This is a genomic window from Sphingomonas sp. BL-S-30 (genome assembly GCF_055521475.1).
In genome coordinates this window covers 739,538-793,293 of record NZ_CM145481.1, presented here as the reverse complement: position 1 = coordinate 793,293, position 53,756 = coordinate 739,538, and the positions used below count along the sequence as shown (strand labels likewise).

General features: G+C 65.7%; 62 protein-coding genes (1 of these 62 cut by a window edge). 31 read left to right on the top strand and 31 right to left on the bottom strand.

Features of this window, described 5'->3' with window-relative positions; translation table 11 throughout:
• The first annotated feature begins 147 nt into the window (after positions 1–147).
• Positions 148–633, top strand: a complete 486-nt coding sequence (locus ACZ1I5_RS03565; protein ID WP_465172367.1) for a winged helix-turn-helix transcriptional regulator — start codon at positions 148–150, stop codon at positions 631–633.
• A 21-nt stretch (positions 634–654) separates the two neighbouring features.
• On the opposite strand, the gene ACZ1I5_RS03560 is transcribed toward ACZ1I5_RS03565, so the two are convergent.
• On the bottom strand, positions 655–957 hold the full coding sequence (locus tag ACZ1I5_RS03560; RefSeq protein ID WP_465172366.1) for a polyhydroxyalkanoic acid system family protein: 303 nt from the start codon (positions 955–957) through the stop codon (positions 655–657).
• A gap of 11 nt (positions 958–968) precedes the next feature.
• Positions 969–1,388, bottom strand: coding sequence for a VOC family protein (locus tag ACZ1I5_RS03555; RefSeq protein ID WP_465172365.1), 420 nt, complete (start codon positions 1,386–1,388; stop codon positions 969–971).
• 144 nt (positions 1,389–1,532) lie between these two features.
• On the opposite strand from ACZ1I5_RS03555, the gene lnt reads away from it, so the two are divergent.
• The 4 genes from lnt to ACZ1I5_RS03535 all read left to right on the top strand — a co-directional run bounded on the left by lnt (position 1,533) and on the right by ACZ1I5_RS03535 (position 5,908).
• Entirely contained in the window at positions 1,533–3,149 is a 1,617-nt protein-coding gene (gene lnt, locus ACZ1I5_RS03550) for an apolipoprotein N-acyltransferase (RefSeq protein ID WP_465172364.1), read from the top strand.
• Positions 3,150–3,221: 72 nt separating this feature from the next.
• Positions 3,222–4,439, top strand: coding sequence for a methionine adenosyltransferase (gene metK / locus ACZ1I5_RS03545; RefSeq protein WP_465172363.1), 1,218 nt, complete (start codon positions 3,222–3,224; stop codon positions 4,437–4,439).
• Positions 4,440–4,548: 109 nt separating this feature from the next.
• Complete coding sequence (gene trmB, locus ACZ1I5_RS03540; RefSeq protein WP_465172362.1) at positions 4,549–5,229, top strand: tRNA (guanine(46)-N(7))-methyltransferase TrmB; 681 nt, start codon at positions 4,549–4,551, stop codon at positions 5,227–5,229.
• A 46-nt stretch (positions 5,230–5,275) separates the two neighbouring features.
• Positions 5,276–5,908, top strand: coding sequence for a hypothetical protein (locus ACZ1I5_RS03535; protein WP_465172361.1), 633 nt, complete (start codon positions 5,276–5,278; stop codon positions 5,906–5,908).
• A 31-nt stretch (positions 5,909–5,939) separates the two neighbouring features.
• Here the strand turns inward: ACZ1I5_RS03535 and ACZ1I5_RS03530 are convergent, their stop codons facing one another.
• A complete protein-coding gene (locus ACZ1I5_RS03530; protein WP_465172360.1) occupies positions 5,940–6,587 on the bottom strand; it encodes a PilZ domain-containing protein in 648 nt (215 codons plus the stop codon).
• Between the two features lie 261 nt (positions 6,588–6,848).
• Here ACZ1I5_RS03530 and ACZ1I5_RS03525 point away from each other — a divergent pair, with 261 nt between their 5' ends.
• The 3 genes from ACZ1I5_RS03525 to ACZ1I5_RS03515 all read left to right on the top strand — a co-directional run bounded on the left by ACZ1I5_RS03525 (position 6,849) and on the right by ACZ1I5_RS03515 (position 8,903).
• Positions 6,849–7,928, top strand: coding sequence for a 50S ribosomal protein L11 methyltransferase (locus tag ACZ1I5_RS03525; RefSeq protein ID WP_465172359.1), 1,080 nt, complete (start codon positions 6,849–6,851; stop codon positions 7,926–7,928).
• A 76-nt stretch (positions 7,929–8,004) separates the two neighbouring features.
• On the top strand, positions 8,005–8,502 hold the full coding sequence (locus ACZ1I5_RS03520; protein ID WP_465172358.1) for a DUF2721 domain-containing protein: 498 nt from the start codon (positions 8,005–8,007) through the stop codon (positions 8,500–8,502).
• A gap of 32 nt (positions 8,503–8,534) precedes the next feature.
• Positions 8,535–8,903: a DUF4345 domain-containing protein gene (locus tag ACZ1I5_RS03515; protein ID WP_465172357.1), complete on the top strand. Its 369-nt coding sequence runs from the start codon at positions 8,535–8,537 to the stop codon at positions 8,901–8,903.
• A gap of 119 nt (positions 8,904–9,022) precedes the next feature.
• Here ACZ1I5_RS03515 and ACZ1I5_RS03510 read toward each other — a convergent pair whose 3' ends face one another.
• The 4 genes from ACZ1I5_RS03510 to ACZ1I5_RS03495 all read right to left on the bottom strand — a co-directional run bounded on the left by ACZ1I5_RS03510 (position 9,023) and on the right by ACZ1I5_RS03495 (position 12,132).
• Positions 9,023–10,600 carry an amidase gene (locus ACZ1I5_RS03510; RefSeq protein WP_465172356.1) on the bottom strand — a complete coding sequence of 526 codons (1,578 nt, stop codon included), beginning with the start codon at positions 10,598–10,600 and terminating at the stop codon, positions 9,023–9,025.
• A gap of 517 nt (positions 10,601–11,117) precedes the next feature.
• On the bottom strand, positions 11,118–11,393 hold the full coding sequence (locus ACZ1I5_RS03505; protein ID WP_465172355.1) for a DUF3175 domain-containing protein: 276 nt from the start codon (positions 11,391–11,393) through the stop codon (positions 11,118–11,120).
• Positions 11,394–11,395: 2 nt separating this feature from the next.
• Positions 11,396–11,545: a hypothetical protein gene (locus ACZ1I5_RS03500; RefSeq protein WP_465172354.1), complete on the bottom strand. Its 150-nt coding sequence runs from the start codon at positions 11,543–11,545 to the stop codon at positions 11,396–11,398.
• Positions 11,546–11,592: 47 nt separating this feature from the next.
• Positions 11,593–12,132 (bottom strand): hypothetical protein, encoded by a 540-nt coding sequence (locus ACZ1I5_RS03495; RefSeq protein WP_465172353.1) that lies wholly within the window; start codon positions 12,130–12,132, stop codon positions 11,593–11,595.
• A gap of 117 nt (positions 12,133–12,249) precedes the next feature.
• Here ACZ1I5_RS03495 and ACZ1I5_RS03490 point away from each other — a divergent pair, with 117 nt between their 5' ends.
• Positions 12,250–13,524 (top strand): MFS transporter, encoded by a 1,275-nt coding sequence (locus ACZ1I5_RS03490; RefSeq protein ID WP_465172352.1) that lies wholly within the window; start codon positions 12,250–12,252, stop codon positions 13,522–13,524.
• A 19-nt stretch (positions 13,525–13,543) separates the two neighbouring features.
• A complete protein-coding gene (locus ACZ1I5_RS03485) occupies positions 13,544–13,918 on the top strand; it encodes a PRC-barrel domain-containing protein (protein WP_465172351.1) in 375 nt (124 codons plus the stop codon).
• Here ACZ1I5_RS03485 and ACZ1I5_RS03480 read toward each other — a convergent pair.
• The 4 genes from ACZ1I5_RS03480 to ACZ1I5_RS03465 form a co-directional block, all read right to left on the bottom strand.
• On the bottom strand, positions 13,904–15,454 hold the full coding sequence (locus ACZ1I5_RS03480) for a PQQ-dependent sugar dehydrogenase (protein WP_465172350.1): 1,551 nt from the start codon (positions 15,452–15,454) through the stop codon (positions 13,904–13,906). The genes ACZ1I5_RS03485 and ACZ1I5_RS03480 overlap by 15 nt on opposite strands.
• A 44-nt stretch (positions 15,455–15,498) precedes the next feature.
• Positions 15,499–15,717: a hypothetical protein gene (locus ACZ1I5_RS03475; RefSeq protein ID WP_465172349.1), complete on the bottom strand. Its 219-nt coding sequence runs from the start codon at positions 15,715–15,717 to the stop codon at positions 15,499–15,501.
• 242 nt (positions 15,718–15,959) lie between these two features.
• Complete coding sequence (locus tag ACZ1I5_RS03470) at positions 15,960–18,095, bottom strand: outer membrane protein assembly factor BamB family protein (RefSeq protein ID WP_465172348.1); 2,136 nt, start codon at positions 18,093–18,095, stop codon at positions 15,960–15,962.
• 246 nt (positions 18,096–18,341) lie between these two features.
• Positions 18,342–19,385, bottom strand: coding sequence for a helix-turn-helix domain-containing protein (locus tag ACZ1I5_RS03465; RefSeq protein WP_465172347.1), 1,044 nt, complete (start codon positions 19,383–19,385; stop codon positions 18,342–18,344).
• Between ACZ1I5_RS03465 and ACZ1I5_RS03460 the strand changes: the two genes are divergently transcribed.
• From ACZ1I5_RS03460 to ACZ1I5_RS03450, 3 genes are read left to right on the top strand one after another with little or no spacing between them, the layout of a single operon-like run.
• Complete coding sequence (locus ACZ1I5_RS03460; protein ID WP_465172346.1) at positions 19,375–20,346, top strand: catalase family peroxidase; 972 nt, start codon at positions 19,375–19,377, stop codon at positions 20,344–20,346. The two genes, ACZ1I5_RS03465 and ACZ1I5_RS03460, sit on opposite strands and share 11 nt — an antisense overlap.
• Positions 20,333–20,734: a cupin domain-containing protein gene (locus ACZ1I5_RS03455; protein ID WP_465172345.1), complete on the top strand. Its 402-nt coding sequence runs from the start codon at positions 20,333–20,335 to the stop codon at positions 20,732–20,734. The genes ACZ1I5_RS03460 and ACZ1I5_RS03455 overlap by 14 nt, the downstream gene beginning before the upstream one ends.
• Positions 20,731–21,177: a carboxymuconolactone decarboxylase family protein gene (locus ACZ1I5_RS03450; RefSeq protein WP_465172344.1), complete on the top strand. Its 447-nt coding sequence runs from the start codon at positions 20,731–20,733 to the stop codon at positions 21,175–21,177. Before ACZ1I5_RS03455 ends, ACZ1I5_RS03450 begins: the two co-directional genes overlap by 4 nt.
• Before the next feature lie 79 nt (positions 21,178–21,256).
• Here the strand turns inward: ACZ1I5_RS03450 and ACZ1I5_RS03445 are convergent, their stop codons facing one another.
• The 3 genes from ACZ1I5_RS03445 to uvrB all read right to left on the bottom strand — a co-directional run bounded on the left by ACZ1I5_RS03445 (position 21,257) and on the right by uvrB (position 24,158).
• Positions 21,257–21,547 (bottom strand): addiction module antidote protein, encoded by a 291-nt coding sequence (locus ACZ1I5_RS03445; RefSeq protein WP_465172343.1) that lies wholly within the window; start codon positions 21,545–21,547, stop codon positions 21,257–21,259.
• Entirely contained in the window at positions 21,522–21,887 is a 366-nt protein-coding gene (locus tag ACZ1I5_RS03440) for a type II toxin-antitoxin system RelE/ParE family toxin (RefSeq protein ID WP_465172342.1), read from the bottom strand. Before ACZ1I5_RS03440 ends, ACZ1I5_RS03445 begins: the two co-directional genes overlap by 26 nt.
• Before the next feature lie 78 nt (positions 21,888–21,965).
• Positions 21,966–24,158: an excinuclease ABC subunit UvrB gene (gene uvrB, locus ACZ1I5_RS03435; protein ID WP_465172341.1), complete on the bottom strand. Its 2,193-nt coding sequence runs from the start codon at positions 24,156–24,158 to the stop codon at positions 21,966–21,968.
• 83 nt (positions 24,159–24,241) lie between these two features.
• On the opposite strand from uvrB, the gene ACZ1I5_RS03430 reads away from it, so the two are divergent.
• Entirely contained in the window at positions 24,242–24,685 is a 444-nt protein-coding gene (locus tag ACZ1I5_RS03430) for a DUF3617 domain-containing protein (RefSeq protein WP_465172340.1), read from the top strand.
• Positions 24,686–24,715: 30 nt separating this feature from the next.
• Here ACZ1I5_RS03430 and ACZ1I5_RS03425 read toward each other — a convergent pair whose 3' ends face one another.
• From ACZ1I5_RS03425 to ACZ1I5_RS03390, 8 genes are all read right to left on the bottom strand, one after another.
• Positions 24,716–25,171, bottom strand: a complete 456-nt coding sequence (locus ACZ1I5_RS03425) for a hypothetical protein (protein ID WP_465172339.1) — start codon at positions 25,169–25,171, stop codon at positions 24,716–24,718.
• A 108-nt stretch (positions 25,172–25,279) separates the two neighbouring features.
• Positions 25,280–26,647, bottom strand: coding sequence for an MFS transporter (locus ACZ1I5_RS03420; RefSeq protein WP_465172338.1), 1,368 nt, complete (start codon positions 26,645–26,647; stop codon positions 25,280–25,282).
• A gap of 31 nt (positions 26,648–26,678) precedes the next feature.
• Positions 26,679–27,599, bottom strand: a complete 921-nt coding sequence (locus tag ACZ1I5_RS03415; RefSeq protein ID WP_465172337.1) for a DMT family transporter — start codon at positions 27,597–27,599, stop codon at positions 26,679–26,681.
• A 2-nt stretch (positions 27,600–27,601) separates the two neighbouring features.
• Positions 27,602–28,027: an endonuclease domain-containing protein gene (locus ACZ1I5_RS03410; protein ID WP_465172336.1), complete on the bottom strand. Its 426-nt coding sequence runs from the start codon at positions 28,025–28,027 to the stop codon at positions 27,602–27,604.
• A 66-nt stretch (positions 28,028–28,093) separates the two neighbouring features.
• Positions 28,094–28,579: a hypothetical protein gene (locus ACZ1I5_RS03405; RefSeq protein ID WP_465172335.1), complete on the bottom strand. Its 486-nt coding sequence runs from the start codon at positions 28,577–28,579 to the stop codon at positions 28,094–28,096.
• 3 nt (positions 28,580–28,582) lie between these two features.
• Positions 28,583–30,103 (bottom strand): fumarate hydratase, encoded by a 1,521-nt coding sequence (locus tag ACZ1I5_RS03400; protein ID WP_465172334.1) that lies wholly within the window; start codon positions 30,101–30,103, stop codon positions 28,583–28,585.
• 83 nt (positions 30,104–30,186) lie between these two features.
• Entirely contained in the window at positions 30,187–30,846 is a 660-nt protein-coding gene (locus ACZ1I5_RS03395; protein ID WP_465172333.1) for a glutathione S-transferase family protein, read from the bottom strand.
• Positions 30,847–30,858: 12 nt separating this feature from the next.
• A complete protein-coding gene (locus ACZ1I5_RS03390) occupies positions 30,859–31,503 on the bottom strand; it encodes a dihydrofolate reductase family protein (RefSeq protein WP_465172332.1) in 645 nt (214 codons plus the stop codon).
• Positions 31,504–31,594: 91 nt separating this feature from the next.
• Between ACZ1I5_RS03390 and ACZ1I5_RS03385 the strand changes: the two genes are divergently transcribed.
• Positions 31,595–32,092 (top strand): winged helix-turn-helix transcriptional regulator, encoded by a 498-nt coding sequence (locus ACZ1I5_RS03385; RefSeq protein ID WP_465172331.1) that lies wholly within the window; start codon positions 31,595–31,597, stop codon positions 32,090–32,092.
• Positions 32,093–32,240: 148 nt separating this feature from the next.
• Here the strand turns inward: ACZ1I5_RS03385 and ACZ1I5_RS03380 are convergent, their stop codons facing one another.
• Positions 32,241–32,783: a hypothetical protein gene (locus ACZ1I5_RS03380; protein WP_465172330.1), complete on the bottom strand. Its 543-nt coding sequence runs from the start codon at positions 32,781–32,783 to the stop codon at positions 32,241–32,243.
• A gap of 181 nt (positions 32,784–32,964) precedes the next feature.
• Between ACZ1I5_RS03380 and ACZ1I5_RS03375 the strand changes: the two genes are divergently transcribed.
• The 4 genes from ACZ1I5_RS03375 (at position 32,965) to ACZ1I5_RS03360 (ending at position 37,835) form a co-directional block, all read left to right on the top strand.
• Positions 32,965–33,630 (top strand): response regulator, encoded by a 666-nt coding sequence (locus tag ACZ1I5_RS03375; RefSeq protein ID WP_465172329.1) that lies wholly within the window; start codon positions 32,965–32,967, stop codon positions 33,628–33,630.
• On the top strand, positions 33,627–34,994 hold the full coding sequence (locus tag ACZ1I5_RS03370) for an ATP-binding protein (RefSeq protein ID WP_465172328.1): 1,368 nt from the start codon (positions 33,627–33,629) through the stop codon (positions 34,992–34,994). The genes ACZ1I5_RS03375 and ACZ1I5_RS03370 overlap by 4 nt, the downstream gene beginning before the upstream one ends.
• 412 nt (positions 34,995–35,406) lie before the next feature.
• Positions 35,407–37,350 (top strand): ribonucleoside-diphosphate reductase subunit alpha, encoded by a 1,944-nt coding sequence (locus ACZ1I5_RS03365; protein ID WP_465172327.1) that lies wholly within the window; start codon positions 35,407–35,409, stop codon positions 37,348–37,350.
• 77 nt (positions 37,351–37,427) lie between these two features.
• Entirely contained in the window at positions 37,428–37,835 is a 408-nt protein-coding gene (locus ACZ1I5_RS03360; protein WP_465172326.1) for an SPFH domain-containing protein, read from the top strand.
• A gap of 95 nt (positions 37,836–37,930) precedes the next feature.
• Here the strand turns inward: ACZ1I5_RS03360 and ACZ1I5_RS03355 are convergent, their stop codons facing one another.
• Complete coding sequence (locus ACZ1I5_RS03355) at positions 37,931–38,173, bottom strand: DUF2171 domain-containing protein (RefSeq protein ID WP_465172325.1); 243 nt, start codon at positions 38,171–38,173, stop codon at positions 37,931–37,933.
• 164 nt (positions 38,174–38,337) lie between these two features.
• Between ACZ1I5_RS03355 and ACZ1I5_RS03350 the strand changes: the two genes are divergently transcribed.
• The 7 genes from ACZ1I5_RS03350 (at position 38,338) to ACZ1I5_RS03320 (ending at position 42,768) form a co-directional block, all read left to right on the top strand.
• On the top strand, positions 38,338–38,640 hold the full coding sequence (locus ACZ1I5_RS03350) for a hypothetical protein (RefSeq protein ID WP_465172324.1): 303 nt from the start codon (positions 38,338–38,340) through the stop codon (positions 38,638–38,640).
• Positions 38,637–38,831 carry a hypothetical protein gene (locus ACZ1I5_RS03345; protein ID WP_465172323.1) on the top strand — a complete coding sequence of 65 codons (195 nt, stop codon included), beginning with the start codon at positions 38,637–38,639 and terminating at the stop codon, positions 38,829–38,831. Before ACZ1I5_RS03350 ends, ACZ1I5_RS03345 begins: the two co-directional genes overlap by 4 nt.
• Positions 38,828–39,322: a hypothetical protein gene (locus ACZ1I5_RS03340; RefSeq protein ID WP_465172322.1), complete on the top strand. Its 495-nt coding sequence runs from the start codon at positions 38,828–38,830 to the stop codon at positions 39,320–39,322. Before ACZ1I5_RS03345 ends, ACZ1I5_RS03340 begins: the two co-directional genes overlap by 4 nt.
• Positions 39,319–39,564 carry a hypothetical protein gene (locus ACZ1I5_RS03335; protein ID WP_465172321.1) on the top strand — a complete coding sequence of 82 codons (246 nt, stop codon included), beginning with the start codon at positions 39,319–39,321 and terminating at the stop codon, positions 39,562–39,564. Before ACZ1I5_RS03340 ends, ACZ1I5_RS03335 begins: the two co-directional genes overlap by 4 nt.
• Positions 39,565–39,589: 25 nt before the next feature.
• The gene (locus tag ACZ1I5_RS03330; protein WP_465172320.1) at positions 39,590–40,654 is read left to right on the top strand and encodes a ribonucleotide-diphosphate reductase subunit beta; all 1,065 of its coding nucleotides are present in this window, start codon (positions 39,590–39,592) and stop codon (positions 40,652–40,654) included.
• Between the two features lie 57 nt (positions 40,655–40,711).
• On the top strand, positions 40,712–42,220 hold the full coding sequence (locus tag ACZ1I5_RS03325; RefSeq protein ID WP_465172319.1) for a TIR domain-containing protein: 1,509 nt from the start codon (positions 40,712–40,714) through the stop codon (positions 42,218–42,220).
• 161 nt (positions 42,221–42,381) lie between these two features.
• Entirely contained in the window at positions 42,382–42,768 is a 387-nt protein-coding gene (locus ACZ1I5_RS03320; RefSeq protein WP_465172318.1) for a hypothetical protein, read from the top strand.
• Here ACZ1I5_RS03320 and ACZ1I5_RS03315 read toward each other — a convergent pair.
• Together ACZ1I5_RS03315 and ACZ1I5_RS03310 are read right to left on the bottom strand one after the other, a co-directional pair.
• Positions 42,683–43,204 (bottom strand): hypothetical protein, encoded by a 522-nt coding sequence (locus ACZ1I5_RS03315; RefSeq protein ID WP_465172317.1) that lies wholly within the window; start codon positions 43,202–43,204, stop codon positions 42,683–42,685. The genes ACZ1I5_RS03320 and ACZ1I5_RS03315 overlap by 86 nt on opposite strands.
• 10 nt (positions 43,205–43,214) lie before the next feature.
• A complete protein-coding gene (locus ACZ1I5_RS03310) occupies positions 43,215–44,093 on the bottom strand; it encodes an alpha/beta hydrolase family protein (protein WP_465172316.1) in 879 nt (292 codons plus the stop codon).
• Between the two features lie 283 nt (positions 44,094–44,376).
• On the opposite strand from ACZ1I5_RS03310, the gene ACZ1I5_RS03305 reads away from it, so the two are divergent.
• From ACZ1I5_RS03305 to ACZ1I5_RS03295, 3 genes are all read left to right on the top strand, one after another.
• A complete protein-coding gene (locus ACZ1I5_RS03305; protein ID WP_465172315.1) occupies positions 44,377–44,934 on the top strand; it encodes a hypothetical protein in 558 nt (185 codons plus the stop codon).
• 537 nt (positions 44,935–45,471) lie between these two features.
• Positions 45,472–46,638 carry a glycosyltransferase family 4 protein gene (locus ACZ1I5_RS03300; RefSeq protein WP_465172314.1) on the top strand — a complete coding sequence of 389 codons (1,167 nt, stop codon included), beginning with the start codon at positions 45,472–45,474 and terminating at the stop codon, positions 46,636–46,638.
• Positions 46,635–48,569, top strand: coding sequence for a hypothetical protein (locus ACZ1I5_RS03295; protein ID WP_465172313.1), 1,935 nt, complete (start codon positions 46,635–46,637; stop codon positions 48,567–48,569). Before ACZ1I5_RS03300 ends, ACZ1I5_RS03295 begins: the two co-directional genes overlap by 4 nt.
• A gap of 16 nt (positions 48,570–48,585) precedes the next feature.
• Here ACZ1I5_RS03295 and ACZ1I5_RS03290 read toward each other — a convergent pair whose 3' ends face one another.
• Positions 48,586–48,915: a hypothetical protein gene (locus ACZ1I5_RS03290; protein WP_465172312.1), complete on the bottom strand. Its 330-nt coding sequence runs from the start codon at positions 48,913–48,915 to the stop codon at positions 48,586–48,588.
• A gap of 199 nt (positions 48,916–49,114) precedes the next feature.
• Here ACZ1I5_RS03290 and ACZ1I5_RS03285 point away from each other — a divergent pair, with 199 nt between their 5' ends.
• Positions 49,115–49,831, top strand: a complete 717-nt coding sequence (locus ACZ1I5_RS03285) for a class I SAM-dependent methyltransferase (protein ID WP_465172311.1) — start codon at positions 49,115–49,117, stop codon at positions 49,829–49,831.
• Positions 49,832–50,011: 180 nt separating this feature from the next.
• Complete coding sequence (locus ACZ1I5_RS03280) at positions 50,012–50,698, top strand: DUF4893 domain-containing protein (protein WP_465172310.1); 687 nt, start codon at positions 50,012–50,014, stop codon at positions 50,696–50,698.
• A 58-nt stretch (positions 50,699–50,756) separates the two neighbouring features.
• Here the strand turns inward: ACZ1I5_RS03280 and ACZ1I5_RS03275 are convergent, their stop codons facing one another.
• From ACZ1I5_RS03275 to dxs, 4 genes are all read right to left on the bottom strand, one after another.
• Complete coding sequence (locus ACZ1I5_RS03275; RefSeq protein ID WP_465172309.1) at positions 50,757–51,323, bottom strand: opacity protein; 567 nt, start codon at positions 51,321–51,323, stop codon at positions 50,757–50,759.
• Between the two features lie 443 nt (positions 51,324–51,766).
• A complete protein-coding gene (locus ACZ1I5_RS03270) occupies positions 51,767–52,174 on the bottom strand; it encodes a CHRD domain-containing protein (RefSeq protein ID WP_465172308.1) in 408 nt (135 codons plus the stop codon).
• A 130-nt stretch (positions 52,175–52,304) separates the two neighbouring features.
• The gene (locus ACZ1I5_RS03265; protein ID WP_465172307.1) at positions 52,305–52,556 is read right to left on the bottom strand and encodes a hypothetical protein; all 252 of its coding nucleotides are present in this window, start codon (positions 52,554–52,556) and stop codon (positions 52,305–52,307) included.
• 102 nt (positions 52,557–52,658) lie between these two features.
• Positions 52,659–53,756, bottom strand: partial view of a 1-deoxy-D-xylulose-5-phosphate synthase gene (dxs, locus tag ACZ1I5_RS03260; RefSeq protein ID WP_465172306.1) — the 3' portion only. The gene runs 828 nt beyond the window's last position; 1,098 of the gene's 1,926 nt are visible here — the last part of the coding sequence; its start codon lies off the right edge, out of view; it ends in the stop codon at positions 52,659–52,661.

Here is a 53,756-nt window from a genome sequence, read left to right as displayed (position 1 = left end):
CAAGACTATTAGCACCCCTCGTGCCAAAATCCGAGTTCTTTCTTAAGGGTATAGCTTCCTCATGGCTAACGGATAGTTTAGGAAACACGATGTTACCCATAACGGGTAACAGGGCCGCGATGGCCTTATCCGCGAGAGAGGATGCCGATGAGTGATCGTGTCGTCACCAACCAGGCCAAGATCGGCGAGAATTGGCGAGTCGCCGTGAGCTCGCTGCAGAACCTGTTCCTGACGATGCATCGCACCCTCTCGGCCGCCATACCGGTCGGCCCAACCGAATTGCTGATCTACGCCACGGTGTCCACCGCCAATGTCCAGCGGCTGATGCGCGAGCGCGCCATTCCCGAACCTTTTGCCGGGACCGCGATATTGCCGCGCGAATGGGTCGTGCCGATCTCGCGCAACGCGATCGCCACGGCGAGCGGCCTGCCGCGCGAGACGGTACGCCGGCACGTCGCGCGGATGATCGAAGCCGGATTGCTGATCGAGGATAGCCGCGGCGGGGTCACCCTGCCGGAAGGCGTGATCCAGGATCGCCAGCTCGAGCCGTTTCTGGAGGGAATGCTGACCATCTACGCGCGCAGCGCCGAGGAATTGCTGCGCAGTGGGGTGATTCGAATCGAGAAGGATTGAAGGCCGCCAGCTGTCCGGGCGCTATTTTAGCAGCGTCTTTCCCCGTTCGGTCAGCTTGTCGCGAATCTTGCCGGCGAACAGGCGGAGCATCGGCGGCAGATCAAAGCTCGCATGGACCCTGGTCTCCATCACGTCGAGCCGGCTCGCAACGCGCTGGCCCATCGCCTCCACGGTGAAGATCAGTGTGTCGCCGTCCCAGCGATGCTCGGTGACGGTACCGCCGGGGACGAAGGATGCCAGCTTGCCGACCCCCTTGTCGATTCGCGCGCGGGCGGCGGCGAGACCAAGCTTGTGAGGGATATCGACGGTGATCGGGTCGGTCATCGGGCTATCCCTCAACGCGCGAACAGCATCGCGTCATCCGCGAACGCCTTGAACTCCAAAGCGTTGCCGCTGGGGTCGAGGAAGAACATCGTCGCCTGCTCGCCGACCTGCCCCTTGAAGCGGACATGCGGCTCGATGCCGAAGCGGATGCCCGCCGCCTTCACGCGCTCGGCGAGGGCCTCCCAATCGGCCATTTCGAGGACGACGCCGAAATGCGGCACGGGCACGTCATGGCCGTCGACTGGATTGGCGACCGCCACCGGCGTCGCCGCGGGATCGAGATGCGCGACGATCTGATGGCCGAACAGGTCGAAATCGACCCAGGACTCGGCGCTGCGCCCCTCGGGGCAGCCCAGCACGCCACCGTAAAAGGCGCGCGCGGCCGGGATGTCGTGGACCGGGAAGGCGAGGTGGAAGGGGCGGAGCGTCATGAGGCCCGCCATAACGCCAATCCACGGTGTTCGTCACCCCGGATCCCTCGACGAGGCTCGGGACAGGCTTGTTCCGGGGTCCACCGTTCCGCATACGGACGACCGAAGCACTTGCGGCCCGGTGGATGCCGGAACAAGTCCGGCATGACGGAAGTGGGGAAGGCCTTGCTCGACAATCAGGTTCAGGCATTGCGGCGCGCCGCGGCGGCACGCCCCGCCCTGCTCTCCCTCGCACTCGGCGCACTGTCCGCGACGGGCTTCGCACCGCTCGATCTCTGGCCGGTCGCGCTTGTGTGTTTCGCCCTGTGGATGGGGCTCATCCACGATTCGCCCGCGCTGAAACCGGCACTGCTGCGCGGCTGGCTGTTCGGGGTCGGGCAGTTCGCGATCGGCATCAACTGGCTGCAGCATCCCTTTGTCTATCAGGACGCGATGCCGCATTGGCTCGGCTATGTCGGCGTGCTGCTGTCGGCGCTGTATCTCGCCCTTTACCCGATGTTCGCGGCCGGACTGGCCTGGCGCCTGGCGAGCCCGCGCGCGGCGGGCGACGCGACGACGCGGCCGGGCATCGCCTATCTCCTCGTCTTCGGCGCGGCCTGGATCATTACCGAATGGCTGCGCGCGACGATGCTCAGCGGCTTTCCGTGGAACCCGCTCGCGGCGATCTGGGTACCGATGCTCGGCGTGGCGCGGATCGCGGCCTGGACTGGAACCTACGCCCTGTCCGGCCTGACGGTGGCGATTGCCGGAACCCTGATCCTCGCGGCCGGCCCGCGCTGGATCGTGCTCGCCGCTGCCGCGATGGTCATTGCGGTGCTGGCCGTGCTGGGTCTTCCCATCGAGACCACACCCGCCGCGCTGCCCGCCGACTCGCCCTATGTCCGAATCGTCCAGCCCAATCTCGGCGAGGAGGAGCGCCCCACTCCCGCTTACGCCGAGAACAGCCTGCGCGCGCTCGAATCGCTCGCCGGCACGCCCGGCACCCATCCGCGCCTGATCGTGTGGCCGGAAGGCGCGCTGCGCTTCTTCGTCGAGGACGGGTATCCGGCCGATTATTACTGGCGCGGATCGCCCCTGATCACGCGCCGCCGCATCGCCGCCCTGCTCGGTCCGCGTGACATGGTGCTGAGCGGCGGCAACGCGCTGCAATTCGATAGGGCGGGCAATCTCACCGCGGGGACCAATTCGGTCTTCGCGATCGATTCGGCCGGCACGATCCGCGCGCGCTACGACAAGGCGCATCTCGTGCCGTTCGGCGAATATCTGCCGCTGCGGCCGCTGCTCACCGCGTTCGGGCTTCAACGCCTGGTGCCGGGCGACCTGGATTTCGCTCCGGGGCCCAGGCCGCGCACCATCGCCCTGCCCGGCTTTGGCGATGTCGGCATGGACATCTGTTATGAGATCATCTTTTCCGGCCAGGTGATCGATCCGGCGCACCGGCCTGCGGTGATCTTCAACCCTTCGAACGATTCGTGGTTCGGCGACTGGGGCCCGCCCCAGCATCTTGGCCAAGCGCGTCTGCGCGCGATCGAGGAGGGGCTGCCGATCATCCGTGCGACTCCGACCGGCATATCCGCGGTGATCGCGGCTGACGGCCGGCTGCTCGACAGCCTGGCGCTGCACAAGGCCGGCGCGATCGAGCTTGCCATGCCCCAGGCGGCGGCACCGACGCTGTTCTCCCGCCTCGGCAACTGGATGGCGGCCCTTGTCGCGACGACAATGCTGCTCCTGGCAGTTGCGTTCCGCCGGTCGGCTCGCTAGGGCAATCATATAAGGAAAGCTTTATATGCGGTTTCCGGAGGGCCGGGACCGCGCCAGCCAAGGGTAGATTTGATGCGCGCTTCGTTTCTCTTCACCTCCGAATCGGTTTCCGAAGGCCATCCCGACAAGGTCGCCGACCAGATTTCCGACGCCGTGGTCGATCTGTTTCTGTCCAAGGACCCCTATGCGCGTATCGCCTGCGAAACGCTGACCACGACCAACCGTGTCGTGCTGGCCGGTGAAATCCGCTGCAAGGGCGTGTTCGAGAATCACGAATGGGCCCCGGGCGCCAAGGAAGAGATCGAGGCCGCCGTGCGCGCGACCGTGAAGCGGATCGGTTACGAGCAGGACGGTTTCCACTGGGCGAATTTCTCGTTCGAGAACCATCTGCACGCTCAGTCCGCGCACATCGCGCAGGGCGTCGACGAGAGCGGCAACAAGGACGAAGGCGCCGGCGACCAGGGCATCATGTTCGGCTACGCGACCGACGAGACGCCCGACCTGCTGCCCGCCACGCTCTATTACTCGCACCGCATCCTCGAGAAGCTGGCGCATGACCGCCACAACAAGGTCGTGCCTTTCCTCGAGCCCGACGCGAAGAGCCAGGTGACGCTCGAATATCGCAACGAGGTCCCGGTCCGCGCGACGGCGCTGGTCGTCTCGACCCAGCACGCGCCGGGCTATTTCTACGACGGCACCGAAGGCAATCCGGAGCTCTACAAGGAGCTTCGCGACTATGTCGTCGGCGTGTTCAACGAAGTCCTGCCTGACGGGTTCGTGGACGAAGAGACCAAGATCTACGTCAACCCGACGGGCCGTTTCGAAATCGGCGGTCCTGACGGCGATGCGGGCGTCACCGGCCGCAAGATCATCGTCGACACCTATGGCGGCGCAGCCCCGCACGGCGGCGGCGCTTTCTCGGGCAAGGACCCGACCAAGGTCGACCGCTCGGCCGCCTATGTCGCGCGCTATCTCGCCAAGAACGTCGTCGCCGCCGGCCTCGCCCGCCGCTGCACGATCCAGCTGAGCTATGCGATCGGCATCGCCGAGCCGCTGTCGGTCTATGTCGACACGCACGGCACCGGCACCGTTCCGGAAGCGAAGCTTGAAGAGGTCCTGCCGAAGCTGGTCCGCCTGACCCCGAAGGGCATCCGCGAGCATCTGAAGCTCAACGCCCCGATCTACCAGAAGACCGCGGCCTATGGTCATTTCGGCCGCAAGCCGGACGGCGATTCCTTCACCTGGGAAAAGACCGATCTGGTCGACCAGCTCAAGGCCGCTGTCGCCTGAGCCGCCCAGCCAACTGACGCGCAAGACGGCGCGGTTCCGCTTCGACGGAACCGCGCCGTTTTCGTTGAAGGCTTGCACCAAGCCTCCACGCGACTATGCCCGCCCGACCATGAACGATCCCACGACCATCCGCCGCCTCTATGGCCGTCGCCAGGGGCATAAATTGCGCCTTGGCCAGGCCGCGCTCGTCGAGGAGTTGCTGCCCGAGATCAGCGTGCCCGAGAGCGGGCCGATCGATGCGCGGAGCCTGTTCGGCGATGACCGTCCCCTCGAAGTCGAAATCGGCTTCGGCGCCGGCGAGCATCTCGCCGGTCAGGCCGCGATGCGGCCCGGCACCGGCTTTATCGGCTGCGAGCCGTTCCTCAACGGCGTGGTCGGCGCGCTCAACCATGTCCGCGACGGCGAACTGGAGAATGTCCGGCTACACATGGGCGACGCGCTCGAGGTGATCGAGCGGCTGCCCGATGCCTCGCTCGACCGTGTCTATCTGCTCCACCCCGATCCGTGGCGGAAGGCGCGCCATGCCAAGCGGCGGATGGTCAATCACGGGCCGCTCGACCTGATCGCGCGCAAGCTGAAGCCAGGTGCCGAATTCCGCCTGGGCACGGACGATCCGACCTATTGCCGCTGGTCGATGATGGTGATGAACGCGCGGACCGATTTTATCTGGCAGGCGACGCACCCATGCGATTTCCTGACCCGGCCGGACGACTGGCCCGAGACCCGCTACGAGCGCAAGGCGCGGCGGCAGGGGCATGAGGTCTGGTACTTCCGATATCGCCGCAGCTAGGTCGGGGCGGCGGGAAACCGGGAGCATCTTCGGTCGTTTGGGCAGGATGAAACCTCTTGCTCTCCGCCCGATCGGTCTCGCCCTCGTCCTGCTCGTCGCTGCCTGTTCGTCCGGTTCCGAGCGGCAGCCGGAAACCAGCACCGTAACGACCGGTACCGCGCCGTCCGCGCCCATGGCGAATCAACACGACGCGCCGGCGACCAATATGGCGGAGCCGGCGACCGCGACCCCGGCCGCAACGGCATCGGGCAAGGTGATCGGCCTCGAAGGACTCGGCGCGTTGCGGCTCGGTCAGGCGGTGCCCGGCGGCGGGTCCTGGGCCGAGACCAACGCGGAGACCGGGGATTCCTGCCGGACGGTGACGTCGCCGGAGTATCCCGGCGTCTATGCGATCGTGTCCGGCGACAAGGTCAGGCGGATCACGGTCGGCCAGCGCTCCGACGTCAAGTTGGCGGAGGGCATCGGTGTCGGGGCGACCGAAGGCGACGTCCGGAAATGGTTCGGGGGTTTCCGCGCGACGCCGCACAAATATGAGGCCGCGCCGGCGAAATATCTAACCGCGCCCAATGCATCGAGCGGAGACCCCGCCGTGCGATTCGAGATCGGCGAGGACGGCAAGGTCGGGATGATCCATGTCGGCATGATGCCCGAACTCGCCTATGTCGAGGGGTGCGCCTGATCGGCAACAAGGCGTGATGGGCGCGACTGGTTCAGGCGCCGTCCTGCCGTTGCCGCGCCAGGGCGTTCATGGTCGGAACCCAGCGGGCCAACGTTTCGAACGGGATCGGGGTATCGAACGCGATACCGGCATGCTCCTTGTCCAACCAGCGGACCGATCCGGCGATCGGCGACAGGCCGCTGACCATCAGGATCAGTTTCTGCCCCACCTCCAGCACCTCGCTCGGAGAAATCCGCCCACCGCCCTGCGAGATGTTGCACAGCGCGACGACATGGTAGCGCACGCCGACGCGGATCCGCGCCTTGACGTCGATATCAACGCGCGGGGCACGCGGCTGCCGCTCGTCCCTGGCGGCGAGGAGTTCCTCGGCGCTCACCGGCTCGTCGAACACGATCCCGGCCAGGCCGTCCCGGCGCCATTGCACCCGGCCGGCGACAGGCTGGCCTGACTTGAATTCCGCGGTCACCGGCTCTTCGACGTTCAGTTCCGAATAGATATGGGCCATCAGGCCACTCGAGGAAATGTTGCGGACCAGACACAGTTCCTCGCCACGCGGCGTCTGCAGCCGCGCCACGCGCAGCACCTTCACGCGCCGCAGATCTTCCCGCTGCTCGGGCGGAGACGGCGAATCGGAGAATGAGATCGTCGTCAAGTCGCCGTCGTCGTGATGGTCTAGCATCGGGACACCCCTATTCGAGCGACGTTGTCCACATCGCCACGACCTTGAAAAGCGCCCCCGCTCTTCAAGCACAACAACGCCCCTCGGAGCCGGATTATCGGCCAGTGATCCCTTCCAAATCCCTAACGGCGCTTCCTCGCCGGCGCGATTTCTATGGCGGACGCGGCATTAACCCTCGCAATGCCGCCTTTTGCTTGCCTTTCGCTACGCCCTGCCCTGTCCTAGGAAGTGGCGGACGGGCCGTCCGCGCGGGGAAATCGAGTGACCGACGAGATCGAGCGGATGATCGCGACCATTGGCGCGGCGCTGCGGCAACGCCCCGATTACCCGTACAACCTGGTCGGGCTCGCCGAAATGGTCGCAGCGCGCAAGGCGCCGCGCCGGGCTGCGGACCTTGCACGTGAGGCGATGGCGCTGGGGCGGGACGATCCGGCGACCGTCATGCGCGGACGGCGACTGCTGGCGTCGCTGATCCCGGGCTATCACGTGCCGATGATGAACGACGCACGGCGCAACACCGCCTGGGACGCGGCGCTGCGGCGGGCGATCCGCCCCGGCATGACGGTGCTCGAGATCGGCACCGGTGCGGGCATGCTGGCGCTGATGGCAGCGCGTGCCGGCGCGGAGAAGGTCGTCACCTGCGAGTATAACCCGGTCGCGGCGCGCATGGCCCGCGAGCTCGCCGAACGGAATGGCTATGCCGACCGCATCCAGGTCGTCGCCCGGCGCTCCCAGGCATTGATGATCGGCAAGGAGCTGGAGCGCCCAGCCGATCTGCTGGTCTGCGACATCTTTGCCGACGGGCTGCTCGATTTCGATCCGCTAAGCGCGATCGCCGATGCGCGGCAGCGGCTGCTCGCGCCCGGCGCCCCCGCCGTACCGATGGCAGCGAGCCTGCGCGCCGCGCTGGTGGACTGGCAGGACTATCCGCGCGCCGGGCATATCGATGCAGCCTGCGGGTTCGACCTGACCCCGATGGCCGATTTCGTGCCGACCGGCATCCTCAGGCCGATCGGCTCGGCCGGGATCGACCCGGTGTCGGAAGAGGTCGAGCTGTTCCGGTTCGATTTCGCGCAGGCCCGCTTTCCGCCGTCGGACCGCCGCACCCTCGCCTGCCGTGCGACGAGCATCGGCGAGGCCAATACGATCGCACGGTGGATCAGGCTCGAGCTGGATGACGAGGCAATGATCGACGCGCGGCCCGAGCCAGGCGCGACCTTCTTTTCCGGACTGACCCTGACGCCGCTAGACGCCGCGGTGCCGGTGCGGCCCGGCGAAACGACCACGATCGGTACCGCGCATGACGGCCGCGCGATCTTGACCTGGGTCGAACGGGATTAGGACAGGGGGCACGCGAAGAAATGTCACGCAGCGTCGCCGATAGCCCAGCGCGCCGGAGGCGCCGCCGGGTTCGCGCTTGACCCGTCGCGCGGGATACCGCCACAACGCGCGGGTGGAATATTCGCCCGCCGTCACGACGATCGCCCAGACGATCCAGCTCTCGCTCTCGCCGGTCTTCATGCTCGCGGGTATCGGCGCGCTGCTCAACGTGCTGGCCGGCCGCCTGTCCCGCGTGGTCGACCGGGCGCGGCAGGTGGAGGCGCTTCACCCGCGCTCGACCGGCCCCGAGCATGACCGCCATGTCTGGGAGCTGCGGCTGCTCGACAAGCGCATGTCAGTGATCAACAACGCCCTGGTGATGGCAGTGTCGAGCGCGGTGATGACCTGCCTGGTGGTCGCGCTGCTGTTCGTCGCCGAACTGGCCAGACTGCATATCGGCACCGTGGTCGCCCTGTCCTTCATCCTCGCGATGATCCTGCTGATCGCCGCGCTCGCTGCCTTCCTGATCGAAGTGCGCATGTCGCTCCGCGCGATCCATATCCGGCCCGAGCTGCTCGAAAAGGACCGACGCTGAACGTCACCGCCGAGAAGCGGGCGCTTCAACTGGTGGTGGCGATCGCCTGCCTCGTGCCGCTGATCACCGGCGGGCAGAGCATATTGTTCGGGCCCGGTTTTCTCGGCCACGCGCCGGTGATCCCGACCGATCTCGACAGCCATTTCCGCTATGTTTCAGGGATATTCTTCGCAGTGGGCGTGGCGTTCGCGACCTGCGTGCCGGGGATCGAAGCCAAGGGACCGCGGTTCCGGTTGCTCGGGGCATTGGTGGTTGCGGGCGGGCTGTCGCGGCTTGTGTCGCTGGTGGCGGTGGGGATACCGTCCAGGGGGCATGTGTTCGGGCTGGCGATGGAGCTTGGGGTCGTGCCGTTGCTGATGCGGTGGCAGGCGGGGCTGGCGAAGCGGTGGAGTGTTTCTTGAGCCCCTCCCCTTAAGGGGAGGGGTTGGGGGTGGGGGCCTCCGGCTAGCCATCCAGCGTTGCACTTGCGGGACTGCCCCACCCCAACCCCTCCCCTGAAGGGGAGGGGCTTTTTAGGACTTTATTTGGAGGCGCCCTCCAGCCCCGGCCCGACATCCGCGACGGGAGGGTATTTCGGCGCCACCCGGGCATGGCTCGCCCGCTCATAGGCGTAACCCGCGTTCAGCACTGCCTGGTCGCCATAAGCCGTCGCGATGAAGGACAGCCCCACCGGCAGTCCCTTGGCCAGCCCCATCGGCACCGTCAGATGCGGATAGCCCGCGATCGCCGGCATCTCGCTCGCGCTCGGGCCGGTGAAATGGTCGCCCGACACGCTGTCGCTCAGCCAGGGCAGGCCATAGGTCGGCTCGACCAGGATCGTCGCGTTCGCTTTCTTCAGCATCGCATCGATGCCCTCGGCGCCCGCCAGCCGCAGCGACCTGGCCCGCGCGCCGAGATATTCGGCATCGGCGAGCCCGCGCGTCTTCGCCGCGTCGAGGAAGATCTCCTGGCCGAAGAAGGGCATCTCGGTCGTCCTGTTCGCCTCGTTGAAGGCAATCACCTGATCGAGCGTACGCGTGGTCACGGCCTTTGGCGTGGTCGCGAGATAGGCGTCGAGATCGGCCTTGAGCTCGACCTTGAGCACGTCGAATTCGGCATCGCCCATGCCGTCGAGCTTGGGCTTCTCGACATCGACCAGCACCGCGCCGGCCGCTTTCAGCACCGCGAGCGCCGCGTCGTAAGGCGCCTTCATCGCGTCCGGCATCTCGGGCCGCAGCACGGCGATGCGCAGGCCCTTGAGCGCGTCGGGCGACAGTCCCTTGGAGAAGTCAGCGCGGTATTTGGCGGCATCCTTCGTGGCCTTGTCCGCCGGATCGGCCGCGACCATCGCGGAGAACAGGATCGCCACGTCCCTGACGGAACGGCCCATCGGCCCCGGCGTATCCTGGCTGTGGCTGATCGGCACGACATGCGTGCGGCTGACCAGCCCGATCGTCGGCTTGAGCCCGACCAGCCCGTTCATCGAGGACGGGCAGACCACCGACCCGTCCGTTTCGGTGCCCAAGGCGACCGGTGCGAAACTGGCCGCCACCGCCGCGCCCGATCCGCTCGACGATCCGCAGGAGGAGCGGTCGAGCGCATAGGGGTTGCGCACCAGCCCGCCGATCGCGCTCCAGCCGCTCATCGAATTGGTCGAGCGGATGTTCGCCCATTCCGACAAATTGGTCTTGCCGAGGATGACGGCGCCGGCCTTGCGCAATTCGGCCACCACCGGCGCGTCGCGGCCAGTGAGATTGTCCTTGAGCGCGAGGCTGCCGGCAGTGGTCGGCAGTTCCTTCGTTTCGATATTGTCCTTGATCAGCACCGGAATGCCGTCGAGCGGGCCGAGCGTCCTGCCCGCCCGGCGGCGCGCGTCGCTCGCTTTGGCCTGGGCGATCGCGTCGGGGGTGACCGCGATGACCGAGCGTAGCGTCGGTCCGCTGCGATCCATCGCCGCGATCCGCGCGAGATAGGCCTGGGTGATCGCCTCGCTGGTCGTGCCGCGGGCCATCATCGCCTGGAGCTGGTCGATCGATTGTTCTTCGACCTTCACCGTCTGGGCGGTGGCGGGCCTGGCGCCTGCCGCGGCGAGAAGCAGAAGCGAAGCGAATAGGCGCATAGGATCCCCACCCCCGTCATGCCGGACTGGTTCCGGCATCCATCGCGCCGCGCAAGCAGCACGGGACAATTCATGCGGAACGATGGACCCCGGAACAAGTCCGGGATGGCGAATTATTTGACGCGATCTGCCCGCGCCAAAATGTGACGTACGCCAGATATGAAAAGAGGCTGCCGGGTCCGCAGACCCGGCAACCTCCTGACATGGTCAGCGGCCGGAAGTTCCAGCCCGGGAGACCATGCGAACCGCAGCTTCGATAGACGGCAGCGTTGATTGAGGGAGAATACCCCCCGCCGTCATCCCGATAAAGCTAGCGGTGCGTCCCCCGAACGAACTGAACCGACCCCATTGCTGAACCATGAGACATCGGATCACCTCCTTTCGCTTGTTAAAACGCCGTACCCAGGACTGGGTACGACTCCTGTTTGAATCATCCGAATCACATAAACAAGTCTTGTAATGTTTTGCGTTTTCGACGATTCTCTTCCGCCTGCGCCGCTTCCGGGGCAACCAGCCCTCAGACCTTGCCGAAGGCGACGCGCAGTTCCTGCTTCGCCTCCTCCAGAACCTTCCTTTGCCGCGCGTCCAGGCCGTGCCCGGCGCGGTTGATGTAGAAGGTCAGCATCGACATGGCGGACCGGAACGGCGTGCTCCTGCGCCGCAGGCTCCGTTCGGCCGATCGCTTGAGCGAGGCGGCGATGCGCTTCGGGTCCTGCCAGGTGAACACCTCGCGCTCCAGACTGAGCGCGTCGCTGTGCTCGGTCACATCTTGCGACCACTTCTCGTCAGCCATGATCAGTGCCGCTTGAAATACTGGACTTCGCGCTCGTGCTTCTCGGCTGCGGCGCGGGTGTCGAAGGTGCCGAGGTTGCGGCGCTTGTGCGTGTCGGGATCGACCTTGCCCGAATAGAGGCGGTATTCGCCGGACTTGAGCTTGCGGATCATGGCATTCTCCTCGCGACAAAAACGCGCGAGGCCAGGAGTTTATCCCGTCAGCGCCGGCAATCCTCGGTCACGCGCTCGATCTCGGCCCAGGCGGGCACCACCAGCGGGGCGGTGCCGGCCTGCTCGATAACGAAACGTCCGCGGCTGAAACCCATCGCGTCGAGCAAGCCATCGCGCGGCTGGAGCGCCACCGCGACATAGGGCGGCGTACCGCCGGTCGGCGCGGCGGACAGCGTGCGCAGCGCGGTCGAGGTGCGGATCGTCAGCGCAACCGGCCCGGCGGCGACACCCTGACGCGACAGGTAAAGCGTGTTCGCCGCCCGATCGCAGCGGAGGGTCAGCGCCGCATCGGCACCGGGGACGCCAAACAGCGCGATCGAACCCCGGCCGTCCTGGCGGTACACCCAGTCGCCCGGCGTCATCGGCCAGTCGCGCCAGTCCTTGCCGACCGGCGTCGCGGTCGGCACGGGGGCCGGCGGCGGAACATAGGCCGGCGTCGGGGCGGGCCGGGGCGCGGTGGGCGGGGCGGCCGTGCCGACGCAGCCCGACAGGGAGGCGGTGGCGGCAAGGAGCAGGAACAGACGCATTCGTCCGTCTATGGGCGAAGCGGCCGCGCGGCTCAACCGCCCGTCTTGCATGCGCCCGAGAATTCGCCTCTGTTGCCGCCGGGCCGTGCAGCGACACGGATGGGGAGAGAGCGGATCATGGCGATCGATGCCAAGCGACTGAAATCCATCGTCGGCGGATCGGCCGGCAACCTGGTCGAATGGTATGACTGGTATGCCTATTCCTCGCTGTCGCTCTATTTCGCGGCGACCTTCTTTCCCAAGGGCGATCCGACCGCGCAGCTGATGGGCACCAGCGCGATCTTCGCGGTGGGTTTCGTCATGCGGCCGATCGGCGCCTACTGGATGGGGCGCTATGCCGACACGCATGGCCGCAAGGCGGGGCTGGCGCTGTCGGTCGGGCTGATGTGCCTGGGCTCGCTGATGATCGCGCTGGTGCCAGGCTATGCCGTGATCGGCGTCGCGGCGCCGGTCATTCTCGTGCTCGCGCGCATGATCCAGGGCCTGTCGGTCGGCGGCGAATATGGCGCGAGCGCGACCTATCTCTCCGAGATGGCGACGCGCGACCGGCGCGGCTTCTGGTCGAGCTTCCAGTATGTCACCCTGATCGGCGGGCAGCTCACCGCGCTCGCGGTCACGCTGCTGCTGCAGACGGTGCTGAGCAAGACCGAGATGTCGGAATGGGGCTGGCGTATCGCCTTCTTCTTCGGCGCGATGCTAGCACTGGTCGTCTATATCCTGCGGCGCCGGCTCGCCGAGACCGCCTCGTTCGAGAACCAGTCGGCCGACCGGCCCAAATCCGGCCTGATCGCCTTGTGGAAGGCACATCCGCGCGAGTTCCTGCTGGTCATGATCATCAGCGCGGGCGGCAGCTGCACCTTCTACGCCTACACCACCTATCTCCAGAAATTCCTGGTCAACACCAGCGGCTTCGAGATCCAGACCGCGACCCAGGTGATGACCGCGGCCCTTGTCGTCTACATGCTGGCGCAGCCGGTATTCGGCGTGCTCGCCGACAGATTCGGGCGCAAGCCGATGCTGTTGCTGTTCGGGGTGGGCGGCATGCTCGTGACCGTGCCGGTGTTCAGCGCGCTGGCGGTGGTACGCGATCCAATGGTTGCCTTCGCGATCATCCTCGGGCCGCTGATGCTGCTGTCGGCCTATACCTCGATCAGCGCGCTGGTGAAGGCGGAACTGTTCCCGGCGCATATCCGCGCGCTGGGTGTCGCCTTCCCCTATGCGATCGGCAATGCGGCGTTCGGCGGCACAGCGGAATATGTCGCGCTATGGTTCAAGAACGCGCATGTCGAATCCGCCTTCTACTGGTATGTCACCGCGATCCTGTTCTGCGCGACGATCGCATTTCTGATGCTGCCGGAAACGAAGCGCACGAGTTTGATCCTTGAGGATTGACCCGATTGAAGGAACGACCATGTCCAAAGACCAGCCCGTGCAGCTTCTCGCTTATTCGACCCGGAGCGACACGATCAGAGTGAGAACGCGCGACAACGAAAAGGTCGGATCGGTCCACGAGTTTCTGATCAACAAACGAACCGGCCGGACGGCCTATGTCGTGCTGACGATCGGCGGCTTCCTGGGCATGGGCAAGGCCTATTATCCCCTGCCCTTCAGCCTGCTCGCTTATGAGCCGGCAGCGGACATCTATCTCGTCACGATCGACCGCAAGGTGCTCGAGGGCGGGCCGAGCTGGGCCGCCAACCCGCCACTGTTCGACCAGGACTATGCCAATCGTGTGGCGAGTTATTACGGCACGGCGATCGAGGACCTCTCGCTAGGCGGTGGGTGACGCCGTCACCCTATAAATCTCGCCATCGAGATCGACGAGGTAGAGATTGCCCGCCGCATCCTCGCCGAACGAGGCGAGCTGGTTGATCGTGCCGATATCGGGCGCGAAATCCTCGTTGCGACGTTCGAAGCCGGCCGCACCCAGAGTCGTGCCCTGCGTGAGCGTGCTGGCCGGCACGGTGAAGATGCCGCCACGGATGAAATCGGCGAAGACATAGGAACCGGTGAGGGAGGCGACCGGCCCGCGATAGACATAGCCGCCGGTGATCGTGCTGCCCTGTTTCGGCCCGGTGCCATGGCCATATTCGAGCACCGGATCGATCAGTCCAGCAGGCGCGGTGCCATTGAAGGCATGCGTCCCTTCACGGAAGCGCCAGCCATAATTGCCGCCCTTGTCCTGCGGGCGGAGCAGGTCGAGCTCTTCCCACGCATCCTGGCCGACATCGCCGATGAGCAGATTGCTGCCCCAGAAGGACGCGCGGAACGGATTGCGGAAGCCATAGGCATAGACTTCGCGCGCGCCGCCGACGCCGCTGGCGAAGGGATTGTCGGCGGGCACGTCGAAATAGCGCGGTGACGCGCCGGCAAAGGGATCGGCGACGATCTCGATCCGCAGGATCTTGCCGAGCAGCGAACTGGTATTCTGGGCATTGTTGCCCGGATCGCCGCCGCCGCCGCCGTCGCCGGTCGCGATGTAGAGATAGCCATCGGGTCCGAACCCGAGCCAGCCGCCATTGTGATTGTTGTTGGCGGTATGCGGAATGGTGACGACGGTGTTGGACCGGCTGACCGATCCGTTGCTCAGGCGCCGATATTGCCGAACCGAAATATCGCCATTGTTGCCGCCGGCGGCATTGTTCGTGGCATAGACATAGAAGAAGCCGTTGGTCAGATAGTCCGGGCCGAACGCCACGCCGAGCAGGCCCCGTTCCCCGTCAGTCGAGATATTCTCGATCGTGGCGAACGGCGATTTGGCGCCGGTCGCAGGATCGAGCAGGATCAGGTTGCCGCCCTTTTCCACGACCATGACGCGGGTGTCGCCCAGGATCGGCGCGACATAGAGCGGCTGGTTGAACCCGGTACCGACGCGGCGGACCTGAATGCCTTCCTTGCTGTTGGTGACGGTGATCGCGACGGCGCGCGTGGCGCTCGCCTGCCCATCGGTGACGCCGACCTGCACGTCATAGACATTGTCCTGCCCGGCATCGGCCGGCGCCTCGAAATTGGGCGGCGACACGAACCGCACCAGCCCGGCCGCGGTGATCGAGAAGCGCGCAGCGTCGGCGCCGCCGGCGATGCTGTAGGTCAGCGCCGTGCCATCCGGATCGGTCGCCGCCGCCTGATAGGCGTCGGTGGCGTTCTCGACGACGCTGGCGCTGGCCGCGGAGGTGAAGCTCGGGGCCTGGTTGGCGGGCGTCGGGGTCGGCGTGCCACCACCTCCCCCGCCGCCGCCGCCGCCGCAGGCCGATGTGGCAAGCAACAGGGCGAGCGTGAAGCCGCAGGTCGATCGCCGCGACAGGGATGAAAAGGCCGACATAAATCCTCCCGACGGCCGCGCGGGAAATCATTCGCCCCCCGCGTTCAAGCCGCCTGAAGCAGCAAACGCGCGATCTTCCGGTCCGTTGCTCCGGCCCGTGCCCAATCGCCGCCGGACTGGCGCTGTTGTCGGCGGCCGAAGCCGACCAGCCGGGCCGCCGCCGGCAGGCGACCGCGGCCCTGTTCCTGGCCATCAACAGGGTGGAACAGGGTGAATTTTTTTCTTGCCCTGTTATTTCCAACTTTGTTGGAGATATTTTTCATAGATTTCAATGTTTTGAATGGCACCTGCCCTGTTCCGGAATAACAGGGCGGCGGTCACGCATAACAGGGCAGGCCCGCGCCGTTAACAGGGGGTGTTTCGCAGTAGCAGGGACGGACGAGGCAACGGTGCCGAACCGTCATGGGAAAGAGCGAGCCGGCATTTCTTCAAACGCCGACTAGTCTCCACGATGCGACGATTCGGGCCGCGGTTGAATCGACCGTCCACAAGACCGTCTTCGCGATCAATCCGTGATCGGCGGACGCGGCGCTTCGGTTCGCGGCGCCCCCGCCGCACGAGGCGCTGGCAGGCGGTAGCAGATGAACTCTCCACCATCGAAACCCCCGCTGGCCAGCACGATATGCTGACGGCCACCGAGCATATAGGTCATCGGCGAGCCGGTCTGCGGCTGATCGAGAAAGACCGTGCCGACCTCGTGCCCCGTCATCTTGTCATAGGCGCGCAATCGCGCCGCCTTGCGCCCCTGCTCGTCGGTGAATTCGCCGCTGTCGCCGCAGATGACGAGGGTCTTGGTCACCAGGACGCCGAGGATGCCGGACTGGCCGGTGCGCGGGATGGTCACGCCCTTGAGGAGCGGGTTGTTCCGGATGAAGTCGGGCGTTTCGCCGTGCGCGACCTGCCAGAGCTTGGTGCCGTGCGTCAGGTCGAGGGCGGTGATCCGGCCGTAAGGCGGCTTCAGGATCGGCATGCCGCCGATGGTGAGCAGATCGGGCGTGATCGGGTCGTTCAGTCCGTCCTTCACGTTGGGCGCGACGGGCCCGCCGAGCCCCGCGCGTCCGCCCGGATTCGCCGATCCGCCAAAGGCCGCACCCATATTGTCGTTCGTGCCGCGCGACGTACTGCCTCCGGGGACAAGACGTCCATTGGGCAGCTGCCTGATCGCGTAATTCTGCAGCACGGTTTTCGAATAGATATAGAAGATGCCGGTTTCCGGATCGCAGCCGCCGCCGGCCCAGTTCGCGCCGCCCTGATTTTCCGGCGTCATCAGCGTGCCCCACGGCCCCTCGGGCTTCGCGATGGTCGGCGGCCGGTAGAGCCCGCCCAGCCGGTAGTGGCTGATGATCTCGAGCGCGCGTGCCTTCAGCTCGGGCGTCCAGTCGATCACGTCGTCAGCCGTGACGCCCTGGTGATCGAACGGCGGCGGGCGCGACGGCACGGGCTGAGTCGGCGCATAATATTCGCCGGGCACGTCGCCGGGCAGCACCTTCTCCTCGCGGATCGGCCAGACCGGTTTGCCCGTCGCGCGGTCGAGCACGAACAGGAAGGCCTGTTTGCTGGGCAGGGCCAGCGCCTTGATCACTTTCCGGCCCTGGCGGACATCCATCAGGACGGGCGCGCAGGCGATGTCGCGATCCCACAGCCCGTGATGCTCGGTCTGGAAATGCCAGCGGCGCTCGCCCGTTTCGATATCGAGCGCGACCAGGGTCTCGGTGAACAGCGCATCGCCGTGCCGGGTGAGGCCCATCCAGTCGGCCTGGGGCAGCTCGACCCCGGCATAGACGAGACCCAGCTCCGGATCGGCGGACATCATCGCCCACACGCCGGTGTTGGTCGCGGTCTCGGCCTGTCCCGGCTTGATCCAGGTGTCGTAGCCGAACTCGCCCTTTTTCGGCACGGTGTGGAAAATCCACTTCCGCTTGCCCGTGCGCACGTCGAAGCCGCGCAGATAGCCGGGGCCGGTCGAGGACGACGCGGTACCGACGACGACGGTGTCCCTCACCACCAGCGGCGGCGCGTGCAGCCCGACGACCGGCGCCTTGGGATCGACCTCGTGATCCCAGTCGAGCCGGAGATCCACTTCATTGCCCGTGCCGAACGCGGGATCGGGCAGGCCCGTCTTGATGTCGATCGAGATCAGCTGATAGCTTCGGGTGACGTACAGGATCCGCTCGACCGTGCCGTCGGTCCAATAGCCGACACCCCAGCCCGAGCCGCCGCGGGCGCCGAGCCGGCCCTTCTCGTCGTGGCGATAGGTCCAGATGAGCTGCCCGGTGGCGGCATCCATGCAGACCAGATAGCGGTCCACGCCCACGGTCCCGTAGAGGCGGCCCTTCACCACGGTCGGGGTGGCGTTGAAATAGGAATCCTTGCGAGCCCCGAAATTGTCGGTCTTGAACCGCCAGGCGACCTCCAGATTGTTGAAATTCCCGGCATCGATCTGGTCCAGGCCGGCATAGCGGGTGGAGGCCAGATCATTGCCATAACCGATCCAGTCGGTGTCCGCCGGCGGTTTGGCGGGTGCGGCCCCGGTGCCGCCGGTCAGCGCAGCTTGCGCCTCGGCGCGGGCCGCCCAGGGGGCGACGGCGAGTGCGGCAGCGGTGGACAGGAGAGCTTGGCGGCGGCTGATGGGAGTCGTCATGGTCACTTTCAACAAGCGCGAATGATAACGCCCAAGGTCCACCAGGAGCGTCGGACGACGCGAAAGCGCCGGCGGCGCGACTATGCATGAGTCACCGCCGCACGCAATGGGATTGTATAGTATATGATTCTGGGCTCGCCGTGCGGAGGGCGCCGATCGGTGAATGGCTTTTGAAAATCGACGCGAAATGCCGTGATCGACCCGCTCCTGGCGGCAGCTAACCGGGGACGCCGGTCGGCCCACACGTCAGCGGGGCGGACACCATGATTGCTGACGATAGATTTGCGGTGTCGTTCCCGTGGCGCGGCGGAAGGCGCGGGTGAAGGACGACTGGGACGAGAAACGACAGGCCAGCGCAATCTCGGCGATCGGCATCGTCCGCAGCGACAATAATGTCTTGGCGCGCTCGAGGCGCATGCGGCTCAGATAACGGTGTGGCGGCACGCCCGTGGTGCTGGTGAACATCCGAATGAAGTGAAAAGTGCTGAAGCACGCTGCCTGAGCCAGATCCTCGAGTCCGACATCGTCCTCGAGATGGGCGGTCATATAGTCGAAGACACGGCGCAGCCGTCTGCCGTCGAGCTTGTGGCCGCCCTCATCGCTTCCCGGGCTGCGCGCGTCGGCGGAATAGCTATCGACGACGCAAGCGGTCAGTTCGGTCGATAGCGTGTCGATCAATACGGAGCCCGCCGCGCTGGGCGCGTGGAGCTCGCGGAGCAACCCCGCGCCGATGCGGCGGAGGCGTTCGTCATAGAAGCCGCCGAGATACGGGACGGCCTCGGGACGACAGGCCGCGCCGCCGCGCACCTCGGAAAGGTCGACGAAGCGAGCCGGAGGCAGGTAGATGTGAAGCGCATCGTGCCATTCGGACAAGACGATATCGTCTTCCTGCACGCCTGCCGGGCAGAACCATAGTGTCCCTGGCTCCACCCGCGTATGCTGGCGGATGCGATCGCCGGTCCGGCTGACGACGCAATCCGGATCACATCCCGTCGCGATGGCGATTTCCAGATGCAGCGGCTGGAAGGACCCCACCTCGCCTTTCGGATGATGGCGATGATCCACCGCCAGTCCCCGCCACTCGCGAGCAGCGGACGAGGCCAGGATATCCCTGGCCCCATATTTGGCTCCGCCTTGATCTTCCAGTTGCATCACCAGAACTCCGCCGGAGCAGAAATCGGTATCGGCCCAAAATAGCAATTTGGGAACAGACTTGAGCGGCCCGCCTGGCGCAGCATCGATCGAACGACCGGGGAGAAGTTTCTTGGCTATTCGCTTGATGGCGACCACGATCGCGGCGCTGGGCTTCGCCTCCCTCTCGGCGAACGCGCAGACGGAACAGGCTCCTCCCAAACGCCTCCCGGCCCAGCTGGTCGAGGACTTCCATGGGGCCTTTGGCGACCATCATGCGCGTGCCATCCACACCAAGGGCGTCATCTTGCGGGGCCATTTCGAGCCCAGCCGCGATGCCAGCAGCTTGTCGATCGCCGCGGTATTCACGCACCCGGTACCGGTGATCGTCCGATTTTCGGATTTCACGGGCCTGCCGGATATTCCGGATACCAGCGGCAGCGCCAACCCGCGCGGTTTCGCGGTCAAGTTCCTGATTGCGGATGGGTCGAACCTCGACATCGTCAACCACAGCTTCAACGGCTTTCCGGTGAAGACAGCGGCAGAGTTCAGCACGCTTCTGCAGGCGCTCGGCCACAGCCCCGCAGGCACGGCCTCGCCGACGCCCTTCGAGACATTTCTCGGGTCGCACCCCGCGGCAAAAGCCTTTTTCACCACCCAGAAGCCGCCGCCGGAGAGCTTCGCGACCACGGCATTCTTCGGGGTCAACGCCTTCTTCTTCACCGACGCGGCGGGGAAAAGCCGGCCTGTCAGATATCGCTTCGTGCCCCAGGCGGGCGAGCATTATCTCAGTGACGCAGCGCTGCAGGGACGCACCCCGACCTATCTGATGGATGACATCACTGCCCGCGTCGTCAGGGCCCCGGTCCGGTTCACCTGGTTCGCGCAAATCGGCGAGGCCACCGACAAGATCGATGATCCGTCGGTGGCATGGCCCGAGAACCGGCGCCTGGTGAAGCTCGGCGTCATCACGATCGACCAGGCCGCGTCCAACTCGGCGGCTGCCGACCGGGACCTGCTGTTCCTGCCCGGCGCGTTGCCGCCGGGCATCGGCATCGCCGACCCGATGGTCACGATCCGCAATTCGGCCTATCCGGTTTCCTTCCATGAACGCCAATAGCGTCGCGGCCCTCTTCCTCCTCCTGGCTGCGCCGGCCGCCGCGCCGGTGCCCGAGGAAAGTGTCGCGCCGCTCGTCTCGCAGGCGCTTCCCGGCGTCCCAGGCAAGCGGTTCACCGCAGCCGTCGTAACCTTCCCGCCGGGAGCCCGCGCGGCGCCCCATCGGCATGGAAGCGCCTTCGTCTATGCCTATGTGCTCGCGGGCACCGTGCGGAGCCGGCTCGCGGGCGAGCCTGCGCGCACCTACCGCGTGGGCCAGGGCTGGACCGAGCAGCCCGGCGCGCATCATCTCCTCACCGCCAATGCCAGCGCGACCCTTCCCGCGCGCCTGCTGGTGACCTTCGTTTCCAGCGACGGCGAACCGCTCAAGATCACGGACGGCCACCCATGATGCGGCTCGACTATCAGCACCTCGCGCCGAACGGCATGAAGGCCCTTGGCGGCGTCTACATGTATGTCAGTGGCTGCGGGCTGCCCAAGGCACTCGTCGACCTGTCCTATCTGCGGGCCTCGCAGATCAACGGCTGCGCTTATTGTATCGACAGCCATAGCCGCGACCTCCTTGCCGCCGGCGTGCCTGCCGAGAAGCTGCTGCTGGTCTCCGCCTGGCGCGAGGCCGGCCCCCTCTTCAGCGAGCGCGAGCGTGCAGCACTCGCCTGGACCGAGGCGGTGACGCTGGTGGCGAGCACCCGAATTTCCGACGACCTGTTCGCGACGGTCAGCGCCCAGTTCTCCGAAAAGGAAGTCGCCGACCTGACCCTGTCGATCGGTCTCATCAACGCCTATAACCGGATCGCCATCAGCTTCCGGCGCGGCCCCGACGCCCGCCCCTGACCCGGCAGGCGACTGCCGCCAAACTCGATATGCCGACGGCCGCAGATCTACCCGGGGACGCGGAGACGCGCGGCCGCGATCAGGCAGCCGCCCGGCCGACGCTCAACCGCAACCCCATCGCGGCCAATACCGAGGTCAACGTCTCCAGCGTCGGATTGCCGTTCGCCGAAAGGGCGGCGTACAGCGCCTGGCGACCGACGCCCGTTTTACGGGACAATTCGGTCATGCCCTTCGACCGCGCCACATCTCCCAAAGCCTGGGCAATGGCTCCGGGGTCGCCGCCCTCCATCGACGCGTCGAGGTAAGCAATGATATCCTCTTCGGTCTCGAGGTATTCCGCCGGATCAAACGGTGTCGTCTTGAGTGCCATCTCGCGCTCGCTCCGCCAATTGAATCGCTGCCCGGATGTCCCGGTTCTGACTGTCCTTCTCGCCACCAGCAAGCAGCAGGACCACCACATCGCCGACGTACATGAAATAAGCCCGATACCCTGGGCCAAAGAACATCCTCAGTTCGTAAACACCTTCACCGACCGATTTCACATCCCCGATATTGCCGTCGGCGAGGCGCCGAAGCCGTGCGAGGATGCGGGCACGCCCGACACGATCACGCAGGCTGGTAAGCCACCGGCCGAAATCCTCCGACTGCTCGATCGCGTACTTTTGTCCTTTATACAGGACAAACGAGGAAATATCAAACTCGTCGGACATGCAATCATCCCGGACGATTCTGCGGAATGGATTTCCGTCAGCGGAGGGAAATCAGTATATCCGAACAAATAGAGAACATCAACGCCTTCCCCCACCCATCCGCATCTTCTGGCTCTTGCCGTAGCGCGTCTTGCGTGTGCCCGGCTTGCCCTCGTTGGAGCGGCCCATCACCGGGGCACGGTGCTCGTCTGCCGGCAAGCCTAGCTCCTCCGCTTCCAGCGACCTGATCTCGTCGCGCAGGCGGCCGGCCGTTTCGAACTCGAGGTCCGCAGCAGCCGCGCGCATCTGTTTTTCGAGGTCCTCGATATAGGCGCGCAGATTGTGGCCGACCATGTGCGGCCGGTCCTCGTCGATCTCGATCGTGACCTGGTCGCGGCTTGCCACATCCTGGATGATGTCGCCGATGTTGCGGCGGATCGTCTGCGGGGTGATGCCGTGCTCTTCATTGTAGATCAGCTGCTTCTCGCGGCGCCGGTTGGTCTCGTTCATCGCGCGCTCCATCGAGCCCGTGATACGATCGGCATAGAGGATCACCCGCCCGTCGACGTTGCGCGCCGCGCGGCCGATCGTCTGGATCAGCGAGGTCTCGGAGCGCAGGAACCCTTCCTTGTCGGCGTCGAGAATCGCGACCAGCCCGCATTCGGGGATATCGAGCCCCTCGCGCAGCAGGTTGATGCCGACCAGCACGTCATAGACGCCGAGCCGGAGGTCGCGGATCAGTTCGATACGCTCCAGCGTCTCGACGTCGGAATGCATGTAGCGGACCTTGATGCCCGCCTCGTGCATGAACTCGGTGAGATCCTCCGCCATGCGCTTGGTCAAGGTCGTGACCAGGGTGCGATACCCTGCCTCCGCCGTCTTCTTTGCCTCGACGATCAGGTCCTGCACCTGCTCCTCGACCGGCTTGATCTCGATCGGCGGATCGATCAGCCCGGTGGGGCGGATGACCTGCTCGGCGAAGACGCCGCCGGTCTGCTCCATCTCCCACCCGCCCGGCGTGGCCGAGACATAAGTGGTCTGGGGGCGCATCGCCTCCCATTCGTTGAAGCGCAAAGGCCGGTTGTCGATCGCCGAGGGCAGGCGGAAGCCATATTCGGCGAGCGTCAGTTTTCGGCGGTGATCGCCGCGCGACATACCGTTGATCTGGCCGATCGTGACATGACTTTCGTCGACGAACAGCAGGGCATTGTCGGGCAGATATTCGAACAACGTCGGCGGCGGCTCGCCCGGCATACGCCCGGTGAGGAAGCGCGAATAATTCTCGATGCCCGCGCAGCTTCCCGTCGCCGCGATCATCTCGAGGTCGAAATTGGTGCGCTGCTCGAGCCGCTGCGCCTCGAGCAGCTTTCCTTCGGGGATCAGCTCCTTCAGCCGCTCGGCGAGCTCGTGCTTGATCGCCTCCATCGCCTGCTTCAGCGTCGGGCCGGGCGTGACGTAGTGGCTGTTGGCATAGACGCGCACATAATCGAGGCTCGCGACCTTCTTGCCGGTCAGCGGATCGAACTCGACGATCTCCTCGATATCGTCGCCGAAGAAGGACACGCGCCAGGCAGTGTCTTCATAATGCGACGGGAAGATCTCCAGGTTGGAGCCCTTCACCCGGAAATTGCCGCGCTGGAACGCCGCGTCGTTGCGCTTGTACTGGAGCGAGACGAGCTTGCGCACGATCTCGCGCTGGTCGACCGTCTGGCCCTTCTTCAGGTCGAAGATCATCGCCGAATAGGTCTCGACCGAGCCGATGCCGTAGAGGCAGGAGACCGAGGCGACGATGATCACGTCGTCGCGTTCGAGCAATGCGCGCGTCGCCGAATGGCGCATCCGGTCGATCGATTCGTTCACCGAGCTTTCCTTCTCGATGTACGTGTCCGACCGCGGCACATAGGCCTCGGGCTGGTAATAATCATAATAGCTGACGAAATATTCGACGGCATTCTCGGGAAAGAAGCTCTTGAACTCGCCATAGAGCTGCGCCGCGAGGATCTTGTTCGGGGCGAGCACCAAAGCCGGGCGCTGCACGGCCTCGATCACCTTGGCCATGGTGAAGGTCTTGCCCGATCCGGTCACGCCGAGCAGCACCTGATCGCGCTCGCCCGCTTCGGTCTGTTCGACCAGCTCGGCGATCGCCGTCGGCTGGTCGCCCGAGGGCGTATATTCGGAGACGAGCTTGAACTTCTTGCCGCCCTCCGCCTTGGGCGGGCGCGCGGGCCGATGCGGAACGAAGCTGACGCCCGTTTCGGGCTCTTCGAGGCTGGTGCGAATCTGGATTGCCATAGTCAGCGAATATGGGGAGGAAGACGCCAACCCGCAACGAACGGGATCGGTCGCGTGTCACTTCCGTTTCGGAGTAAAATGCGATGAACAGGTTCCTTGCCGCCGCGCCCTTGCTGCTCCTCCTCGCCGCCTCGGGCAGCCTGCCGATCCAGCCGGGCAAATGGCAGACGACGGTCACCATTCTCGACGTCCAGATGGAGGGCGGGCCTCCGGGCGTAGCCGCCGGGATGCGCGGCCAGCCGCCGCAGGTCGCCACGGCGTGCGTCACGCCGCAACAGGCAGCGAACGGGCCGCGCAGCGTGATGGAGGCGAGCAAGGGCAAGTGCCAGTACACCAGCTTCAACGCGAGCGGCGGCCGGCTGACCGGGGTGATGGCCTGCACTTTCGGCAGCGGCGGCATGACCGTCACGTCGAACGGGACCTATACGGCGACGTCGCTCGACATCAGCGGCACGTCGGTGATGACGGGCAGGATGCGCATGACGACCAGGACGCATACGGTCGCCCGGCGCATCGGCGCCTGCTGAACCGGATCGGCGGCGCCTGATTCGGGCCGTTCAGCCGGTCCGCCGATAGGCGACGCGCCACATCACCAGCCCGATCGCCGCCGACATGCCCGCGAGGATCACGCAGCTTGCGATCGCGCCGATCCAGCGGAACAGCAAGGTGTACGTGTCGGTCGCGGGCAGGGCGAACAGGCCGAAGCCATAGGTCTGGCCGCCGAGGAACAGCGCGACCCCGCAAAGCCCGCCGATCAGCGCGGCGGTGGCCGGGCCGCGCCGGTTCAGGGCATGCGCGACGAGCCACAAGGGCGCGGCGACCGCGACCGCCGTCATTACCGTAATCACCATACCGATGACGAACCCGACGGCGACGCCGAGCAGCGACGGCGGCCCGCCGATCGCGACCAGGATACTGGCGAACGCGCCGCCCATCAGGGCACCCGCGCCGAGCGACAGCCCGGCGCGATCCAATGTCGTGTCATATCCGCGCAGCGCGACCCGCTCGGCCAATGTCCTTCCCCCCCGGTGCCGGTTGCATATCACCGCGGCGCGCCGGGCCCAAGCCCCTCCGTTTCGGGTTCCTCCCGGTTCCTCGGCGTCGCTCGAACGAACGCGGGGCTAGACCTGCTTAACCCGCACCAGCAGCCACCCGCACAGCCCCGCACCTGCTGCCATCGCCGCCGCCGCGAGCGCCGCGCCGTGGAACGCGCCGAGCGACACGCCGCGCCCGTCGCCGGTCAGCACCAGTCCGATCAGCGCCACCGCGATCATGCCGCCGATCCGCGCGGTCGCGTTATTGACGCCCGAGGCAGCGCCGGTGTGGCGGTGATCGACCGCGGCCATCACGGTCGTGGTCAGCGGCGCGACGGCCGTCGTCATGCCGATCCCCACCAGCATCATGCCCGGCAGCACGTGGCGGACATAGTCGATGCCCTCGCCCGGCATCGTCGCGAACAGCGCGAAGCCGGCGCCCGTCACCATCGGCCCGATCGCCAGCAGCGGCCTGGCGCCGACCTTCGCCGCCAGCGCGCCGATGCTGCGGGAACCGAGGCCCATGATCAGCGGCAGGGGCAGCACCGCCGTGCCCGCCGCCGCCGCGCTCCAGCCATGCGCGATCAGCAGATAGGGGAGCAGCAACAGCGAGCCCGACAATGCGGCATAGAGCAGGAAGGTGAGCAGGGTCAGGCCGGTAAAGGTCCGCGTGCCGAACAAAGCGAGCGGCACCATCGCGCGGTCGCCAAGCCGCGCCTCGAGTGCGACGAACGCGACCAGCGCGATCGTGCCGCCGCCGATCATCGCGGCGCCAGTGCCGCGATCGTGCGCGGTCATCAGGGTCAGGCCCCAGACGAGCAGGCCGAGCCCGACCGTCGCGAGCGCGGCACCGTACCAGTCGGGCGGGGTCGCATCCTTGTCGTGCCCGCCGGGGACATAGCGCCAGCCCATCACGAACGCCGCCGCCGCGATCGGCAGGATCAGCGCGAAGATCGAGCGCCAGCCGACATGATCGACCAGCCAGCCGCCGAGTACCGGCCCGATCGCGCCGCCGATCGCGCCGGCCGCGGCCCAGGTGCCGATCGCCCGGGCGCGCGCGGCGCCCTCGAAATCGGCGCCGAGGATCGCGAGGCTCGCCGGCACCAGCAGCGCGGCACCGATCCCCTGTCCGATCCGCGCGGCGATCAGCCAGCCGAGCGTCGGCGCGGCCATGCAACCGAGCGTGGTGACGGCGAAGGCCAGCAAGCCCCAGAGGAAGGTGCGCTTGCGCCCGACCCCGTCGGCCAGCGCCCCGCCGATCAGCACCAAGGCCGACAGGGGCAGCATGAAACCGTTGACGATCCACTGCACCCCGCTGCTGTCGGCGCCAAGGCCGCGCGCCATCGCCGGCAGCGCGACATTGACCACCGATCCGTCGATCATCGCGACGCTCGACCCGAGCACGGTGGCGATCAGCGCACCGGTACTCCCCGCCTTCCGGCCCGCGTCCGTCATCGATCAGCTCCCGGCTCTCATGGTGTTCACTCTATAACGCGCCGGCCAGCGCCAGGACCACGCCCGTCACCACCAGGACCAGGCCGAGCCCTTCGCTGCGCATCATGCGCTCGCCGAGATAGAAGCGCGAAAAGGCGAAGGTGAAGGCGACCTCGACCTGGCCGACGATGCGCACCAACGCCACCGGCGCGGTGGCGAACCCGGTGAACCAGCAGGCCGATCCGAGCGAGGACAGCAGCCCGACCTGCCCCGCAACACGCCATTCGGCGAACACGGTGCGGACCTGATCGCGTTCGCGCAGCATCAGATAGCTGCCCTGCATCAGCACCTGCAGGCTGGCCGTCACCGCGAGCACGATCAGCGCGGCCTGGATCGGATCGGGGGTCGCCACCTCCCGCGTCGCGCGGCGGATGGCGATGGCGGTCAGCGCGAAGAAGAAGCCCGAGGCGATGCCGCACAGCGCTGCGGGCTGGCCGAGCGCGCGGAGGAAATCCACCGGCCCCATGCGCTTGCCGCCGGTCGACAGCACCATCACGCCGATGACGCCGCAGCCGATGCCGGCCCAGCTCAGCGGGCTCAGCCTTTCGCCGAGCAGCAGGAAGGACAGGATGGCGCCCTGCACGGCCTCGGTCTTCGAATAGGCGGTGCCGACGACGAAGTTGCGATAGCCGAATGCCAGGAGCAGCAAATTGGTCGCCACGATCTGCGCCAGCCCGCCGGCGGCGCAGAACAGGAGGAAGCGATGACCCAGCGCCGGGAAGCCACCCGACGCAAAAACCAGCTCGTACCCCGCGACCAGCATCAGGGCGAAAGGCAGGCCATAGAGATACCGCACCAGCCCGGCGGCGTTCACCGACATGCCGTGGCTGACGCGCTTCTGCACAGCGGTCCGCCACGCCTGCAGCGCGCCGGCGACGACGGTCGCCGGCAGCCAGATGGGAGAGGTGATCAACCCTATTCCTCCCCATGCGAAGCATCGGGAGGGGGACCATTCGCCTCTTCCGGCGAATGGTGGAGGGGAAGGCGCGACAATTGTTCGTGACATACGGCCATTATCCCGCGGGTAACGCTGTCCAGATCGTTCATCACCAGGGTCGCGGGAATGCGCAGGACCCGGAAGCCCTGCTCAGCACACCACGCGTCGCGCTCGATGTCGCGCGCGGGCTGATCTCCTCGATTATGCGCTTCCCCATCCACCTCGATGACGAGCCGCGCCGCCGGGCAGTAGAAATCGAGAACATATCGCCCTGTCGGGTGCTGCCGCCGAAACTTGAAGTCATCGGGCCGGCCACGCAGCCATTGCCACAGTTGCACCTCCGGCGCCGTCATCACGCGGCGTAATTTCCTCGCACGTTCCACAATCTTGCGGCTGGCCGGCATTTCCCCTCCACCGCGCAAGAGCGCGGTTCCCCTCCCCATCTGCGATGGGGAGGAAAGGTGACGTGGTCAATCCACCACCCGCGCCGCCACCGTCGTCGCGAGGAATGCCAGAATCGCCGCTTCGTCCTTCTTCGCGGTCCAGGTGCCCAGCCGCCAGAGCAATCCCCCGAACGCCATCATGCCGAGCGGGATCGCCAGGAACGGCAGCATCTCGCCGAGCGGCGCGCCGGACGCGATCATGCTGCCACCGGCCAGCCCCAGGAACAATGTCAGGAACCCGAACCAGCACCCCATGAACAGCCGCGCGCTGGCCGGGGTGCCGATCTTGCCCTCGATCCGGGTGCCGCCACCGGCGGGCTCCATCGTCGCGGTCAGGCTGGTCTGGAAGCTGTTCTGGATGTTGGGGCGGAAATAGAACAGCGTCATGTCCTGTTCCGAGCCCTGGCCCGTCACGCCCTTGGCCGGCTTCGTGGTCCGATCGCCCAGCACGTCCTTCAGTTTCGTCGCGATCGCGTCGGGCGCGAGCGGGGACTGGAGGACGATGCGGGCCATGCGTCAGACGCCCGCCAGCAATTTCTCCCGCGCGATCTTCTCGCGCCAGACCAGCGGCGCGAGCTGGTGGACATTCTGTCCCCCGCTGTCGACCGCCACCGTCACCGGGAAATCGCTGACCTCGAAGTCGTAGATCGCTTCCATGCCGAGGTCCTCGAAGCCGACGATCTTCGAACCCTTGATCGCGCGTGCGACGAGATAGGCCGCGCCGCCGACCGCCATCAGATAGGCGGACTGGTGGTCGCGGATCGCCTCCACCGCGGCCGGGCCCCGCTCGGCCTTGCCGACCATCGCGAGCAGGCCCTGCTCCAGCATCATGCGGGTGAACTTGTCCATGCGCGTCGCCGTCGTGGGGCCCGCCGGGCCGACCACTTCCTCGCCGACCGGATCGACCGGGCCGACATAATAGATCACCCGGCCCTTGAACTCGACCGGCAGCTCCTCGCCGGCGTCGAGCATGTCCTTGATGCGCTTGTGCGCGGCGTCACGGCCGGTGAGCATCTTGCCGTTGAGCAGCAGCCGGTCGCCATGCTTCCAGCGCTGCACCACCTCCGGCGTCAGCGTGTCGAGATCGACCCGGATCGCCGCCTGATCGGGCTGCCAGTTCACATCGGGCCATTCGTCGAGCTTCGGCGCCTCGAGATAGACCGGACCCGACCCATCGAGCGTGAAATGCGCGTGGCGGGTCGCCGCGCAGTTCGGGATCATCGCCACCGGCTTGGACGCGGCGTGCGTCGGCCAGTCGAAAATCTTCACGTCGAGGATGGTCGAGAGCCCACCCAGCCCCTGCGCGCCGATGCCGAGCGCGTTGACCGCGTCGAAGATCTGGATGCGCAGCGTCTCGATGTCGTTGCGCGGCCCGCGCTGCTTCAATTGCGCCATGTCGATCGGCCCCATCAGGCTTTCCTTGGCGAGCAGCATGGCCTTTTCCGCGGTGCCGCCGATGCCGATGCCGAGCATGCCCGGCGGGCACCAGCCGGCGCCCATCTGCGGGATCATCTCGAGCACCCAGTCGAGGATCGAATCGCTCGGGTTCATCATCTTGAACTTGGACTTGTTCTCGGAGCCGCCGCCCTTCGCCGCGACATCGACCGAGACCTTGCTGCCGGGCACCATCTCGACGTGCAGGACGCTCGGCGTATTGTCCTTCGTGTTGCGGCGGGTGAAGGCCGGATCGGCGAGGATCGAGGCGCGCAGCTTGTTCTCCGGATGGAGATAGGCGCGGCGCACGCCCTCATCGACCACTTCCTGAAGCGACCTGTCCGACTCCAGCCGGCAATCCTGGCCCCATTTCACGAACACCGTGACGATGCCGGTATCCTGGCAGATCGGGCGATGCCCCTCGGCGCACATGCGGCTGTTGGTCAGGATCTGCGCGATCGCATCCTTGGCCGCCGGGCTCTGCTCCGCCTCATACGCCACGCCCAGGGCGCGGATATAATCCATCGGGTGGTAATAGCTGATGAACTGCAGCGCGTCGGCCACGCTCTCGATCAGGTCGGCTTCGCGGATGATGGTGGTCATATCGGGTCCGTGCGGTGGTGAGTCGCACGACGCCTTATGCGCGCAGCCCGGCGCGGCCAAGGGGGGCAGCCCGACAGAGGCGCTCAATCCCGGTCGGTCGGCGCCCCCAGCGGGAAATAATGCCGATAGGGCCGCGCCTCGTCCAGCGCCCGGGCATAGGACGGCCGCGCGAGCAGGCGGGTCCGGTACGCCCAGACATTGGCGAACCGCTCCGGGATCGCATGAGTCCAGTCGGCATAGAGCAAGGCTGGCGCCGCCGCGCAGTCGGCCATGCTGAACGCGCCGCCCGCGGCCCATTCGCGCCCTTCCAACCAGCTGTCCAGCCACGCATAGGCATTGTCGAGCATAGCCTTCGCCTCGGCGACGCCATAGGGGTCGTGATTGCCTTCCGGGCGGATGAAATCGAACACGACGCGGCCCTGGCTGTTCATCACATAATTGTCGAAGAAGCGGTCGAGCATGCGCACCTCGATCGCGGCATCGGGATCGTCCGGGATCAGCCGTACCGGGCCGGGATAGTGCACCCCTAGATATTCGATGATCACGGTCGCTTCCGCCACCATCCGCTCACCGTCCATCAGCAGCGGGAAGCGCTTCATCGGCCACAGGGCAGCGAACGCGCTCGCCACGGGCTCGCTGCCGTCGAGCAGCTTGTAGTCGAAGGGAATGTCGTTCTCGTACAGCGCGACTAGGGCCTTGTGGCAATAGGACGACAACGGATGGGCGTAGAGCGCGAGCGTCATGTCGATTTCTCCTTATTGCTTCGTCAGCACGATGTGCGTCGCGTTCTCGCCCAGGACCTGCTCGCCGACCTTATAGCCGAGCGCCGGCAGATCGAGCCCGACGAACAGCGCCTCGCCCTTGCCGATGAGCATGGGCGAAATCGCGAGATGCGCTTCGTCGATCGCGCCGAGGGTCAGATATTCGCGGATCGTCTCGGCGCCACCACCGATGCGGATATCGCGGTCGCCGGCCGCCTCGCGGGCGAGCCGCAGCGCTTCTTCGGCCCCCTCGGTGACGAAATGGAAGACGGTGCCGCCGTCCATCTCGAGCGGTGGACGGGCATAATGGGTGAGAACGAACACCGGGCAATGATAAGGCGGCGTGTCGCCCCACCAGCCCTCCCAGCCATCATCGGTCCAGTCGCCGCGGCTATGGGCGAACATGTTGCGGCCCATTATCCAGGCGCCGAGGCCCTCCATCGAGCGGGAAGCGAAACCCTCGTCAATACCGGTCGACCCGCCGTCCTGGCCGAACATCGTGCGGAAGGTTTTGGTGGCAAAGGCCCATTGGTGCAGCCCCTCGACGCCCACGCCCATGGGATTTGCCAGGCTCTGCTCGATACCAGCACCAAAGCCGTCCACCGAAATCGAATAGGCGTTTACGCGAACCCTGGTCATCACGCTCTCCCTGAAAATGCTGTCGGCTCAAACCGCTTTCGAATCACAACCGGTTGTCTTCTAGCAAACCGATCCTATATTGCAACCAGTCATGACGATCCATATCGACGATCCGCGATCGGGCTGTCCGATCAACCTTACCATCCAGGCGCTGGGCGATCGATGGAGCCTGATCGTCATTCGCGACATCATGTTCGGCCATCGCCGCCATTTCCGCGAGCTGCTGGGCGCGTCGGAGGAACGGATCGCCTCGAACATCCTGGCCGACCGGCTGAAGAAGCTGGTCGCGGCGGGCTTTCTCGCCATCACCGACGATCCGAGCCACAAGCAGAAGCATTTCTACAGTCTGACCGAGCCGGCGATCCAGCTCGTGCCGCTGATGGCGCAGCTCGGCGCCTGGGGCCGGCGGCACCTGCCGGTCACGCCCGACCTGGCGATTCGCGCGCAGCTGCTGGAGGAAGGCGGCCCCGAGATGTGGGCGGATTTCATGGACGAGCTGCGTACCGAGCATCTCGGCACGCCGCCGACGGGCCGGCCGAGCGTCGCGATGCGGCTTCAGGCGGCCTATGAGGCGATCAGGGGGGCGTAAGCTCGGTCTGCCCCCACTCACATCCGTCACCCCGGGCTTGTCCCGGGGTCCATCCATCCGCGAGCGCAACGCCCGATTATGGATGTTGCGCCTCGCCGCAGAATGGATGCCGGAACAAGTCCGGCATGACGGAGGAGACGTTGGGCTGTTACCCGGCGCTGTTGCCGACAGTCGCGGCCGGAGCAGCGGGCGGCGGCGCGTCACGCCCGCCGCGATCCGGACCGTCCGGGCCATCGCGACCAGGACCATCTGGACCACCATGACGCCCGTCATGGCCGCGAGGCTCATGGCCCCTTGGCCCGAGCGGCGTCACGGTGCCGTCTGCCGCAACCAGGAAGGACGCGCGCAGCATGCCGTCTTGCTTATGGCCCTGCACCGTCACCACATTTCCCGCGGTGACCAGCGCGTCGGATCGCGGCCCGCCCTCGATCATCGTGCGGCCGCTCCCATCAGCCAGGATGAAGTTGGATCCATACACCTCTCCCACCTTGCCGCGCACGGTGACCAGGCCCTCGCCGGTCTTGAGCGAGGCGATCGCGACGGGGTTGAGCGGCGCGACCTCGATCGAGGGGCCGGCCATGCGCGCGGCGGTAGCGCCCACGGCACCGCCCGCGCCGAGCAGGGCGATGGCGGCAAGCGCCATTTGAAGCGATGGCTTGCGGACGGGTTTCGCGGTGATGTCTTCAGTCATTCGGTTTCACTCCATGGGTTTTGAGTGACGCCGTGATAGCGATGCGTGCCCACGCCCCGCTGAACCTCCCCGTTCAGTTTCGGTTTAAGGCGCGGGCTTAGCGATTGGGCGGATACCCCTCCCCCGTTCGGGCTGAGCGAACGGAGAGGGGGCGCCTCAGCGCAAAGGAGAAAGGACCCGGATGCGCATCCTGCTGGTCGAGGACGACACCACGCTCGCCGACGGCATCGCCCGCGCGTTGCGCGCGGAGAATTTCGCGGTCGATATCGCCGGCAATGGCGAGGACGGCGCGCATCTCGGCGATACCGGCCTCTATGACGCCGCCGTGCTCGATCTCGGCCTGCCGGTGAAGCCGGGCATCGCGGTGCTGCAGGAATGGCGCGCCGCCGGGCGCAGCCTGCCCGTGCTGATCCTCACCGCGCGTGACGGCTGGTCGGACAAGGTCGAGGGCTTCCGCGCCGGGGCCGACGATTATCTGACCAAGCCGTTCCGCGTCGAGGAACTGGTGATGCGCCTGCGCGCCCTGATCCGCCGTGCCGCCGGCCATTCCGCCACGGTAATCGCCTGCGGTCCGCTGCGCTTCGACGCCCAGACCGGCCAGTTCGAGCTCGACCGCCTGCCCCTGAAGCTCACCGCGCTCGAATGGCGCGTCCTCTCCGCGCTGATGCTGCGCAAGGAAGCGGTGATCGACCGGCTCGACCTGCTCGACCATGCTTATGAGAGCGATGCCGATCCCGATTCCAACTCGCTCGAGGTGATCATCGGCCGGTTGCGGCGGAAGATCGGCCGCGACCTGATCGAGACGGTGCGCGGCCGCGGCTATCGCCTGACGGCGACTCAGCCATGAGGCTGATGCCGCGCTCGCTGTTCGGCCGGCTCGCCGCCCTCGCCGCGCTCGCGACGATCGCCGCGCTGGCCTTTGCCGCGCTGGCGATCGGCGCGGTGCTCGAACGCTTCGTCATGCAGGGCCTCGACCAGCGCCTCGACGCCCAGGTCGCGCTGCTGGCCACGGCGGTCGGCCCGGACGGGTCAGTGGATCGCGCACGCATCGTCTCGCCCGCGCCGTTCAACCGCACCGGATCGGGCTGGGGCTGGCGGATCGACGCCCCCGCCGTCACCCTCGCCTCGGCCGACCTGCCCCAGATCGAGCAACCCCCGCCCCCGGACGCGGACGGCCATCACCGCCGCCGGCACGCGCCAAGCGAGCCCCAGCCGCTCGACTGGCGCGACGCGACGGGGGGCGCCCGCCACGCCCGCAGCCTGACCGTCCAGACCAGCGCCGGCCCGGTCCGAATCGCTGCCTCGGCCCCACGCGCGATCGTCGAGCGGCCGCTGCGGGCCGCCATGACGCCATTGCTGGGCTCGCTCGCCCTGCTCGGCCTCGCGCTCGGCGCGGCGACATTGGTCCAGCTTCGCCTCGGCCTGCGCCCGCTCGCGGCGCTGAGGGCTTCGCTTGCCTCGGTCCGCGCCGGGCAGGCGCAGGCCGTACCCGCCGACCAGCCCGCCGAACTCCAGCCGCTCGCGAAGGAGCTCAACGCCCTGCTGGCCGAGAATGCCGCCGCCCTCGCCAATGCCCGCGGCCATGTCGCCAATCTGGCGCACGGGCTGAAGACGCCGCTCGCCGCGCTTGCGCTGCGCCTGAACGAGCAGGGCCGCGACCCGGACGGGGCGATGGCAGCCGAAGTCGCGCGAATCGACCGCTCGATCCGGCACCATCTCGGCCGCGCCCGCGCCGATGCCTCGGGCGGAGCGGCGCGGCGCAGTACCCCGATCGAACCGGCGGTCGACGGCGTCGCCGGGGCGCTCGCCCGAATCCATGCCGACCGCGCCATCGTCTTTACCCGCTCTATCCCCGCCGGCCTCGCTGTGGCGATCGACCCGCAGGATCTGGACGAGCTGCTCGGCAATCTGCTCGACAATGCCTGGCGCTGGGCCGCCGGCCGAATCGCGCTGACGGCCGAAGCCGGTCCCCCAGGCCGGGTGCGAATCGTCATCGAGGATGATGGCCCCGGCATCGCCGCCGCGGACCGCGCCGAGGCGCTGCGCCCCGGCCGCCGACTCGACGAAAGCGGCGACGGGCACGGCTTCGGCCTCTCCATCGTGCGCGAACTGGCCGAACTCCACGGCGGCACCCTGGCGCTGGAGGCATCCCCCTCGGGCGGGCTGCGCGCGATCGTTACGCTGCCGGTAGCCGGAGCCGGTGGAATGTGAAAATTTAGTCATGTTCCATGTTCGTTCTCTTGCCTTTCACGAACCCCGCAGAACTCCACGCGTCGCTGCGCTGCACCGTTTTGGCGATGCCATGAACCGACTCAAATTAGCGACGAACCGAGTCTCGCAACTGTCATTTACCGTCTTGCGTCCCCGCCGGAATGGGCACAATCTGTTGGGGTTGAGTTCGGGGGCGAACCCAAGAACTGGTAGAACGACCACCGCGACCCCATATTGCGGCATGCTTCCACCCTGCACCCTGTGGTGCGGGCACGGCATAATTCGTTCTCCTTGGGCGCCCTCGAAATGTTATCATGGGGGTTCGCCCCCGATTCGAACGGACCGGGAACGCCAGCGGCAAAGGCCAAGGCAAACCAGTCGTGTATGTTTGATGGAAAGCAGGGGCAGAGCGATGGATTTTAGAGATACCCAGGAGGCAAGCGTAACCATGGCCACCGATGCGATCGAAGCCGCCACGAGCGCCGCGCCCGCGGACACGTCCAGCAAGCATGGCGGCGCGTCGCGCAAGCTCGACGCCCGCGGCGATTCGAAGGAAGTGAAGCCGCAGCTCTATCCGGTCGAGGTCGATCATTCGCGCGACGCGTTGCTCACCGATTTCGGCAAGGACACGCTGAACGACCGCTATCTGCTCCCGGGCGAGCGCTACCAGGACCTGTTCGTGCGCGTGGCCTCGGCCTATGCCGATGATGCGGCGCATGCGCAGCGCCTCTACGACTATATCTCGAAGCTGTGGTTCATGCCCGCCACGCCGGTTCTGTCGAACGGCGGCACCGGGCGCGGCCTGCCCATCTCCTGCTTCCTCAACTCGGTGCCCGACAGCCTGAACGGCATCGTCGACACCTGGAACGAGAATGTCTGGCTCGCTTCGCGCGGCGGCGGCATCGGCACCTATTGGGGCAATGTGCGCGGCATCGGCGAGCCGGTCGGCCTGAACGGCAAGACCAGCGGCATCATCCCGTTCGTGCGCGTGATGGATTCGCTGACCCTCGCGATCAGCCAGGGCAGCCTGCGCCGTGGCTCGGCCGCCTGCTATCTCGACATCTCGCACCCCGAGATCGAGGAGTTCCTCGAGATCCGCAAGCCCTCGGGCGACTTCAACCGCAAGGCGCTGAACCTGCACCACGGCGTGCTGATCCCCGACGCCTTCATGGAGGCCGTGCGCGAGGGCGCGGAGTGGAACCTGACCAGCCCGAAGGACGGATCGGTCCGCGGCACGGTCGATGCGCGCGCCTTGTTCCAGAAGCTGGTCGAGACTCGCCTCGCGACCGGCGAGCCGTACATCATCTTCGCCGATCACGTGAACAAGGCGATGCCCAAGCATCACCGCGACCTGGGCCTCAAGGTCTCGACCTCGAACCTGTGCTCGGAAATCACCCTGCCGACCGGCAAGGACCATCTCGGCAACGATCGCACCGCGGTCTGCTGCCTGTCCTCGCTCAACTTCGAGACCTGGGACCAGTGGAAGGACGCCAAGGGCTTTATCGAGGACGTGATGCGTTTCCTCGACAATGTCCTGCAGGATTTCATCGACCGCGCCGAGCCCGGCATGGAGCATGCCGCCTATTCGGCGATGCGCGAGCGCTCGGTCGGCCTCGGCGTGATGGGCTATCACAGCTTCCTCCAGGCCCGTGGCCTCGCCTTCGAAGGCGCGATGGCCAAGAGCTGGAACCTGAAGATGTTCAAGCACATCAAGGCCCAGGTCGACGAAGCCTCGATGCAGCTCGCGATCGAGCGCGGGCCCTGCCCCGACGCGGCCGATATGGGCGTGATGGAGCGGTTCAGCTGCAAGATGGCGATCGCGCCGACCGCGTCGATCAGCATCATCTGCGGCGGTACCTCGGCCTGCATCGAGCCGATCCCGGCCAATGTCTACACCCACAAGACGCTCAGCGGCTCCTGGTCGATCCGCAACCCGTATCTGGAAAAGCTGCTGATCGAGAAGTCGAAGAACTCGGATGCGGTGTGGAACTCGATCCTCGAACAGGGCGGCAGCGTCCAGCATCTCGATTTCCTCACCCAGGAGGAGAAGGACTGCTTCAAGACCAGCTTCGAGATCGACCAGCGCTGGCTGATCGAGCTCGCCGCGGACCGCACGCCCTATATCGACCAGTCGGCCTCGCTGAACTTGTTCATCCCGGCGGACGTCGAGAAATGGGACCTGCTGATGCTCCACTTCCGCGCCTGGGAGCTCGGCATCAAGTCGCTCTATTATCTCCGCTCGAAGAGCATCCAGCGGGCGGGCTTCGCCGGGGGCGTGGAGGCCGACAACACGATCGACCTGCGCGAGATCCAGGTCGAGTCCAAGGATTATGACGAGTGTCTGGCCTGCCAATAAGCCCGCCGATCATCGGCTGTCGGACCGCCACGGCGCCGATAGCCGGTCGGTGACGGCCCAGCATCGAGGATAGCGGCATGGATCAGAAATCGGGCTGTATTGCGGTGGGGATCCTCGGCGGTGTCCTGCTGCTGATGGTCTTCATGTTCGGCTATCCGCAATATCGCGTCTATTCGCAGCGCCTCGCGGGCGAGGCCGCGCTGGCGGAGGCGCAATCGTCGCGTCAGGTCGCGATCCTGGAGGCGCGCGCCAAGAAGGAAAGCGCGATCGCGCTGGCCGAGGCCGAAGTGATCCGCGCGCGGGGCGCCGCGCAGGCCAATGCCATATTGCAGAACAGCCTTGGCGGGCCCGAGGGTTATCTGCGCTATCTGCAGATTCAGGCGCTGGAATCGACGCGCGCCTCGCTGATCTATGTGCCGACCGAAGCCGGCCTGCCAGTCACCGAAGCGCGTCGCCTTCAGACCGAAGCGCCGCCGGAGCGCTGATGTACGCGCCGGTCGCCCTTGCTCTGGCCGTTAAACGCCACCCGGTGCCGGGAATGACGGAGGCGATCGCAGTGGCGACCGCCTCCCGGCCTGATTCAGGCCTCTTCCTCGAACGTCACGGCGACGTCGGCATTGGCCGAGAGGCGCACGTTATCGCCCTCCACATCGGCGACCAGGCCGAGCGGGATGAAATGATGGTGCCCTTCATGGGCGCCTTCGCCGCTGTCGGCCTTGGTCAGCTTGATGCGGCCGTCCTGGACATGGTCGACGGTCCCGACATGGACGCCGTCGGCGCCGATGACTTCCATATGTTCCTTGATTGCGCTTGCGTCGGCCATGTGCATTTCTCCTTGGTTACGGATGCGGGCTCACAACGCACGCAATGCCGATTCGATGCAAGCCCGGAGGCCCGACCCATGTTGGTGACCATCGCCCCTTCCAGCCTGATTCCCGCCACGGGCCCCGGCCCGTCCATTGATGGCTCTTGCCGGAGGACGGCCGCATGAGCCGCGCCCCCTTGCGCCTTCTCGCCGCCCTCGCGCTTGCCGCGAGCCTGTCGGCCTGCGCGCACCAGATCGGCTCCGCGGTGCAGCCCGCCGCGCCCGGCTTCCTGCTCGGCGTGTGGCACGGCTTCATCTTCCCGGTCGCCTGGATCCTGTCGCTCTTCATGCCCGACGTCGCGGTCTATGCCGTGCCGAACAATGGCGGCTGGTATGATTTCGGCTATTTCGTCGGCATCGTCTTCCTCGGCGTCGGATCGCACCGCGGATCGAAGACGGTCTATGTGCGGCGGGACCGCGGATGAACCGCGCGCCGCTGATCATGGCCGCGGTCGCGGCGACCGCCGGGATCGGCGGGCTGGTTGTGTTCACGCGGCCGGCGCGGAGCGAGGGCGCGATCTATGGCCGCCGCATCGCCGGCACCATGCTGATCGCGCTGGCGCTGCTGCTGGGGCGTTTCGCCTGGGCGCTCGACTCATGGGGGGCGGGGTCGTGAGCACACCGGTCTTTCTTGCCATCGCCATGGCGTTGGGAGTCGGCTTCATCGCGCTGATGGTGATCATCGGCAAGCTGGCCGAACCGCTGGGCGCGCTGCACCGCCATTGGCTGGAACGCCGCCATCAACGCCGGCTGTCACGCGGCAACGACGGCTATTTCGAAGAGTTGCGCTCCATCGAAACCGCGCTTGCTCAACATAATCACACACCGCGCAAGCTCAGCGCACTGGACTATGCACTGGGCCTCATCCTTGCGGTCATCGTGGGCGTGCAATTCCTCACCTGGACGGTACCGGAAACCGAACGTCCCGGCTGGACCGAGCATGTGGGCACCTCGATCTTCATTCTGATCGGGGTCCAATGGGCAACCGGCACCTCCAGTTTTTCCGGAACCGCGACACGCGGTTCCAGGCTCCTGGGCGTCGCAATGATCGCCTTCTTTTCCTTCTTCCTCATCGAGGACCTCTCCAAATTGGGAGGCGCATCATGAGCCACTGGTCCACCAGCGAGTGGGTCGCGGGCGCGCTCGATCTGGCGATGCTGGGCTGCGGGGTCTATTATCTGGTCTTCGGCGCGAAGCTGCGCGACCGTCTCGATCGCAGGAACGAGGCGGGCCTGGCCAATGGCGCGCTCGACCCGAGGACGCTGAAGCGTCCGCCCGATTATTTCCGCCTGGGGATCGTCCTCACCATCGCTGGTGCCGGCCTCCTCTACCTCAATTTTTTCCGCTAGAACCGCGTAACTGTAAGGATCCTCCATGTCGCTCCTCGAAGCCCGCAAGCAGTACAAGCCGTTCGAATACCCCTGGGCGTTCGATTTCTGGAAGCGCCAGCAGCAGATCCACTGGATGCCGGAGGAAGTGCCGCTCGGCGAGGATTGCCGCGACTGGGCGCAGAAGCTGAGCGACCATGAGCGCAACCTGCTCACCCAGATCTTCCGCTTCTTCACCCAGGCGGATGTCGAGGTGCAGGATTGCTATCACGAGAAATATGGCCGCATCTTCAAGCCGACCGAGATCAAGATGATGCTCGCCGCCTTCTCCAACATGGAGACGGTGCACATCGCGGCGTACAGCCACCTGCTCGACACCATCGGCATGCCCGAGAGCGAGTACGGCGCCTTCCTCGAATATAGCGAGATGAAGGACAAGCACGATTATCTGCAGGGCTTTGGCGTCGACACCGATGAGGACATCGCCAAGACGCTGGCGATGTTCGGCGGCTTCACCGAGGGGCTTCAGCTCTTCGCCAGCTTCGCGATGCTGATGAACTTCCCGCGCTTCAACAAGATGAAGGGCATGGGCCAGATCGTGTCGTGGAGCGTCCGTGACGAGAGCCTGCACTGCGAGGGCATCATCAAGCTGTTCCACGCCTTCTGCAAGGAGCGCGACTGCCTGACCAAGTCGGTCAAGCAGGACATCATGGACATGTGCCAGACGACCGTGCGGCTGGAGGACAATTTCATCGATCTCGCGTTCGAGATGGGCCCGGTCAACGGCATGACGCCCAAGGAGATCAAGAAGTATATCCGCTACATCGCCGACTGGCGGCTGGGCCAGCTCGGCCTGAAGCCGATCTACATGATCGACGAACACCCCCTGCCCTGGCTCGCCCCGCTGCTCAACGGCGTGGAGCACGCCAACTTCTTCGAACAGCGCGCGACGGAATATTCGAAGGCCGCGACGCGCGGCAACTGGAACGAGGTGTGGGACGGGTTCGACAAGCGGCAGAAGGCGAAGTCGGGCAAGGCTGCGAATGAGGATGCCGGGGATGCGGCGGGCGGCGGGGATATGTTCTCGCAGGCTGGCGTGGCGGCGGAGTGAGATCATAAGCGGGGGTAGTCAGTGCCGTTCCTAGAGGAAATATATAAGCTTTCCGGCGTGCCAACGTACACCTACGTCACGCCGGATAAGTATGGTCAAATACTTGTCGGTATCCGGACGCCGGGACGATGTATTGTCCTGGAGGGCCCTTCTGGCATTGGGAAAACAACGATCGTAACGAAGGTTTTGGAAGAGTTAAAACTCGATGCAAAACCTACGGTCTTAAGCGCACGACGACCAGCCGATTTGGAGCTTATCGACGCGCTCCCCGACATTAATGACTTTGGCGTAGTGGTAGTCGACGATTTTCATCGGCTGTCTGAAGAGCGAAAGGGCGCTCTATCTGATTTCATGAAAGTATTGGCCGATACGGCCGACGAAGGAAGGCAGCTTGTACTCATCGGGATTAATAAGGCGGGAGATCCCCTTATCCAATATGGCTACGACCTGGGGCTAAGAATAGATATATTTAGACTTGAAGCCAACTCCCCTGAAAAAATTATTGAGTTAATTAAGAAGGGCGATGAAGCACTAAACGTTACAATTACTAATAAAGAGGCAATTGCGGAGCGAGCAGAAGGAAGTTTTCAAATAGCTCAACTTCTTTGCCATAAGCTTTGCGCTTCTGCGGGCGTCACCGAAACGATGAAAGAACATAAGGTCATCGATTCTTCGATAGATAGTGTGATCGAAGAAGTGATGGGGGAGTTAGGTCGGCAGTTCAAAAAAGCGGCAGTCTCTTTCGCACGCGGAACGAAGCTGCGACGGGAAGGTCGCGCGCCCTATTTACATATCTTGAGATGGCTCTCAGAGAGCGATGAAGGCGCTCTAGATCTTCGAGAAGCCATGAACGCTCATAAAGATATGAAAGGAAGTGTCGGTCAAGTCGTAGACAAGGGCTTTCTTATGGGCCTCCTCAACGATCCTGACAAAGAAGCAATGTTTCACAGCATTTTATTTTATGACGAGGAAACCGCAGTTCTTGGCGTTGAAGACCCAAAATTTCTCTTTTACTTGAAGAATATTGTTTGGCGCGCCTTTACTCGGCAATGCGGATTTGCCGGAGATTATTTTAAAGGAAAATATGACTTTGCATTGTCATTTTCAGGTAAAAACAGGGAATTAGCTGAGGCATTAGCCGAGGCGCTTACCGAGAGAGAGATAAATGTATTTTACGATTTTGATGAACAGCATTTAATCTTAGGCCAAAACGTGGAGGAGTATCTTTCACCCATTTATCGATCCGAAGCGCGGTACGTTGTGCCAATATTAAGCCCTGAATTTCCAAAGAGAATTTGGACCAAATTCGAATCTGATCAATTTCGTGAGCGTTTCGGAACAGGAAGCGTTTTTCCCATTCGGTTCTCAGACGTTGAGCCCGGGTGGTTCTCGGAAGATGCGAAATATGGCGGATTGGACTATGATCGCGCAGGTGACTTGGAAACTCAAGTAGCAAAACTTGCCGATACCCTAGCAAGAAGGCTTATTGAGGATCGCGAGGTCGCAAATCAAGCACAAATAGAAGAAGAAAAAGGGGCAGAATTAGCACCTGAGTTGGATTTTTGATAATATATCTATGAGCCTCTATGGTTCTTATAAGCCTACCTGAGGGATTTCGGGGACACTATACTAAACTGCCCAGCGCGATGAGTGCCGCAGCGCCCCTTTGATGCCTCGATTGCATCTCCGCTCGATCTCCCCTGTATCGCCCGCCTACCCTCACGACCTTGAAGGATGAACGCAAACGCCACGCCGCAGCATTCCTCGGCCTTGCCATGTGGCTCGCCTATCCGATCGCCTTCGGTGCCGGCATGTGGGCACGGCGCGACTATCGCTGCGCAGGGCGAACATTCACCGGCCAGTTCGACGATTGTTTCAACGATTACCTGCCCATCCTGGAATTCCTGCTCGTCGCGCTGATGCTCGCGTTGACCGTCGAGTTCGCCCGCTTCGCCTTCACGATATTCGCCCCATCCGTGCCGGAGCGTCGCATCGCTGGAGACTGGGATTACGGTGCCAGTTTACTAACTAGCGCCGCCCAGGAGTTTCAAATGCCAAATCGGGCTTCTCGACAAGATCAGACCAGAACGGAACATATCTCGCCGCACCGATGACATATCGCCCGTTGAACTCGTTGTCGAAATACTGGTCCAGATTTGCGCCGTAACAGATCGTGTCGAACCCGTGCATCGAGAAGACCGGATTTCCCTCCAGCCCCGGCTCCTCCGGGAGGAAACGGTGCCCGATCAACGGGATCAGCCGCGGCGCCCGCGCCAGCGCATCCCGCACGACTTCCAGCCGCTCATCCTGGTTCGCCGGACGGTCGCCCCAGTCGGGCCACCAGAGACCATGCTCCACGTTGAATGAGAGCATCTCGAACGGATAGGCCAGCATCTCGCGAATACGGTCGTTCTCGGTCGCCCAATCATAGCCTTCGCGCGGACGGCGATCGAGCAATAGCGCGATCAGGTCGGGCGGGAACCGCAGGTCGTAGCGGGATTGCGCGTCGTCCAGTTCGCGCTGGGTATATCCTTCCGCCCAGTTGCTCATGCGCGCGCCCTTACCGCCCCAACCCCGCCAGCCACCGGATGATCTCGCTCTCCAGCCGGATGCGCCGGTCGGACCAGCTATGGTCGGTCGCGACATGCAGCGTCGTCAGCTTCGTGCCCCCGGCCGCCTTCACCGCGGCGGCCAGCAGGTCGGCCTCCGGCGCGAGGCCGTCGTCGGAGGTCAGCACGAACAGCCTGGTGCCGGCGAGGCGCGGGCCGGCCTTCACGAAATCGAACCCGTCGGCATGGGCGATCGCTTCGTCCGCCATGATCGCGCCGCTCGTATCGGCCAGCGCCTCCAGGCCGTTGGCGGTGAAGGCGGCGGTCGCGGCATCGCGCGGCATATGGCCGAGAAAGCCGATATTGCCGGGTGAGATCAGCGCCGCGCCGAGCAGCGCCGGATCATGCGCCGCGGTCAGCGCCGTCACCCACCCGCCCAGACTGTGCCCGACCATCGCGATGCGTTTCGGGTCGATCCCCAGGCTCGCGGCGTTCGCCGGGGTGCGCAGCCAGGCCAGCACCGCATCGGCATCCTCGAGATCATTGGCGAAGCGATAGCTGCCGGGGCTGCCCCAGGAACCGCGATAGTTGAAGGTGATCACCGTCCACCCGGCGCGCCGGATCGCCTGGGCCAGATCGAGATTCTTCTCGTTGCCGGGCAGGCCATGGCACAGCAGCACGACCGGATGCGGCCCCACCCCGGCCGCGACATAGGCCAGCCCGTTGATCGCCACGCCGCCGCTCGGGATATGCAGCACCTCCATCCGCGCGGGGTGCGCCGCATCGCGCGCCGGATCGGTGAAGATCGCCGCCGGCACTTCCTGCGCCGCCACGGTTTGACTCATCGGGACGGCGGCCAGCGTGGCCAGTGCGATGATCCAGGCTTTCATCGATTCTCCCCCTCGCTGACACGATCGACCGTCCAAGATGCATCTATCTTATTGAAATATATGTATAAGTAATGCCGACAGACAAATCCGAAAATGTCAGTGACCCTCATGACATTTTCAGCAGTCGCCCTTGATTCAACCATCCCGCCCCGACTGATAACAGGCTGTTCCGGCGGTTCCCCCGCTTGTTTCTCATCGTTGGTAACGGAACGCCATCCGAATCCGGACTGGAGGCCATGGCATAGTTTCCCCAAGGCGCTCGTCCAGCGTAGACCCGGCAGGCATGCCCGCCGATCCCGCCCGAGAGCCCGCGCCCCTCCTCCTCGTCACGCTGATGGACCCGGATGCGCCGCAGGGCGGGCGCGAACTCCTGTCGCGGCTCAATGCGCGCGCGCTGGCGGCGGTGTTCGGCGATGCCCTGGCGGTGCACCGGCTGACGAAGAAGCCCGCCCCGAGCCTGGCCGATGCCCTGCACGGGCGTCTTAGCGGGCTCGACCCCGATGCGATCGCCTGCATCGTCGCCCGGGTCGGCGACATATCCGCCGGGCAGGTGTTCGTGGACGGCTCGACGCTCGGCCATGTCGCCGCGCCGATCAAACGCGCCTATCCGCGTGTCCGGGTGGTGACCTTCTTCTACAATGTCGAGGCGCGCTTCTTCCTGGGCGCCGCCCGGGCCAAGCGGACCGCGCTCTCCCTCGCCCTGCTCGCCGCCACCTGGGCCGCGGAGCGCGCGGCGGTGCGCCATAGCGATACGATCATCTGCCTGTCCGCGCGTGAAAGCTCAAACATGACCATGTCGAGTGGCTCTCAGCGCTCGCGTCAGGCATACCCCCAAAGATGAGATATGCACTCGGCCTATTGATAATGACCGTGATCGGTGGATGTGCTCCGAGATCGCAGCCGCAGATCGATCGCGTCGAAATAAGAATTAGAGGAGGCATGCCCGCGGTCGCGACCGCGAACCGGCAAGGGTCGAGCCGGACTCAATCTTTCCCACCCTGGCCGAACGGGCGCGCCGAAACATATTCTCTTACCGAATCCCAGTTCGTCGACCTTCTCGCGCGTATCGAACCGTTTCGCGCCAAGGCAGTGCCACTGAACGATTCAAGTGCGCGGGCACTATTGGAGACGCCGTGCCCCAAGGGGGTTCCTTACGTCACCGACGCCGGGGGCACGAGTATACGATGGATCGGGCCGGCTTCGGATTTGATCTATGACGCTGATTTTGGATGTGACCATGAGCGGAACGCGTCACGGAATGATGACATTCGACGCACGGTGAGAAGCTTGCCGGTTCATCTGAATTGACTCAGCGAGGCTCTCACTGCCTCATGACCGCGTTTCCCCAAGGCGATCGTCTAGCGTAGACCCGGCAGGCATGCCCGCCGATCCCGCCCCGCTCCTCCTCGTCACGCTGATGGACCCGGATGCGCCGCCGGGCGGGCGCGAACTCCTGTCGCGGCTCAATGCGCGCGCGCTGGCGGCGGTGTTCGGCGATGCCCTGGCGGTGCACCGGCTGACGAAGAAGCCCGCCCCGAGCCTGGCCGATGCCCTGCGCGGGCGTCTTGGCGGGCTCGACCCCGATGCGATCGCCCGCATCGTCGCCCGGGTCGGCGATATGTCCGCCGGGCAGGTGTTCGTGGACGGCTCGACGCTCGGCCATGTCGTCGCGCCGATCAAACGCGCCTATCCGCAGGTCCGGGTGGTGACCTTCTTCTACAATGTCGAGGCGCGCTTCTTCCTGGGCGCCGCCCGGGCCAAGCGGACCGCGCTCTCCCTCGCCCTGCTCGCCGCCACCTGGGCCGCGGAGCGCGCCGCGGTGCGCCATAGCGACGCGATCATCTGCCTGTCCGCGCGCGACAGCGAGGGCCTGCGCCGGCTGTACGGGCGCGGCGCCGACCATATCGCGCCGATCGCGCTCGACGACGCGCTTCCCGCGCCGCGCCCGGCGATGGCGCCGGACCGGGCACGCTATCTGCTGTTCGTCGGGGGCGCCTTCTACGCCAACCGGCGCGGGATCGAATGGTTCGCGCGGGAGGTCGCACCCCGGTCGCCGCTGCCGACCATGGTGATCGGGCACGGTATGGAGGCTCTGCGGGATACGCTGGGCGAATCGCCCAACCTGCGGATCGTCGGCGGGGTCGACGATCTCGCGCCATGGTATCTTGGCGCGCACTGCGTGGTCGCGCCGATCTTCGACGGATCGGGCATGAAGACCAAGATTGCCGAGGCGCTGATGTTCGGGAAACATATCATCGGCACGAGCGAGGCCTTTTCGGGCTATGACCGCGCGGTGCAGTCTTGCGGATGGCTGGCCGAGGACGCCGCCGGCTTCCTGGCCGCGATCGCGGACGCGGCGACGGCCGACCTGCCGGCGTTCGATCCGGCGGCGCGCGCGCTGTACGATGCCGCGCATTCCTTCCCGGCCGCGACGCGCCGCCTGGCGGAGATCATGCTGCCCGCCGCGACCGCCGCGCGTTCAGGCGAGAGCCATGGCACGGTCCGTAGCGCCGTCGCGAGCACCATGCCGGAAAGGGACGCATGACCATCACCCGCCAGGGCGCCGCTCGCCCGATCAGCCTCGACACATTCGGCGCCGTGGCGAACGGGCCTGAATCGAGCAGCGCCGCCACCTCCGCCGCGCTCAACGCGTTCGGCCGGTGGGCGCGCGCCGAATCGGCGGCGGGGCGTGCGGTGCATGTCACGGTGCGGCCCGGCCTCTATCATTTCGATCAGACCGTCGCGCTGGACTGTTTCAAGGGCATCTCGACCCTGGTCTTCTCGGCGCATGGCGCAACCTTCGTGCAGACGGCGCCCAACGGCTTTCCCTGGCCGGTCGGCTGCGACACGATACTCTATCGGAACGCCGCCAACCCGCTGATCCGTGCCGCGAAGAAGGGTGATGCCAGGGTCATGGTGACGACACCCGCGGACCTGCGGCACTATGCGCCGGGCGAGATGGTGATGATCGCCGGCGAAGACATCCAATATTGGGGTTATCCGCCCAATCTCTACCGCTTCGATTTCGTGCGGCTCAGGACAGTCGATCCGGTCACCGGCGCCGTGACCTTCGATCGGCCGCTCACCCATCACTACCGGCCGGATTTCGCTTCCTATCTGTCGCTGAACAGCTGGAACGGATCACGCCTCTACAAGCTCGATCACAGGGGCTTCTCCTGGGATATCGATCACAGTTTCATCGGGCTCACCTGCCGCAACCTGCGCGAAGGGCATGGCGAATATATCCTGGCGATGGGACGCAAGCTCACCTTCCGCGATTGCGACACGCCCGGTTTCGCCGAGAGCATCTGCGAGGATTTCCTGGCCGAACGCTGCATTGAGCGCGTGCACAGCGAGCCGGACAAGCTGGTGAAGAGATCGGTCCGGCGCGGCGGCCGCATGCCGGCCGGCATCGCGGTGCAAAGCGCGAGCGTCGACCGGGTCAGCCTGGAGGATTGCAGCATCGCGCTGCTCGGCATCGGCGGCAAGGCGCTGAGCGTGACCAATTGCGACATCGGCCGGCTTGGCTTTTCCGGCGGATACGGTTTTTGCGACGAGGCGGTCTTCGACCATTGCCGCATCGCCCAGGCGCAATATTGCTATCCCTCGATACCGACCGGCAGCCGCTATAATTTCGTCGACGGCACCAATGTCACTTATGCGAACGGCGTGTTCACCGTCCTGAAGAACACCGATGCGGGCACTGCCCGGGGTGGCGGCGTGGCAAACTGGAACATCCTGCGCGGCCAGCCCCTGTCCTTCTGCCGCGGCCGGCCAGGCGATTCGACTCAGCATGGGTCACACCTGGCGAGCGATCTCGGCGCCGGTCTGGTCCTCTCGGTGCAGGATCGCCCCGACGCCATCGTGATCGCGACCACGATCCGCTCGGCGCGCGTGCCGGCCTGGTCGTCGGGCCAGGTACAGATCAAGCGCCGCAACGCCCCCGTCTTGCGCAACTGCACCGGCGCCGAGCCGATCCGCCTCGCCGCCGAGGCGGCGCGGGCGGGGAAGGAGTTCGGCGCCTGGTTCCGCTATCTCCTCACCGCGAAGACCATCGCCCAGGGGCCGGTGCTGGAGGGCCGTTCGGGCAGGCTGGTGCGGCTGTATGCGAACGTCATCAAGCCGATGACCGGAACGCCGGGGGCCGTGCTCACGCTCGCCGAACTGGCCGCCTATCGCGCCAGCACCATGGAATCGCCCGCCCATTTCCAGATCGACATCGACCTGACCATCGCGGGCAAGCGGGATTTTACCCTGGCCGCCCTGCGCGGCGGCGTGGGCAAGGACCGGGTCGTGCATGATGGCCGCCCGCAGCCGCACCTGCCCGTCGACCTGTGGTGCGACGATGGCATGCCCAATCTGTTCTGCACCGGCGCGCCCTTCACCGGGAACCCGGCCGCCGCGCCGGTGGTCGAGCTGATCTTCGAATTCGACGCCGGACTGCTCGCGCGGCGGACCATCCTCGCGGAGGCATGATGCCCGCCCGGGGGCGCTATGCCGGATCCTGCACGCGCTCGCGTCGCTTGATCCTGCGGATCTCGGCCAGCTGCCCCTGCACGATATCCAGCGCGTCCTGTTCCTCGGCGCTCAGCCCCGCCGGGTCGACTCGCCGGATCAGCACTTCCAGCGCATCGCCGATCCGGCCGAGCTGGCGGCCATAGCTGCCGACCTCGTCCAATATGTCCTGCTCGATATCGGGCCTCGGCGTCGCGCCGAGATCGATGTTGATGAACCCGAACTGCGCGCCGGGCTGGTAGAAACTCATCGGGTTGATCGCCTGCCACAGCTGGTCCGGGGCCAGGGAGAATTGGAACGACTTCATGCGGTGCCTCCATCGCAAGATCGGAAACGAGGGTAATCCGGATCTGCCGCAGCGCGGCATGACTTGCGACGAAAGTCCGACGGACTCGCCACGATAGCGCTGGATCGCCGTCACCGTTGATTGTTCGGCGGCCTGTGGGCGCGTGACGCGTGATGCTTTAGGAGAGCCACACTCCGATCAATCGGGTGGCGAAGGGGGCATGGTGACGGACGGCTGGACTGACTCGGCGGAGGCCTGGATCGCCGACATGGGCGATATCGGCGATTTCGGCCGCGCCTGCGTGCTTGACCGGCCGATGCTGGCGAGGGTCGAAGGGGGCCGTTTTGCCAACGCACTGGACGTCGGCTGCGGCGAGGGGCGTTTCTGCCGCATGCTGGGGGCAAAGGGCATATCGACGGTCGGCGTCGATCCCACCGAGTCGCTGATCAGCCAGGCGCGATACAGGGACCCCAACGGCGATTATCGGATCGGTCGCGCGGAAAGCCTCGATTTCGCCGACGCCTCGTTTGATCTGGTGGTCAGCTATCTCTCGCTGATCGACATCCCCGATATCGCCGCCGCCATCGCGGAAATGGCGCGGGTGCTCCGGCCCGGCGGATCGCTGCTGATCGCGAACCTCACCAGCTTCAACACGGCCGGACAGGCGGAGGGATGGACACGCGACTGGAAGGGCCATCCGCGCTTTTCGATCGACCATTATCTCGAGGAACGCGCCGACTGGGTCGCGTGGCGCGGCATCCGCATCCGCAACTGGCACCGGCCGCTGGAAAGCTACATGGCGCTGCTGCTCGGACAGGGTCTGCTGCTGCGGCACTTCGCGGAACCTGCGCCTTATGGCGGCGACCGCGAGTCGATCGCCCGTTATCGGCGGGTCCCCTGGTTCCTGATCATGGAATGGGAGAAGCCGGGCGGCTGAGCAAAGAACCTCAGAGGCGTTGCCACACGGCCTTCACGGGTGAGCAGAGTGCCCGCGCGGACAATCCGCCTCATGGACAATACGCCATCGCGACCCGTTTTTGCGCCCGTTGCTGCAATGCACCCTCCTTGAATCGGCTCGAATCATGTAGGGTGACGCTCGTCCATCGGGGGGAGAATCATGCACCGCGATGCTCGGCTAGTCCTGCTCCTGCTCGCCGCGACTCTTGGCGGGTGCGCCGCCATGCAGGCGCGCACCGCTGCGCATGCCCGCAAACCAAGCGTGTTCGTCGAGCTGCCCGCGCCCTCCGACAAGCAATGGGAGCGCCTGATCGTCGCCGAGGATGCGGAACGACTCGATACCTTCCGGGCCTTCTGGTCGACCGCGCTCGCCGCCGCGAGGCCGCGCTTCGCGACCGCGCTGGCGCGGGAGGGCGCGCTGCTCGATCCCACCCGGGCGCTGGGCCATCCGGCGCTGCCGCCCGGATCCTATCGCTGCCGCGTGGTGAAGCTTGGCGGCGACGGTCGGCGCGTGCCCGCTTATCGCACCTTTCCCCCGACCTTATGCTATGTGGGCGGGGAGGATGACGGCCAGTCCTTCACCAAGCAGACCGGCACCGAACGGCCCTCGGGCTGGCTCTATCCCGATGACGACACCCGGTTCGTGTTCCTGGGCGCCTATGGCCTGGGTCAGGCAAGGGCGCCGATCTACGGCGCCGTGCCCGGCCAGAGCGCGTTGGGCGTAGTGGAACGCATCGCACCGTTCCGCTGGCGGCTGACCCTGGCGCCAGTCGACAAATCGGCGTTGCTCACGGTGTATGAGATCATCCCGGTTCCGACCGAATTCCAGCTATCGGAAGGGAAATAACGCAAAGGGCGGGCACGGCCCTCGCCGCACCCGCCCCTGCCTCACGATCGCAAGTGGCTCAGAAAGCCTTCACCAGTCCGGCCATCGGCCGAACGCTGTGCGCCGCGCCAAAGGTGTTGACCTCGCCGCGCACCCGGATACCGCTCTTGGTGCCGACCTCGACGCCGGCGCCATAGGTCATCGCGTGATAGTCGCGGCTATTGTCGCCGAACTTGTCGAAATTAACCCACTGATAGCCGACCTTGCCGTAAAACAGGCCGTTCTGGCCGGCGCGCACGCCGACCCGGCCGGCCGCGCCATATTCCCAGTCGATATCGCCCGAGACGCCCTTCGCGACATTGCCCTCGGCACCGACGAACAGCGGCCCCGCCACGGTCACATTGACGCCGGCGACGCCCTGGACGAGCGCGCCGTTCAGGCGGTCGTGACGGTTTACCGATTGCGGGATGCCCGCGTTGCGCTCGTTATCGAACTGCTCCCAGCCGCCCGTCACGCCGACATAGGGCTCGATCCGCGAAGGCCGGCTGCCGTCGGATGCTGTGTCCGCCTGTCCATTGTCCTGCGCGATGGCGGGGACGGCGACGAATGCGGCCGCCGCGGCGGTCACGATGAAAAGCTTACGCATGGTGTACACCTTTGTTGTTACTCCCCGGGGGCCGGACGCCTTACGCATGCCGACATCGCCGAGGCTCGTCCCAACCCCTCAGTTCCGGCTGCGTTGCACTGCGGGGCAAATAAGCCGGGCACGGGTCGAAACTGCGGCTCTAGGGCAACGGTTTCTGTCGCCCCGATGAATGAAACGTGGCGGAAATCAGCCTTTTTCAGGCGTTTGGAGGGCGATGCTGGACAAAGATTTTGGCGCGCCAAATTCGATTTGATTCGCGATGCGCTGCACCATCTATGGGCCCGGCCGCCTATCGCGCCGGTGCCTATGTACGTGCCTGAAAATGGGTGCGCGGTTCCGCCGCGCATCGAGAGCCCCGTTTACGGGTGCTTTTTTCACCAGCTCCACTCGAGCGGTGACCGGCCCCGGAAAAACTTCCGGGGCCCTGTCCAGTTCGGCTTGGCTTACTTGCTCAGCTGCCCGCGGATCGCACCCTTGGGGAAGGTCGCGTTGTGGACGTTGACATAATAGTCACCCGGGTTTGCTGCGATCGCGGCCGAGACTTCGGCCGTCACGGGCTTGCAGCCCTCGGAGCTGCCGCTGGTCGGCGCGTCGAACGGCACCACCACTGGTCCGGACACGCCGGCCGCACCCTTGTGGATGTGCGCCATCGTCGCCGGCTCGATGCCGGATACGGTGAGCTTGTAGCAGACCTCGTTTTTGGTCGTGTCGACCGTCACCTTGGCGCTGCCAGTCCCGTCGGCATCGCTGTCGGCGCTGCCGGCGAGTGTCGCCGTGAGCGGGACGGGATCGGCGGCGAGTGCGGGCGTGGTCGTCATCGCCGCGGCGAGAGTGAGCAGGATCAGTCGCATCGCGTTCTCCTAGATCGTCCAGGCGCCCGGCCGGCGCGATACGCATCCGGCCGCCGCCATGGCCGCGTGGTTGTGAGCCCGGGGCAATCGCCGGTCAATGTGGGAAGGCGCGGGCACGCATCGGCTCGTCTCATCCGCGCGGCGCACCCGGGTCTTCCGGCGCGGCGAGGCCGACGCCGCTCATCAACCGGTCGTATCGCGACCGGTCTGTCTCGCTGATCCCCAGCGAGATCGCGAGGCCTGACAGGGCGCCGATCGCGACGATCAGCCCGATGCGCAACCAGGGTCCGGGCGGGCGCACCTCAGGGTCGGGGCGGCTGTTCCAGTCCTTCGCCCGCCGCTTGCGGACTTCCGCGCGGTGCCATTGATAATCGCGTGCCATCCCTCGCCCCTAGGAGCGAATGGTAACCCGATCGCTAAAACAGGCGCCGTCGCGCGGTTGAAATACCACCAGCTTGAGGTCTTTAGTCGGATATATCGCCGACTATGCCCGCGCACCCTCGACGACACCGCCCGAGTTGTGGCGGAGTGCCTTGAGCACGGCATCGACGATGGCATCGGCATCGAGGCCGGCCTCGGCATATTGCTTCTCGGGCTTGTCCTGGTCCTGGAAGATGTCGGGCAGGCGCATGGTGCGGATCTTGAGCCCCGCATCGACCAGTCCGGTATCGCTGGCAAGGGTGAGCACATGCGCGCCGAGACCGCCGATCGACCCCTCCTCGATCGTCACTGCCACCTCATGCGTGGTCAGCAGCTTGCGGATCAGCGCTTCGTCGAGCGGCTTGACGAAGCGCAGGTCGGCAACCGTGGTGGAGAGACCGCGCGCATCGAGCGCATCGGCCGCCTTCAGTGCCTCGCCAAGGCGCGTGCCGAGCGACAGGATCGCCACCTTGTGCCCCGTGCGCACGATGCGGCCCTTGCCGATCTCGAGCAGCTCGGGCGTCTCGGGCAGATCGACCCCCGTGCCGTTGCCGCGCGGATAGCGCACCGCGATCGGCCCGCTGTCATGTTCGACGCAGGTATGCGTCATGTGCACCAGCTCGGCCTCGTCGGCGGCCGCCATCACCACGAAATTGGGCAAGGTCGCGAGATAGGTCACATCGAAGCTGCCGGCATGCGTCGCGCCGTCGGCACCGACCAGGCCGGCCCGGTCGATCGCGAACCGGACGGGCAGGTTCTGGATCGCCACGTCGTGCACGACCTGATCGTACGCGCGCTGCAGGAAGGTCGAGTAGATCGCACAGAATGGCCGCATGCCCTGCGCGGCAAGCCCGGCGGCAAAGGTCACCGCATGCTGCTCGGCGATGCCCACATCGAAGAAGCGATCGGGATAGGCCTGGGCAAAGGCATCGAGCCCGGTGCCAGAGGGCATCGCCGCGGTGATCGCGCAGATGCGCGGGTCAGTCGCGGCTTCGGCCACCAGCGCTGCGCCGAACACATTCTGGTAGGCCGGCGGCCCCGGCGGCGCCTTGGCCTGGGCACCGGTGATCACGTCGAACTTCTGCACGCCGTGATATTTGTCGGCCGCCGCCTCGGCCGGCGCATAGCCCTTGCCCTTCTTGGTCACGACATGGACCAGGAT

Coding starts and splice junctions, on each gene's coding strand:
- ACZ1I5_RS03565 (WP_465172367.1), top strand. CDS start 148: ATGAGTGATCGTGTCGTCACCAACCAGGCCAAGATCGGCGAGAATTGG.
- ACZ1I5_RS03560 (WP_465172366.1), bottom strand. CDS start 957: ATGACCGACCCGATCACCGTCGATATCCCTCACAAGCTTGGTCTCGCC.
- ACZ1I5_RS03555 (WP_465172365.1), bottom strand. CDS start 1,388: ATGACGCTCCGCCCCTTCCACCTCGCCTTCCCGGTCCACGACATCCCG.
- lnt (WP_465172364.1), top strand. CDS start 1,533: ATGACGGAAGTGGGGAAGGCCTTGCTCGACAATCAGGTTCAGGCATTG.
- metK (WP_465172363.1), top strand. CDS start 3,222: ATGCGCGCTTCGTTTCTCTTCACCTCCGAATCGGTTTCCGAAGGCCAT.
- trmB (WP_465172362.1), top strand. CDS start 4,549: ATGAACGATCCCACGACCATCCGCCGCCTCTATGGCCGTCGCCAGGGG.
- ACZ1I5_RS03535 (WP_465172361.1), top strand. CDS start 5,276: ATGAAACCTCTTGCTCTCCGCCCGATCGGTCTCGCCCTCGTCCTGCTC.
- ACZ1I5_RS03530 (WP_465172360.1), bottom strand. CDS start 6,587: ATGCTAGACCATCACGACGACGGCGACTTGACGACGATCTCATTCTCC.
- ACZ1I5_RS03510 (WP_465172356.1), bottom strand. CDS start 10,600: ATGCGCCTATTCGCTTCGCTTCTGCTTCTCGCCGCGGCAGGCGCCAGG.
- ACZ1I5_RS03505 (WP_465172355.1), bottom strand. CDS start 11,393: ATGGCTGACGAGAAGTGGTCGCAAGATGTGACCGAGCACAGCGACGCG.
- ACZ1I5_RS03500 (WP_465172354.1), bottom strand. CDS start 11,545: ATGATCCGCAAGCTCAAGTCCGGCGAATACCGCCTCTATTCGGGCAAG.
- ACZ1I5_RS03495 (WP_465172353.1), bottom strand. CDS start 12,132: ATGCGTCTGTTCCTGCTCCTTGCCGCCACCGCCTCCCTGTCGGGCTGC.
- ACZ1I5_RS03490 (WP_465172352.1), top strand. CDS start 12,250: ATGGCGATCGATGCCAAGCGACTGAAATCCATCGTCGGCGGATCGGCC.
- ACZ1I5_RS03485 (WP_465172351.1), top strand. CDS start 13,544: ATGTCCAAAGACCAGCCCGTGCAGCTTCTCGCTTATTCGACCCGGAGC.
- ACZ1I5_RS03480 (WP_465172350.1), bottom strand. CDS start 15,454: ATGTCGGCCTTTTCATCCCTGTCGCGGCGATCGACCTGCGGCTTCACG.
- ACZ1I5_RS03475 (WP_465172349.1), bottom strand. CDS start 15,717: ATGAAAAATATCTCCAACAAAGTTGGAAATAACAGGGCAAGAAAAAAA.
- ACZ1I5_RS03470 (WP_465172348.1), bottom strand. CDS start 18,095: ATGACGACTCCCATCAGCCGCCGCCAAGCTCTCCTGTCCACCGCTGCC.
- ACZ1I5_RS03460 (WP_465172346.1), top strand. CDS start 19,375: ATGGCGACCACGATCGCGGCGCTGGGCTTCGCCTCCCTCTCGGCGAAC.
- ACZ1I5_RS03455 (WP_465172345.1), top strand. CDS start 20,333: ATGAACGCCAATAGCGTCGCGGCCCTCTTCCTCCTCCTGGCTGCGCCG.
- ACZ1I5_RS03450 (WP_465172344.1), top strand. CDS start 20,731: ATGATGCGGCTCGACTATCAGCACCTCGCGCCGAACGGCATGAAGGCC.
- ACZ1I5_RS03445 (WP_465172343.1), bottom strand. CDS start 21,547: ATGGCACTCAAGACGACACCGTTTGATCCGGCGGAATACCTCGAGACC.
- ACZ1I5_RS03440 (WP_465172342.1), bottom strand. CDS start 21,887: ATGTCCGACGAGTTTGATATTTCCTCGTTTGTCCTGTATAAAGGACAA.
- uvrB (WP_465172341.1), bottom strand. CDS start 24,158: ATGGCAATCCAGATTCGCACCAGCCTCGAAGAGCCCGAAACGGGCGTC.
- ACZ1I5_RS03430 (WP_465172340.1), top strand. CDS start 24,242: ATGAACAGGTTCCTTGCCGCCGCGCCCTTGCTGCTCCTCCTCGCCGCC.
- ACZ1I5_RS03420 (WP_465172338.1), bottom strand. CDS start 26,647: ATGACGGACGCGGGCCGGAAGGCGGGGAGTACCGGTGCGCTGATCGCC.
- ACZ1I5_RS03410 (WP_465172336.1), bottom strand. CDS start 28,027: ATGCCGGCCAGCCGCAAGATTGTGGAACGTGCGAGGAAATTACGCCGC.
- ACZ1I5_RS03405 (WP_465172335.1), bottom strand. CDS start 28,579: ATGGCCCGCATCGTCCTCCAGTCCCCGCTCGCGCCCGACGCGATCGCG.
- ACZ1I5_RS03400 (WP_465172334.1), bottom strand. CDS start 30,103: ATGACCACCATCATCCGCGAAGCCGACCTGATCGAGAGCGTGGCCGAC.
- ACZ1I5_RS03395 (WP_465172333.1), bottom strand. CDS start 30,846: ATGACGCTCGCGCTCTACGCCCATCCGTTGTCGTCCTATTGCCACAAG.
- ACZ1I5_RS03390 (WP_465172332.1), bottom strand. CDS start 31,503: ATGACCAGGGTTCGCGTAAACGCCTATTCGATTTCGGTGGACGGCTTT.
- ACZ1I5_RS03385 (WP_465172331.1), top strand. CDS start 31,595: ATGACGATCCATATCGACGATCCGCGATCGGGCTGTCCGATCAACCTT.
- ACZ1I5_RS03380 (WP_465172330.1), bottom strand. CDS start 32,783: ATGACTGAAGACATCACCGCGAAACCCGTCCGCAAGCCATCGCTTCAA.
- ACZ1I5_RS03375 (WP_465172329.1), top strand. CDS start 32,965: ATGCGCATCCTGCTGGTCGAGGACGACACCACGCTCGCCGACGGCATC.
- ACZ1I5_RS03370 (WP_465172328.1), top strand. CDS start 33,627: ATGAGGCTGATGCCGCGCTCGCTGTTCGGCCGGCTCGCCGCCCTCGCC.
- ACZ1I5_RS03365 (WP_465172327.1), top strand. CDS start 35,407: ATGGATTTTAGAGATACCCAGGAGGCAAGCGTAACCATGGCCACCGAT.
- ACZ1I5_RS03360 (WP_465172326.1), top strand. CDS start 37,428: ATGGATCAGAAATCGGGCTGTATTGCGGTGGGGATCCTCGGCGGTGTC.
- ACZ1I5_RS03355 (WP_465172325.1), bottom strand. CDS start 38,173: ATGGCCGACGCAAGCGCAATCAAGGAACATATGGAAGTCATCGGCGCC.
- ACZ1I5_RS03350 (WP_465172324.1), top strand. CDS start 38,338: ATGAGCCGCGCCCCCTTGCGCCTTCTCGCCGCCCTCGCGCTTGCCGCG.
- ACZ1I5_RS03345 (WP_465172323.1), top strand. CDS start 38,637: ATGAACCGCGCGCCGCTGATCATGGCCGCGGTCGCGGCGACCGCCGGG.
- ACZ1I5_RS03335 (WP_465172321.1), top strand. CDS start 39,319: ATGAGCCACTGGTCCACCAGCGAGTGGGTCGCGGGCGCGCTCGATCTG.
- ACZ1I5_RS03330 (WP_465172320.1), top strand. CDS start 39,590: ATGTCGCTCCTCGAAGCCCGCAAGCAGTACAAGCCGTTCGAATACCCC.
- ACZ1I5_RS03315 (WP_465172317.1), bottom strand. CDS start 43,204: ATGAGCAACTGGGCGGAAGGATATACCCAGCGCGAACTGGACGACGCG.
- ACZ1I5_RS03310 (WP_465172316.1), bottom strand. CDS start 44,093: ATGAAAGCCTGGATCATCGCACTGGCCACGCTGGCCGCCGTCCCGATG.
- ACZ1I5_RS03305 (WP_465172315.1), top strand. CDS start 44,377: ATGCCCGCCGATCCCGCCCGAGAGCCCGCGCCCCTCCTCCTCGTCACG.
- ACZ1I5_RS03300 (WP_465172314.1), top strand. CDS start 45,472: ATGCCCGCCGATCCCGCCCCGCTCCTCCTCGTCACGCTGATGGACCCG.
- ACZ1I5_RS03295 (WP_465172313.1), top strand. CDS start 46,635: ATGACCATCACCCGCCAGGGCGCCGCTCGCCCGATCAGCCTCGACACA.
- ACZ1I5_RS03290 (WP_465172312.1), bottom strand. CDS start 48,915: ATGAAGTCGTTCCAATTCTCCCTGGCCCCGGACCAGCTGTGGCAGGCG.
- ACZ1I5_RS03285 (WP_465172311.1), top strand. CDS start 49,115: ATGGTGACGGACGGCTGGACTGACTCGGCGGAGGCCTGGATCGCCGAC.
- ACZ1I5_RS03280 (WP_465172310.1), top strand. CDS start 50,012: ATGCACCGCGATGCTCGGCTAGTCCTGCTCCTGCTCGCCGCGACTCTT.
- ACZ1I5_RS03275 (WP_465172309.1), bottom strand. CDS start 51,323: ATGCGTAAGCTTTTCATCGTGACCGCCGCGGCGGCCGCATTCGTCGCC.
- ACZ1I5_RS03270 (WP_465172308.1), bottom strand. CDS start 52,174: ATGCGACTGATCCTGCTCACTCTCGCCGCGGCGATGACGACCACGCCC.
- ACZ1I5_RS03265 (WP_465172307.1), bottom strand. CDS start 52,556: ATGGCACGCGATTATCAATGGCACCGCGCGGAAGTCCGCAAGCGGCGG.